Genomic DNA, 57,671 nt, shown 5'->3' with positions numbered 1-57,671 from the left:
TGTTCGACATCAATATTTCCATGGGCATCACAACCAGTAACAATTACTTTCATACCCGCCATGACAGCTGAGGCTGGATTAGTTCCGTGAGCCGAGGAAGGAATTAAGGCTACATTACGGTGAGAATCTCCACGAGAAGCGTGGTAAGCACGAATCACCATTAAACCTGCGTATTCTCCTTGTGCTCCTGAATTTGGTTGCATGGACATGGCCGCGAATCCAGTGATTTCACATAACCAATCATTTAATTCCATGATTAATCGTTGATATCCACGAGTCTGACTAGCTGGAGCAAATGGATGCATTTTCCCAAGTTCAGGCCAAGTAACCGGAATCATTTCCGTAGTAGCATTTAATTTCATGGTACAAGAACCTAATGAAATCATGGAATGCACCATGGATAAATCTTTGGATTCCAATGATTTTAAATAGCGTAGCATCCCGTGCTCCGAATGATAGCGGTTAAATACATCATGACTTAAAAAGGCAGATTGACGCGTTAACTTGGCAGGAATTCTCCAAGTGATGCTCATTTCTTCACCTCCGATTCCTTCCATTTTGACACGCTGGAAGAAACCTAGTATTTCAACAACATCATCTTCTTGTGTCGTTTCATCCAATGAGATACTTAACTTACTGTTATCATTTCTGAAATAGCGGAAATTGCGCTCAGAAGCTTCTGCTAGTTCTCTTATTTCTTCCGTATACTCTCCCGTAATAACAGTAATGGTATCAAAGTGATGCGTGTTTTCTAAGCTAAAGCCTAATTTTTGAACACCAGCAGCTAATAATTCGGTTAGCCCGTAAATTTTGGTGGCTTTATTTTTTAATTCCTCTGGTCCATGGTAAATAGCATATGCTGCGGCCATGATGGATAATAATACTTGTGCCGTACAAATATTGGAAGTTGCTTTTTCTCTACGAATATGTTGTTCACGTGTTTGAAGCGCCATACGCAAGGCCCTATTTCCTTCGGCGTCTATGGACACACCAATAATACGACCAGGAATATTTCTTTTGTACTTTTCTTTGGTAGCAAAGAAAGCAGCATGTGGTCCACCAAATCCCATCGGTACTCCAAAACGCTGCGAACTACCTACCACCACGTCTGCTCCCATTTCACCCGGAGGGGTTAGAATAGTTAGAGCTAATAAATCTGCAGCTACCACTACTTGAAGTCCATTTTCTTTGGCAGATTCAATCAGATGCGTATAGTCAAAAACCTCACCATTGCTGGCAGGATATTGTAAAACGATAGCATAATATTGGGCATCTGTAACATCCAAGTTCAGGTGATTGCCTACCACTACTTCGATTCCAAGAGGTTCAGCTCTTGTTTTTAGTACGTCGATGGTTTGTGGTAAACATAGTTCAGATACAAAAATCGATTCTGCCTGATTCTTCTCTGCGGGTCTTTGACCGTGCAACATGGTCATCGCTTCAGCAGCAGCCGTTCCTTCATCTAATAGAGAGGCATTGGCCAATTCCATTCCAGTCAAATCAATGATCATGGTTTGGTAATTCAACAACATTTCCAATCTTCCTTGGGCAATTTCTGCTTGGTAAGGAGTATAAGCTGTATACCAAGAAGGATTTTCCAAGATATTTCTTAAAATAACGGAAGGCACTATGGTATCGTAATATCCCAAACCAATATGGCTTTTGAATATGTTATTTTGTCCCATTATTTGTTTGAAATCACGTAAAAATTCAAACTCTGTTTTGGGATTTGGTAGTCGCAAACCTTGCGCCAAGCGAATAGGTTGAGGTACAGTTTGGTCAATTAAAGTAGTCAGACTATCCACGCCAATGGTTTTTAACATGGCCGCGATATCAGTTGGATTAGAATTGTTGTGACGCAATGAAAAATCTTCCCTGTATTTGAAATTGGGGATCATAGGATGAAGGCGAAATTTGTGTGAAAAAACGTTGTAAAATTAATCTTTTTATGGGATTTATTTTTCAATTCTTATCTTGCGAACTTAATTTTTTCCTCAACAAAATGAAAAAGACTTACTATTCGGTTTTAGCACTTTTTTTAGTTGCAAAACTTATTCCATTGAGCCTATTTGCTCAATCAAATCCAGTGCCTTATGCTTACACGATTAAGGCAGAAGATTTGAAAAAACATTTGACTTTTATTGCTTCCGATAGCTTGAAAGGTAGAAATACAGGTTCGGCAGAACAAAAAGTTGCAGCCAACTACATTGCTAACCATTTTAAGGCAGTAGGACTAGCTCCAGTTCAAGGAAGTTATTTCCAAAAAGTTGATTTAGTCAATCGCGCGTGGACCAATGTGTCGGCTCAAATCAAAGGTAAATCCTATGGATATTTATCGGATTTTATGGCTTATGCATTAGCTCCGGTAGCTGCTGGAACAAAAGCTCCCACTGTTTTTGCGGGTTATGGTGTGCAGCAAGGCGCCTTTACGGATTTTGATAAATTGAAAGCTAAAGGAGCTATGGTGCTTGTGATCGATGGTGAAGCCAAAGATCAGGCTGGAAATTATGTACTTTCTGGTTCCAAAGATCCTTCTGCTTTTGGGAAGGCAACGGGTTGGAGAGAAAAAATGAAATTAGCCAAAGCTGCCGGTGCTACAGGTTTGATAGTCATTACGGATAAAGATGAGAAAGTGTTTAGTTCTCAAGTAAATCAGCGACAAGCTATGATGAAGCGTTTTGGTAATGAGCGTATGGTGTTTAAAGAAGATACTCAAAATAAAGAGGCTGAATTTCCAGTATTATTGATTTCATCAGCTATGGCTGCGCAATTGTTGGGTACAGACGTAGCGGCAATAGAAGCATTCAAAACGAAGGTTTCCACAGAGAAAAAATCAGTTGCTAGTAAATTTAAAGCAGGCACTATTGAGTTAAAAATTGAAAATACTGAAAGCCCAGTAGATACTTACAATGTTGTTGGGTTTTTGGAAGGTACTGATAAAAAATCAGAGGTAGTTGTCATTACAGCACACTATGACCACATTGGAGTATCTGCAGATGGCCGAATTAATAATGGAGCAAATGATGATGGTTCAGGTACTGTAACTGTCATGGAGTTGGCTGAAGCATTTGGAAAAGCTGCAGCAGAAGGTCATCGCCCACGTAGAAGTATTTTGTTTATGACAGTAACCGGTGAAGAAAAAGGTTTGCTAGGTTCTGAGTATTATTCTAATCATCCTTTGTTTCCGCTGGCAAATACCGTTTGTGATTTGAATATTGATATGGTTGGTCGCTATGACGATGAACACATTGGTAAACCAGATTATATCTATGAAATTGGTTCTGATAAATTGTCTTCTCAATTGCGTGCTGTGTTGGAAGAACAAAATAAAAAACACATTGGTTTAGAATTGGATTTCAAATTCAATGACCCGAATGATCCAAACCGTTTTTACTACCGTTCAGATCATTACAATTTTGCCAAACACAATATCCCCGTAGCATTCTTTTTCAATGGTGTTCATGAGGATTATCACCAACCTGGTGATGACATTGAGAAAATTGAATTTGACCAAATTCAAAAAGTGGGACGTTTGGTATTCTATATGGCTTGGGAAATATCGAACAGAGAGCAACGCTTACCTGTGGATTCCAATAAGCCTTAATCGCTTTAGATATAAAAAAGAGCCTCAAATGTCATTTGGGGCTCTTTTTTTTGATGTGTTATCAATGCCTGAAATAGTTTGGTCGTATTCAAGTATTGACAAATTTTTCTTTATTTCATTAACATTGTTGGAATAATACCTTTCATAGTCTTTCTTTTTTTATAAAAAAAGAAACAAAAAAAATAGATGAAATAAGGTTAATCCTAAGACGAATTCTGCTTCGCAGAACCGATTTTCTCTCCGCTTACGGCAGTTAGAATGAAAAATGTAGAATGTAGAATGCTACATCCGTTTATAATTTATCATTTACAATTTCCTTGCCGCTTCGCTCAAGCTCCGTTCCAATCTTTCGTTAGGATTAACCTTTACCATGTAGAATTAAGACTAATTCATCATTTATAATCCAGAATTTATAATTTTCTGGACAAACGCTTCATGGGTCTTTTGAGCCTGCAAGATAAAATCATTCTCCTTCCAATCTCCAATTACATTTTCCATTTCTTTTTGGTTGTGGAACATGGCTTGTCGGAATGGATCTTGGAAATCTTTGGCACGTGAACTTTCAATTCCTTTGGCAATGAACGCCGAAATCTCAATGGCTTTATTTTTCCATTGTTGAATAAACGATGTATCACTTAAGTTTTCGGCCTGTATGATTTTTAAGGCAGCTAAGGCATTTTGAAATTTCAGTTCAGGATATGCATTTGCCTGATCTTGATAAAACTGATGTACTTGATTCCAAGAATTAAATTTTCCTGAACGAATATTTGTTTTCAGCAAATTCACTGCATCTGTTGGGAACAATTGTCCCCCAAGATTTTCCCAAGTGGAAATAGGCTGGTGAGCGGCCATTTTTAGGAGCTCATGTGCTGGTATAGAGGGATTTCTTTCTTGAGCCAAAAGCCACTCCTGGAAAGCATGGTAATAGATCAAATCCTTGAAAATATGGTAAGCGCGGTAGCTTTTGGCGATTTTACTCTTACGTTTGGAGTTTTCGATACCGGTAGCCCAAACATCTATATTGATGTTTTCATTAGCTGGATTTTCTAGCCATTTCTTGCCCGCTACTTGTGTCTTTTCTGGCAGCGCATCGCCCACCCAATTTTCTAAAAGTTGGATCGCATGTAAAATTTCCTCAATAGTGTCGGGTGCTAGGAAATCATATTCCAGAAGCATGTTTTTATTAATTCTTTGATCACGATTGGCAAATTTCCACGCATTTCTTGCTAGAGCATATAAGTTATATTGGAACCAATATGCCGCAATGATTAATAATCCTCCTGAGGCATCGTCATTTCCAATTAAAGAAAATGGCAATGGATTTTGTATTTCTGCAGGATAATTTCCTTTTGAGATCAGATTGAAACTAGCAAATTTAGAATTGTGTTTTAAGCTAATGGAAAGTCCTGGCCAAAACCCTCTTCCTGCTTGTAATTCCCCATCTGCACCCCGACTGTTGTGGTTGGAACCCAGGGTAGCACCAGCCGCCATGTTACTTTGACCTTTGATGATTGCTGCACATAGAAAGGAATTATTATGGTGCTGCTCATGGGCAGGGAAAATGAGTGCATTCAATACCTCACAGCATGAAATAGTCGAATTACTGCCTAAAAAGGAGTTAATCAGGCGGGCACCGTATTTCAGTTGGGAATGAGCCGCTAATATAAAACGAACTGCTTTAACGCCATAAAATATACGACAACCCTCGTGAATAATTCCATTGACAAGTTCACAACCTTCACCTATTTGTGTATTGGCTTCTGGGTATGAAATGATGGTCAAGTTTTTTAATTTATTGGCACCCTTAATGTAAGTGTCAGAACCCATGTTGACATCCTTGATGATGCCCGTATTTTTAATCACGGTACGGTGACCAATTTGGCCATAAAATCCTCTTTTAGTTGAAAATTCAGCTTGCGTCAATGCTTTGTATTGAGTTTGAAGTAATGCATCATCCCGATCTTGAGTCCATAAATAGGCATCGGCAGGGCGCATGCCAACAAATGGAATCACTTTTCTTCCTCCATTTTCATTACCTAGTTCTAGCCAAATTCGAATACGCTCGTCTTCTCCCTCTTTGACTATACCATTACCAAATTTGGCAGTTGGTGTAGTAGCTAATTCATTAACTTGAAGTATCATCACTTCATTTCCAATTTGATAATTGGATAATAAATTCACTCGATCAATACTGATATTATCGCCAATATCACTACTAATGATGGTACTATTATAAATGCCAACAGGCATTCTCAAGTTTTTAAATTCTAAATAGACATGTTCTAATTTTCCAATTCGGATGATACCAAAAAACCGACAATTTTTAATGAGGTGTGGATTGAAGCCAGGTTTTACCTGGATATCTTTCCAATTTTCGGCTTCATTAAAATTGGCCTCTAAGATTTCAATTTCGCGCGCAGACAGTGGTCGGTAGTCCGAAAGGTTGATGTTTTTATTGCGGAGGTCAAATTCACTTTCACCCGCTTTCAAGTAGGTTTTACTGACAAATTCGAAGCCCAATTGGGCTATGGGTTTTTTCTCTATTCGATTCATCTCTCGTAAAATTCAATAGGTAATTGGTCTGGGTCACTGGTGAAAGTAAACCTCTTTTCAGTAAATTCATCTATTCGGATATCTTCACAAATAAGGCCTTTATTTCGTAAAATTTGTACAGTTTCATCCAAATTGGAGACTTCAAAGGCAATATGTCGTAGTCCGCAGGCTTCAGGTCTAGATACCCGAGGAGGAGTTTCTGGAAATGAAAATAACTCGATGTAATAGACTCCTTGAAAGCTCAGATCTAGCTTGTAAGAATCTCTTTCTTTTCGGTAGACTTCTCGGATAATATCAAATCCTAAAATTTCGGTATAAAACTGTTTGGAAACGGCATATTTGGAGCAAATAATGGCCACATGATGAATGCCGAGAAGGGGGATTATTTGATTTATCATTTTTGGAGACTATTAGCTACAGCAATTTTAGAATCGGCCGTGCCATAATATAAAAACCATTGCGAACGGAATGAAACTAAACCTTCTACAAAACAGACCTCATTCACTTCTCCAATTTGTTCATAAACCTTATTAGGCCAAATGAAAGGCTTGTTTGAACGTTGCATTAACTGATAGGGCTTTTTTAGGTTAAATAAGGCTTGGGCAGCACTATAAGTGAATTTTGGGAAAGCTGAATCATTAAAATTAGCGGCATTACTACTGTTGTAAATGAGCAGAATACCTGACTTTTGAATTAACGCATAGGGTCCTGGTTCTACCAAACGGCTGTCGAAATAACCTTTTCTAGGTTGCAGCACCGAAATTCTTTGTTTGTTTTCAGCATCTTCCAATACATTCCAATGAATTAAGTCTTTGGATTGAGCCATGAATAAATCCGTATCGCCAAAGTACATCCAATAGTAGCCATTTATCTTTGTGGCAATTAGCTGAGAGCCCTGTTGTTTGACGACTATGGCACCCGATTTTGACCAAAGATCCATGTACTTCGGATCTGTCAACATGGGACCCATTTTTTTCCAATGGATTAAATCAGTTGAGGTGGCAAAGCATAAACGGGCAGTTTTCCCATCATAGGAAGTATAGGTGATTAAGTAGTTTCCTTCTTCTGATTGAACAATGCGCGGATCTTCAATACCGCCCGGCCACTCGTATTTTTTACATGCATCTTGTTCAGGATAAAGAATAGGTTGGGGCATTTTTTTGAAATGTATTCCATCTTCACTGATGGCTAAACCAATCCGAGAGGTCCCTAAGGAATCTTGAGCACGATATAGCAAATGAACTTTTCCATTTTTGATTAAAGCGGTAGGATTCAGTACATTTTTATTTTCCCAGGCTACCATTTTGCCTAGAATAGGGCAAAAAAACCGTTGTTGACCATCTGGAGTTAAGATAGGGTTAACAGCATCTTGTTTCTTAAAACCATTGATTTGCCATGCTTTGGTGCTTTGATTTTGGGACAAAACAGGTAAATAGAATAGCGAAATGAAAGCAAAAAACAGGTAGGAAATAAATTTATAGGGTAGATTCATGAAGCTTTGCTAGAGTTTAAAATTACTAAAATGCTACTTGAAACGTATATTAAAAGGTAATTTTCGGCAAATTATTACCGAAAGGTCATGTATACAGAGTTCTTTAGGTCAGCAATCAATGAAATTTCTAGCTATTTGATGCATTTGATCGTTGGAAACTTTTAAATTGAGTGATCAAACCTAAAATAAAAACGATGGAAAGACGTGATTTTTTACAATCCTCCTTATTGACAGGCTTAGCCACGGGCATGCCCCAGATTCAAGATAAGTTAGTAGTGCCTAAATTACAGCCAAAAATTAAATTAAGTGTTTCCAGTTATTCATATTGGCATTTCAAAGGAGATAAATTTCCCATTGAAAAGGTAATTGATGACGCGGCTTCTTTGGGATTGGAAGGGATCGATGTCTTGCACCGACAAATGGAAAGTGAGGACAATGCCTATTTGCAAAAAATCAAGAAGCATGCCTTTTTGAATGGGATTGCTTTAACCTGTTTATCCATCCATCAGGGTTTTGTAACGCCGGATAAAGAAGAATTGAAAAAGCATGTCGATCATACGATTCATTGCATAGAATTGGCATATAAAATGGGAATACCTTGTTTGCGATTAAATACAGGTCGTTGGAATACCATTAAGTCGTTTGATGATTTAATGAAAAACAGAGGAATAGAGCCTATTTTGCCTGGTTATACGGAAGATGATGGCTATAAATGGTGTGTGGAAGGTATTCAAAGATGTCTGGCAAAGGCAGAGGAATGTGGCGTGTTAATGGCTCTTGAAAACCACTGGGGATTAGGATCAACGCCTGAGGGAATGTTGCGTATACATGATACGGTGAATTCTCCTTGGTTAGGCTTATTGATGGATACAGGAAATTTCTTGGAAGATCCTTATGACAAATTAGAGAAAATAGCTCCTAAAGCCAGCTTTGTTCAGGCTAAAACGTATTATGGCGGAGGTGAATGGTACTCGTTGGAATTAGATTATAAGCGGATTATCAACATCTTAAAAAAGGTCAATTACCAAGGCTATGTTTCCATTGAATTTGAAGGCAAAGAAAATGCCTATTCAGGGGTCAGAAAAAGTGTCGAATTACTGAGAAAAGCATTAGCCTAATTATCTATTTCTTGGACAACATATCGTCTTTTTTATCGTTCGCTCTGTAACGCGCAACGCTGTCAAGGTTCCAAACCTTGCCAGCGTTAGGCTGGAGCGAGGATTATTTTTTTAATACCAAGGAATAAGAATCCGAAATCATACTTTTCAAAGTTGCAAAAGCGATTTGACCATTGACCACAATGGTGTTCCAATGTTTTTTATTCATGTGGTATCCAGGTAAAACACTATCTGGGAATTCTTCTCTTAAATCAATAGCTCGATTGGGCTCACATTTAACATTAAATCGGACTGGGATTTCATCCAAGGAGAGTAGTAAAAACATTTTATTGTTGACCTTGAAAACTAAATTATCTGGACCAAAAGGAAGGCTTTCTTCTGTATTTGGGAGACTTAAGGCGTAATCACGAATTTCTTCTAGGTTCATGAGATGCATCTGCCGAAACCTTGGCATAAGGGAATTGGGCCAATTTCTTTACTTGATAATAGGTGTCCAATCCTCCTGCACTAACACTTTGGGCTACATCCAAATCAATATGTCCATTAGGCAGAAGAACTGAATCATGAATGGAAATATATTGGATTTTGCCGACTAATAAAACTGTTTGGTTTGATTTGATCAGATGTTCTTCTTCCCAAATAAGTCCCATTTTGACCAAGCTTTGCTTAACAAATGGTCCATCAAATTCAGGGATTGTTTCTTCTTCTATGCCACATGCTTCAAATTCAGATATGCCTAAGGGATATCTGGCAGATGTCTGATGTGCCTGTGGGACCAGAGAAACGGGAATTTGATTTAATGTAAATCGTTTGTTGGCCTGAATATTTTTGTAGGTATGACTGTCTGCACCAACAGGTCTAAACAAGACGCCCATCATCGCTGGATTAGCCCCTATATGTATTACATTACTAAAAATAGCCAAATTGGATTGATGCTGTTCATTATATGTGCCAATTAAATGAGCCGCCTTTGCTCCACTGAGATGGTTAATCAAATTCGTCCGAAACGATTTTTCCATCGATTCGATGTCGGCTAGATTGGCTATCATGTTTTAATTTTTGAAAATGGTGGAGGCTATTCCTTGATTAATCTTATAATTGGTAAATTTCACCGTGATATCACCCGTCTTAGCGATTTGTTTTTGCGTATCTACCGTTTGGGTTTTGTTGATATCCACCACAACGCCTTTGGGTACTTTAAATTTTTTGACATCCACCGTAAAAATAAGCTGCTCAGGTAATCCCCATTTTGCCTCAGCTCCATAGCCATATTCCGTACTTACGGTGCCATTACTTCTAGACGTAATTTGAGATTTTAGCACCAAATTGTTGGTTTTATCTATCCATAATTTGGCTAAAATAACATCTTCACTTTCTCCATTTGGCAATAAGGTGATGATTTCCGTTTCCTTGTTTTTGATCCATTCTTTACCCGTACTAATCGCATTGAATTGATCTTGATGAGCCAACAATTGTGCCAAATCACCAAAACCCTTTTTTGGTAAAATAGCAATACCCTTCGATTTTAAATGGAATTGATCTTTTTGCTTAAAATACAAAGTAGCATTTACGGGTAGAATTTTGATCAAAGGAATATTCGATTTGATGTTTAGGTCCACCGCATAATCCTTCACTTGGCTCCATTTTTGTTGAAGAGCTTGAATGGTTTTTTGCGCATCTTGTCCAATAACTTGGAAAAATGAGCAGATAAAAAGACTGATGGTTAAGAGGATTTTCATTAAGCGCTGATGTCTTTTTTGTTGAATGTATAAATGGAAATGCCTAAGAAGAGTAAAATATGAGCCACTAAAATAATAACAGATTTGATGATCTCGGTTTTAGGTAAGGGCTCTTCAAAAAAGTTTCTCCAAGAAGCCATGTGGGTCGTAAATAAATAGGGGCGTATGGAGTCAAAAACGGAAACTTCCAAGGTGCCGATGATGGTAAATAAAATGATGATGGACATGGTGGCCACGATGGGACCAATGGAGTTTTCTGAAAAACAAGACAGGCAAATGGATAAGGATGCCACCGTTAATAGGGCTAAAAATGCTACAGCAAATCCGCTGAGATACCTCCATAACACATCATGCTCCTGTAAAATCACAAGACCATCCGTATTCAGCACGATTAAATCTCCAGTTCCAAAAAAGATTCTTCCAAATACCAAGGCCATGATGCCCAACCAAATGATGATGCAAGCCGTATAGACAGCACCAGCGATAAATTTGGACAATAAAAGGGTGGTCCTAGAAATGGGCTTTGTCATCACCATGCGGATGGTTCCCATCGCAAATTCACCTGAAATCAAGTCGCCAGTAACTAAAGCCACTAACAAGGGAATTTGAACCAAAAGCATTTGCAAAATGATGAAGGCAATGAGATTGCCATTGAGCAAATTGCCTTCAAAACTTAAGGTTTGTTCAAATGAAGAGGTGACAAAAGATAAAATGGAAAGGCCATCCGATTTTAGAGCGAACAAAATGACTCCCACCAATAGCGTAATAGCTCCAATTCCTAGGTAGCTCCTGGGTTTGGCAGCAATTTTGATAAACTCATTATATACGCTTTTAAATAGCATCTTGTTGGACAATTTTGATAAAATAATCTTCCAAACTGCGTTTGGATTCTAGGGAGTAAACGGCAATTTCATGGGAGTTCAAGAGCTGACTGATACGTGGAACTTGATTTCGACTCAAATGAAATTCTAATTGATTTTCACCTTTTATTTGTATTTGAATTTCTGGAAAAGCATTTTTCAGCACTTCCAATGCTTTTTGTTGCGGTTCAACCTCCAACCGAATGAAGAGGTTTTCAGTCGACATGAGTTCTTTCACGGAACCTTCTACGATGGATTTTCCTTTGTTGATGATGACCATACGATTGGCAATCATTTCGATTTCACTTAAATCATGCGAAGAAAGCAAGATGGTTTTTTGATGTTCTTCTTTTAATCTCAAAATTAGATTTCTAATATCAATGATTCCCTGAGGGTCTAATCCTGTGGTGGGTTCATCCAAAACGATCAAATCTGGATTGTGCAATAACGTTTGAGCTATCCCCAGCCGCTGTTTCATACCATGAGAAAAACTACCCACTTTGTCATTTTCACGGCCATTCAAACCCACAAAATCCAACATGGCATAAATTTCTTTTTTGCTAGAATAGGTTCCTGATATTCGAGCAAAAATATCCAGATTTCGGTAAGCGGTTAGGTATTTATAAAAATCAGGTTTTTCAACGATACTGCCTGTTCTACGTAATATATCTTCACGGTGATTATGGATGGGTAAATCAAACAAACGAATATCTCCCGAATCAGCTTTTATTAAGGATAACATGCAGCGCATGCTGGTACTTTTGCCGGCCCCATTGGGTCCTAGAAATCCAAAAACATCCCCTTTAAAGACTTGAAAACTAACATCCTTCACAGCTAGGAAAGAGCCAAAGCTTTTAGAAAGATGTTGAATGGATATGATGGACTCAGGCATGTAAAGGTGGATATGCTAGTTTAACCATCATATCCTTTATATTGTTTTAAGAATCAAACTCAACTACTGCCTTGATCACCGCTTGCGCTGGATCTAAAAAGGATTCAAAATGCTTGGTTACATCGTTGAATTTTGTTCGGTGCGTGATGAAGTCCTGTGTATGAATTAATCCTTTTTTCATACAATCCATCACCCACTCAAAATCACCTCGCGTGGCATTTCTACTACTCATCAAAGTTCCCTCTCGCTTATGGAATTCAGGATGAGAGAATTGAACATGGTCTAATTGTAAACCTACCAAAATATATTTACCTCCATGTGCCATGTATTGAAAACTATGGTCTATGGCTTTTTTATTTCCTGTCGCATCAATGATGACTTGTGGCATATCACCCTTAGTGATTTCTTGCAAACGCGCCATCACATCCTCTTGACCCACTTGAATGGTATGTGAAACACCCAATACATTTTTACTGAAATCCAATCGGCCAGCATTCACGTCCAAGGCAATCACTTGTCCTCCCGCAATGCGTGCCATTTCCATGACGCCTAATCCAATAGGACCTGCACCTACCACCAAGACCCAATCATTCTTTTTTATGTCCGCTCGTCGAACCCCATGGGCACCGATCGACAAAGGTTCTAATAAGGTATATTCGTCAAGGCTGAGTTGTTCATCATAGACCAAAGCGTCTATAGGAACTTGTAAATACTCTCTCATAGCGCCGTCTTCATGTACACCCAACACACTTAAAGTCTGGCAGCAATTGGTTTTTCCTTGTCGACAGGCCACGCATTTTCCGCAAGAAAAATACGGAATGACACTAACTAAGGATCCAATTCGATAATTTGATTCGGAACTTATATCTACGATTTCACCAACAAATTCATGTCCTAAGATGCGTGGATATGAAAAAAAAGGTTGTGTCCCCTCAAAGGCATGTAAATCTGTTCCACAAATACCCACTTGTTTAATTTTAAGAATGGCCATACCTTCTTTTAAAGTGGGTCTTTCTGATTCTTGGTATTTCCATTCAAATGGAGTGGTACAAACAAGTTCTTGCATAGTTTTTATCTCAATTTGCGTTTGGCCCAACGCTGTTCTAACATTTTGATGAAATAGCCACCCACCACACTTCTGGCTTGGAAACCCACTTGTTTGCCGTTAGTCGTTTCATGCCAATCGCTCAAAGGCACGCGCGACGGACTTTCTAGCATGAATTGATAGACAGGGTGTACCAAAGCCTTAAATTCAACGGGTTTATCAGAAAGGGTGGCAGTCCACATAATCCAATCACTTTTGGTATACGTTTTTCTACTGTCCAAAGGTAAACCATAGGTGTTTTGTTTCTTCAAATAATAGGCCATTTCCTTTTCGTACACATATCTTGGGAATAGATTGAGTCCTAATAATTTGTCCCAAACCAAATTGTATTTCTGACTCCAAGTATTGTTTTTGTTGAATGTCAAAGCATAATGATCTCCTTCATCTGCCATCTCCATCCATTTCAAGGCATATTTTTGAGCAATTTTTTGCATGGAATCCGCCGTGCTTTTTAAACCCATATTTCGAGCCATTTGCGCGTATGAACCAATACCTACAATCGCTTTGATGGAAAGGTTGGCATTACGATCCAAATGTCCAGCAAAATCATCCGTACATAATTGATTGGCAGGATCTAAGCCATCTTTCACTAAAAAGTCCACCCATCGGGTTAGGGTAGGCCAATGGGCTTTGGCTATTTGCGTGCTGTTTTCTTCTTTGCAGATGGCGGCTGTCAACAAAATCATATTTCCTGCTTCTTCCACGGGCATATCTTCAGGATAAGTTTGTCCATTCGCCAATGGATAAGTACCAATATCATGTGCTGGGAAAGGTTTTTTCCATTGGCCACTTTCACTGTAATAGATCAAAGGCTCCACCATACCACGCAGTAATTTGGTATTATACATGAGGCTTAAAGGGGCAGAAGGATAAGTTACGTCCACCGTCCAAATAGAACCATTACTGAAGTTTTCTTTTTGAGGGAAAAGCACCTCATTTTTTTCTCCTCGAACTAATTTATGCGCTGCGAGGGATTGTCTGTAGGCGGCTACACAAAGTTCCGCATATTCTTTTCCTCCTGCTTGGAGTGCTTCTTGATATAATTGTTTGTCGAAGTTTTTACATTGAACAAGAATACTCGGGTATTCTTTAGCAGCTTTTACTAGCAAATCATCCATGCTGGCAAAGTTCTTTTTCCACCAAGCTTGTAAATTTTTCTGGAAATACTGAATAGAATACAAATCATCATAAGCCAGCATGATGCTCGAATTTTGATTGGATTTATTGGCAGTTATATCCCATGAGGCAACCAAATAATCCGTACTGCCCGATTCACTAGAAGGTTTTTTTCCATCGGCAAGACTCATCAGCTGAGATTGAGATAGAGTTTTCAATTGATGCTTGACTTGATTGGTCGCTAAATAGGCATATCCCCAGTCGATTCGAACATCGTCGCCCACTTTATTGAGTACTTTTTGTTGACTAAGCCCCGTTTTCAAATAGCGGACATTGCCTTTTTTGCCCGTGCTGACTTGGACAATTTGTTCTTTTTCATTTTTGGCAATATCTGAAGACAAGCCAAAAGTGATTTTGGTTTTATGTGTTTTATTATCTGTGGATTGTATGCCAAAATTGATGTAAGAAACAGGTCTTGAAAGCAAGTCGAGGTTAGAAGCCAAGAGCGGAGAAAGGAAATTCACCTGTAATTTTACAGGCCCACAGGTAAACTGGTAGCTGGTCTGCGTAGCGGTGATTTGAACTGAATTTTGTATCGCTAGGTTCGATTGAGTGGAGCGAGATTGTTTAGCAAAGCCGGCATCTAGCCAAGAATTTCCGACAGGATTCATGCAATGAATGGCCAAGATATTTTTGCCTTTTTTCAGCTTGCTTTTTATGAGATCACTTAATGGATAGTCTTTCAATTGCTTGGTATGGCAGTTTTCGCACGAATATACCGGGTAACCATTGAGGTAAACTTCCACGTCATCATCATGGCGCAGTTGAAGGACTAATTGATCAATGTCGAAGTCTTGTAGATCAAAAGCTCTTCTCACCCATATGTTTTTAGTATTCCAAGGCGTATTCCATTTATTGTCCCAACCTTTACCAAAGGGCAGTTTGCCTTTATTCCAATAGGTATCATTGAAGTGGGAAGTCATCCAATCCTCAGCCGGTTTAGTCTCCGTGTATTGAACCTCAATGGGTTGATTATTTTCGGCATGGGCAACAATGCCGGTGGAGGGATATTGTAAGGCACCTAAAAATTGGTAGGTTTTTCCGTCTACTTCCAATAAGCCCACCATGGATTGATCGGAGCCTGTCCAGTGACGTGTGACTGATTGATTTAATTGATCCGTAAAAGACCAAACACTGAAATAGGGGTCATGCGTGATGAGTGGATAGGCAGGAGCTTTATTGACTTGAGCTTGAGCAAAAAAGCTAAACATCGCTAAGCCAGCGAATAGAAAAAATGATTTCATAGTAATGGTTTATTGAATTAAAGATAGGAAGATTCCAAGCATCTACAAAAGGGTGAAAAAATATCGATCTACTGATAATCTGTGGGAAGATGCCCTTGTTTTTGGCCTAAAAATGTTAGGTTTGTACCTAACGCTGGCAAGGTTTTAAACCTTGACAGCGTTGGGGGAATATCTTTTATTTCTTTCACATCATGTTTTGCCCAATAGGTTAGACCTTATGAACAGCCCCGTCACCTGTACCAAATTAGTTTAACGAAATTGGTTTAGCTGACAATCTTTTATTCAAAGCTTTTAATAATTGTGATACTTTGGCATTTAAAGAATATTTCAATAATGACTTAGAATTTGATCATGACCTAAGTGGATTAATCGTTTCGCTAAAAAGTGAACTTCAATCATTTAAGGAAAATTGTGCAACAGATTTGCATCTCAAAAGGGAACTTATAAAAAAGTAGTTTGAAAGTTTATTCAATAAAGAATTTTGGTGCGATTGAAATAGGAACAGATCGTTTTTACCGTACTAGTACGGGAGAGACAGAAAAGCTGAATGGAGCATATGAATTTATTCATGTATGGCGAAAAGATAGTACTGGTAAACGGAAACTATCTCGTGTAATTAGTTATGGACATGAAAAGGGCAATCCTGGAAATACTGTTAAAAAATAACGGCATATAACATCACCTTTTCAAAAATGACGGGCGAAGTTGTTCTCGAAATTTTCTACATTTAATTTAGTTTTGTGGTGTTTTGACAGTTTTTGGATCCGATATCCACCCGAATGCAAAGTACGTAATGTTAGCCGTAATGCTATCGTTACAGCAGAGAAACAACGAGTTAAAACTTAAGCTAATGAAAAAAGTAAAAATAATAGTCAAGATTACTTTACTTTCTATTGGATGTTTAGCTACAATATTCTTGATATCATTTCTAATTCGAAAATTAAGAGTTGAAAGCGATAGCAAAAATATATCTTCAACAAATTTTGTAGTGAATTATTACGGAATTCTTGAAAGCGAAGCCGAAGATATTTCAATAGCTTTAGAATTGAATTACGATAGAATTAGAACGGAATTAAAAGACCCCAAACATGATAAAATTTCAGTTTTTATTTATCCAAACCAAAGTGATTTTAACAAAGCGATAGGTATAAAGAACAGTAATGCAAGTGGAACAAGTCGAGGGCCTTTAGAATTTCATTTGAAGTATGAAACTTGGTACAATAGTATTTTTCCACAGAAAATGGAAAAAGTAGCAGTTCACGAATTTACTCATTGCGTTCAACTTAATATTTTAATTCAGGATGCTCTTTCGAAATCCCAAAATGAAAAAGTTGCTGATTTTGACAAAAACTTTGAAACTGGTTTTGAGAAAAATTATCCGCAATGGTTTTGGGAAGCAATTTGCGATTATGAAGCAGGAATTGTAAATAATTTGAGCGTTAAATACGGAATGAAAAATAGTCCGACACTAAAAGAATTGAATAATAGCAATCAAATTTATAACGTTGGTTACACAATCGTTGAGTATTTTGTCTCAAAATATGGAAAAGAAAAGCTTCCAGAATTTATAAAATCGTATGGTAATTTTGAAAAAGTAATTGGAGTTACAGAAATGCAATTTGAAATAGAATGGCAGAAATTTGTAAAGGAAAAATATTAAAAAATAAAAGCACAAATGGCTAACAGGAATCTGCTGTTCGATTTCTATGGTTAAATCAGGGCTAGTTCCTAAAATGAAAATATTACTATTTTTATAGACAACTAATTGATTTAACCATAGAAATCGAACAGCGGAAATCTACAAAAGGATAAAAATATCGATCTACTGATAATCTGTGGGAAGATGCCCTTGTTTTTGGTCGAAAAATGTTAGGTTTGCACCTAACGCTGGCAAGGTTTTAAACCTTGACAGCGTTGCCTGATGCTCTCGATTTACCTGAGGTTCTCGAAGCCAACAACAACGTTATACACGCTACTCCACCGTTACACTCTTAGCCAAATTCCTCGGCTTGTCGACATCCAATCCACGTAAAACGCCGATGTAGTAAGACATTAATTGCGTAGGGATGACCGTTAATAAAGGCGCTAATAACTCATCGGTTTCTGGAACTTCCATCACATGGTCAGATACGCCTCGAATGGCTGTGTCGTCCGGATTGATGATGGCTATCACTTTGCCTTTTCGGGCTTTGATTTCCTGAATGTTGCTGACAATCTTATCGTAATATTTGTCTTTGGTAGCAATGAATAATGTCGGTAAGGTCTCATCCACCAAGGCAATAGGACCATGTTTTACCTCTCCTGAAGGATATCCAGAGCAGGGAATATAACTCACCTCTTTCAGTTTTAAGGCAGCCTCCAAGGCCACTGGGAAATTATAGCCTCTTCCTAAAAACAAGAAGTTGTTTGCTTCGGCATAAACCTGTGCGACTTCCTTAATTAATTCATGAGAGGATAAAATCACTTGCACTTTCTCCGGAATTTGAGATAATTCCACTAAATAATGCTTGTAATCAGCATCCGTTAATGTTTGCTTGGCTTTACCAATTTTCAAGGCCATCATGGCCAATACGGTTAATTGGGCCGTAAAGGCTTTGGTACTGGCTACCCCAATCTCCGGTCCAGCATGGGTATAGGCTCCCGCATGGGATAGTCTTGCTATAGATGATCCCACCGCATTTACCACGCCAAAAATAAAGGCTCCCTGCTCTTTGGCACGTTCTATCGCCACCAAAGTATCGGCCGTTTCACCACTTTGAGATATCGCTATAATCACATCCCCGGAATGAATGATGGGATTACGGTATCGGAACTCAGAAGCATATTCTACCTCCACAGGAATCCGACAAATCGTTTCGATCATGTATTCGGCAATGAGTCCTGCATGCCAACTGGTTCCGCAGGCCACAATGATGATGCGTTTGGCTTGGGTGAAAACCGACAAATGTTGGTCTACACCAGCTAAGGTTAAACTTGAATTAGCAACATCCAGACGACCACGTAAACAATCCGTTAAACTGGCTGGCTGATCAAAGATTTCTTTCAACATGAAATGATCAAAACCGCCTTTTTCTATTTGAGCCAACTCCATATCCAATTGTTGGATATAGGGCGTTACCGGCTCGTTTCCTAGATTTTTTAAGATGATGTCATCTTTGGATATGATGGCCAACTCATAATCATTGACATAAATGACGCGCTTGGTATATTCAATGATGGGGGAGGCGTCCGATGCTAAAAAGTGCTCTCCTTCTCCTACACCGATCACCAAAGGACTACCTTTTCTGGCAGCAATTAATCTATCTGGAAAACCATCTTCCAATACAATGATCACGTAAGCTCCAACCACCCTTTTTAGGGCGATGCGCATGGCCTCTTCTAGGGTAGAATTGTTGTTGATTTGGATGTCCTCAATGAAATTGACCAAAACTTCGGTGTCTGTTTCACTTTGGAACGTATAGCCTTTTTGGATTAATTCAGCCTTTAATGAGGCATAGTTTTCAATGATTCCATTGTGCACCAAGGTGATTCTACCACTGTTGGATTGGTGTGGATGGGCATTGGCATCGGTGGGCTCACCGTGGGTAGCCCAGCGTGTATGACCGATTCCGGCATGTGCTTCGTGTAAAATAGGGGCATCCCAAGTCTCTAATTCACTGACTCTTCCCTTCTTTTTGTAGGATTCAATTTGTTTACCGTATAAGGCAATTCCCGAACTGTCGTAGCCTCTATATTCTAATCTTTTTAAACCTTTTAATATGATAGGATAGGCTTCTTGATGACCTATATATGCTACGATTCCACACATGCGATATAAAATTTATAATTGAATTATTCTACAATAGACTATTGGAAGGTAAATTTCCAAACAGCCAAATTACCCAAATTTCGTTTATTTTACCAAGTTTACAGGTATTAAATGACCGATTGGGGATTCCAATAATAGTACTTTTTTTATATGTTCGCTAAATGGCTTAGAGCAAAGGCTAATGGTTTTTCAATATCTTCATTTTTCCTTAAAATGATACCATCTACTAGGCTATTTTCTTATTTAAAGGTAAAAATGGGGTATTTATTTTTTCTTTTTCGTTTTGAAAAGGCAATCTTCTGGTTTCGATTTAACAAAATAGGTTTTGTAATTCAAGGCCTCTGGATTCATGCAACCTTCCAAATTTAAAATTTCAATGTTCTTGAATTCCACGGGATGGCTTTCGCTTTGTAAGGAAATACTGCCTTCTTTAATAAGTTCGCCCGATTTGCCAAAAATGACATCTTGTCCACTGACATTGCCACCACCTACTTGTGGCCTCTGATAGGCTAAAACTTCTTTTCCATTGGAGTAATGACGGATCAAGGAATCTCCCAAAACAAGTACTTCTGCTTGGACCCACTGATCTCCATGAAAGGTTTCTGATTGGGAGTTGATGCAATGTGGCGTAAATAGCTTCCCATTCATTTCTACATGGGTTCCCGGTGTACACAAATTACAAGTGGTTCTTTTATCCTTTCCATTTCCTCCCAATAATTGCACCTCAATAGACACGGGAAAGTCTTGCTTCAAGCCCATGCTCTCTGCCGTTTGTCCATGCACCATGATACCGCTGTTTCTTGTAGCCCAACCAGGTCCTTTAATAGCCTGTTCTCCTACAAAGCGATAGTTCAAACGGATTCGGTAATAGCCAAATTTTTTCTTGTAGAAAAGGTGACCAAATCGCTCATCAAAATTGGGATAGGCCGCAGAATCATAGCGTACCACTAATTTTCCATCCTCCACTCGAAAGGTATTGCCATAATTGACACCCGCTGGAGAATTACGGATTTTTGGGGTCCAATTGTTTAGATCCTTACCATTAAACATGGATTCCCAAGCTTCCTTGGAAGTATTTTGGGCTTGTGATTGAAAAGCGAAGATGCTTAGAAGTAGTAATAATTTAATTTTCATGTTGCAATAAGGTTAAAAAATGTTTGCCTAAAATTCGGCCTTGTGTTTGTCCAGCTTCTATGCCATCCATGTAATGAATACCGCCGTAAAAGCGGGAAATACTAGCTTCTTCGGCGGCTGCTTCAAAGGACTTGAATGATCGGTCGGCTATGCCATAGCGCTTTTCGACCGTATCTGTATAGGAAAAATTAGGGCCAAAAAAATGTGTTAACACGATGGCCGCAGTGGTTGAAACAGTGGAATGTCCACTCGGATATTCAGGAAATGGAGGTGTCTGTAAAAAAGGTTTCCAAGTAGGATCTACTAATTTTCGGATGGCTGTTTCAGGACGAATGCGGTGACTGTGGTATTTCTCTCGCCAGCATAACCAAAACGCATCCATTAAACTGGTTGCCAATGCCGTTCTAATCGCTAAACTTTCCCCAAATTTTACTTGTTTTTTAGCACTTGCTATCCCTGCAATTCCCATCCAATGGGCTCCTGGGGATATTTTTTTCATGCCTATCAATAAATGGCCTTGGTCGTTCAGCGCAAAGGGATTACAATCCCAAAATGCGGCAATTTTGAGGTTTTCTTCCGATTTATCAGCTTGGTAAACGGCCTTACTTAATTGATAAAATGAAGATGAATTCGATTCCGAATAAGGAGCTGGAGCTGGAATTTCCTCTATTTTATTGGTGTCTAAACTAAAACTACGAATGCGGTAAAAATAAGGTTCTACCGCTGGGAAATACCCCGGAGGCGTGCTATACCAAGCTCCCGCTGTTTTCTTGGGTGTGTACTTCGGAAAATTACTAAGCTTATTGTAGCCATCTGCTTTGGCATAGGCTAAAATCCCTTTCGCCACGGCTTGCGCTTTTTGAGTAGATGTTTCAATCACTTGGTTCGATAAACCCTTTTGACGGCAAGAGTCAATGTAACGCGCTTCAAATTCTTTCATCCTATTGCCAGAAGGTTGCATTTTTTGTGCCACTTCCATCATGGCCAACATAGCCGTAAATTCAGGAGCCTCTATGGACTTATCTTTTGTGAATGCAGGATAATCATTGAACTTATATTGAAATGCATTCAAGCTAGAATCCGCTTCCGTCATGACCTGATAGCCAGCTAAACAGGCATAGGAGAAAAAGCGCATCGCCAAAGGGGGATTACTGACATCATGAATCATCATTTCCGTCATTTCTTGGACTACTTTGTCGATTTCAGTTCCTGAAAATTGGATTTTCTTAGACTTGGATTGACAAGCCCAACAAGCCATAAATGATAGAAAAAGGATGATTTTTTTCATCGATTTGTTGCTTTATATTGGAATATGCCTCGATGGTTAATTCCTATGAACAATTGATCCCCAATGACTTGCATAGACCTAACATCGCCTTGTAACCAAAGTCCTGTTTTTTGCGGAGAAAGCGCCTCGTACCTTAAATTTCCTTTCGAGCGTAGTAATAAACCTGCATTAGCATCCATTTTACCAATTCGTAATTTAGCGTGGTGCATATTTCCCGCTAATAAAATATCAGCATCTTTTTGACCAGCTATATTCAGTATGGCAATGGCTGAAATAGGGGAGGCTTGTACTTCCCAAGGTAATTCAAGAGATTCATATTGACCCTTAGAATTCAGCTGAAAGAGCGAAGTTTTTAATTCAGTCGCTTTCCAAACGTGTTCTCCTTTTTGCTCTTCTTCTGTGATAATATCCGACAATTTAGCTTCAGCAAAACTTTGATAATCCGTAAATCGAGTACGCATGATACTCATTTGGTCTAATAATTCATCACGTGTCATGAAAGGAACGGATTCACCTTTGACATAAGTAAACAAAATGGGGTCAATGGAGCCATTTTGGTCATAATCCTTGAAATGCAATTCCATGGGCTGCTCCGTAGAAGCTTTCCATTGACTGTTTAGACCTAAATTACCTACCAACATTTCTTTCTTCCCATCCCGATTCAAATCTTCGATTCGAATGGTATTCCATAATCCTTGTGGGGAGTTTTCAAAGAATGTGGATGTGCTTTCTTCAAAAGTCTTATTATTTAATGTAAAAATTTTGATTGGCATAAATTCTCCAACCAACACCAGCTCTTTTTTGCCATCTTGATTTAAATCATCCCAAGCCGCATCTGTGACCATGCCTGCTTGTTGTACGGCAGGGAATTGTGCACTGATATCTTTGAATTTACCCGCACCTTGATTGAGTAGAACAAAAGAAGCGGGACATTCTGGATATTTTCCGGGAATCACTCGTCCACCTACGAATACATCGGGCAAGCGATCTTGATTGATATCAATGATTTGAATACAAGATTTACTGACCCCTTGACTCGGTAAAGGAATTGTTGATTTTTTGAAATTCCCCTTTCCATCATTGAGGTATAATCGATCAGTAAGTTTAGCATCATTCGCTTCCATCAGTCCATAGCCACCACTGACGACCCATAAGTCGACATCTCCATCGCCATCTGCATCAAAAAACTGGGCATCGCTATCTTCAAAACCTATGTCTTGACTCATTGCCGAAGGCATTCGTTTCCATTCACCAGAGCTTTGCTGCAAATATAAAGTGGCACCTTTGCCAGCTTGATTTCCGACAAATATATCGACCAAATTATCTCCATTGACATCACCGGTACTTTGGCAGGGTCCCACAAAAGACAAGGGAAGCGAGATTTGGGTTTGGCGTTTAAAATCGTTGAATTCGTCCTGAGATTTTTCAAAGGATTGCAACGTTTTCAATGAAACAAATAGAGGGCTTTCTTGATTGTTAGCTTTGATGGGAATGACCTTCGCCTCAGATTCTTTTAAGGTAATTTTGGAAGCAGTCACCTTTTTTACCATTTGAGATTTACCCGAATTCCATGTAATGACCAAGGAATCAATGGACGCTTTATTTCCTAATCCTACATGTATTACTGGAGAAACACTGGACTGATATCCTCGATATAGGTTTTGTTCGAAATATTGGTTTTTTCCACCTTGGTATACCCTGAACTTAGCCCCTAAACCAAGGGTATTCAGTCCTTCACCTTGGAGTTCAATTTGAAGGTTTTTATTTTCTTTTTTAAGCTCGTTGCTTTTATTCTCAAAAATGAAAGCAGGTTTATTGATGTTATTAACAATCAGTTCCAAATCTCCATCTCCATCCAAATCAGCATAAGCCGCTCCATTACTATTGGAGGTATTTTCCATTCCCCAGGCTTTGGTCACCGAATTAAACGTGCCATTTTGCTGGTTTTTAAACATGTAATTGCTGATGTTGGAGGCAGGCATTTTTTGAACTAATTCCAATACGTTTTGCCTTTGAATGGATGCTTGGTTGTTTTGTACAAAATCTCCCATGTATTTAAGGAAATCCAAGTTAGTATAGTCTCTTAAATACCCATTGGTGATGTATAAGTCTTTCCAGCCATCATTATCATAATCCGCAAAGAGCGCACTCCAGCTCCAATCGGTATTGGATATGCCGGCTAATTGTCCCATTTCATGAAACCTAGGTTCTTGAGTACTTGGGTCAATACCTTGGTTGACCTGCAACATATTTCTCATGTATTGATGGCCAAAGCCCACTGCCACATTAAAATTGAATTTCTCGTAATTATCAGGAGACATCAGGTTTTTTTGTCGCAAATTATCTTCTGGCAGCATATCCAAAGTGAATATGTCGGCTAATCCATCATTATTAATATCGGCAATGTCATTTCCCATAGAAAAATGAGAAGTATGCCCCATACTTTTCTGAATGACGTTTTTGAACTTTTTACCTTGTTGGTTGATGTATAGATAATCTGGAATGGTATAGTCGTTGGATACATAGAAATCCAACCAACCATCGGCATTCAAATCGGAGATTCCCACGGCTAAACCGTAGGAAAGGGAAGAACTGCTAATCCCTAAGGAGGTGGTCACATCTTCGAAATGACCTTTTTGTTTTTGTTGAAAGAAGCGTAAACCGCTGTTTGGGTCTTCTTGTCGAAGCAAATCTGCTGTACTTGCTTCATCTAATATGGGTAGTGATTTAGGATTGTGATTGACCAAAATCATATCTAGATCTTGGTCTTTATCGTAGTCAAAGAAAACGGCTTGCGTACTATTAGCAGGGCTGTCTAGTCCGTATGTGGCTGCTTCATCTTTAAATAATGGGACACCAGAGGCATCATTTCCTTGATTGATGAATAATTGATTACGTTTTTTATCAGGAGGTAAATTTCCTGAATAGCATAAGTAAATATCTAATTTATGATCGCCATTGATATCCACCATGGAAACTCCTGTTTTCCATGGGCCTGGCCTGCCCGTCACACCAGCTACATCGGCAACTTCTTTAAAAACCAGATTACCTTGATTGAGGTACAAATGGTTGTTTTCCATGTTACTGGAAAAATACAAGTCTTGCTTTCCATCTCCATTCAAATCTCCCGTGGCTACTCCGCCGCCATTGTAGAAATATTCATACATTAGGACATTGGTATTTAGGCCTTCCTCAATTTTATTTTCAAAATTGACATGACTTTGCTCGGGACTCAGTAATTGGAAAAGTTGAGGTTCAGGATTGCTCTCTAATTCAGTTTTTGCCTTTTGGCAAGAAAAGCTAATGATGATGAGTAGGAGAGCAAAATAATTTTTCACGTGACTATGGCTAAATAATGAAAAAAGGAAATGGTAAAGCATTTCTACTTTACCATTTCCTTACAAATATACTAGATTAATATCCAGGATTTTGAACCAACTTATTATTACGGTTCATTTCATCACGATGGATTGGCAAGAAGTACATCTTGTCTAACCATGTTCTGTTTTCTTTACCTGGGTCCATATCCACTACTTTGTATGAGTAATCGAAACTGCTTGGATCATACTTGTATAGTGTCACAGTTTTACCAGGTTTCAAAGCACCAAAAACATTGATGATTTTCACTTTAGCACCTAAGGTGTTGGTGGCGATCATCCAACGGCGTGCATCATGGTAGCGATGCTCTTCAAAGGCCAATTCCACACGACGCTCGTTACGATAACGCTCGCGTAAAGCATTGCCACTTTCTGTTACTGCTGGCATACCCGAACGGAAACGAATTTTGTTCAACCAAGTACGCGCTTCAGCATCTTGTCCTAATTCGATACAAGCTTCCACATAGTTTAATATGGCTTCTGTATAGCGGAAGAAAGGCCAAGGAATTTGTTGCCATGTATTTTGATCAACAATCGACGGATTTGGATCGGTGAACTTACGGAAATAATATCCTGTGTAGCTACCATTCCAATCTTCTACAGTACTCTTACGAGTATCTAAACCGAAGTAAGATACTTTTCCAGAACCAGAAGAAAGCTCATATTGACCTGTTTGAATTTGGTTCATTGGATCTTTGGAAGCTACGTCAGCCGTTCTAGGCTTCCAGTTAGCACCATCATACAATAAAGACGCATAGAAACGTGGATCACGATTTTCATATGGACTAGCTGCATGGCCTGGGTTAGACCACGAAAACTTAGAACCATCCATCATTTCATAATCATCTACTAAGTTTTGGATAGGGGCATTTCCAGCCCAGTTGTGGTATCCATTTGGACCATTAAACAAACCGATACGACCACCGTTTTCTTGCTTAGCATTGATGAAATAACGAGCAAAGATTAATTCTTTCTCACCACCATTTTTGGCTAAGGAGTTATTTTGATAGTTCGTAACAGCATCATTTTTTTCTGCTGGTGCAGATAGGTTTAATGCATTACCAAATCCAGGTAAATCCAATACTGCTTTAGCAGCATCTTTAGCTTTAGTCCAACGAGCCGCACGGTCGCCAGAAGTATATGCTAAGATTGCTGGGGTAGCAAAAGCAGCCATAGCTGTAGACTTAGATTTTGCTGTAGTAGCATCGTACAAATCACTGGCTCCGTATAAAAGGATACGTGATTTTAATGCTAAACAAGCGGCTCTACTTCCTCTACCTGCTGCTAAAGATTTACCATTCAATAAAGCTGCTGCTTCATCGCAATCTTTCACAATAAAGTTGATACATTCTTCCATCGTATTTCTTTGAGTAAGGAAGTCAGTATCCGTTAAAGCATAGGCTTTATCCACAATAGGCACACCACCATAATAGCGAACTAATTGGTGATAGAAATAGGCACGCATGAATTTCGCTTCACCTGTTAAACGATCCACTAAGGCCGTTGGGAAGGTAGTTGCTTTTTTCAAGTTCGCTAAGGCCAAATTACATGCACGAATACGTGTGTACATATTTTGCCAGCTAAGTGTACCATTCACCCAACCAATATCTGCTGGGTTAGAGCGCGATTCCGTGATGGTGGTAATACCACGTCCCGGGTGAGTAAAAGATGCTTCATCCGTAAGAGAAGCAAGCATTTGCTCGTCAAATCCACCGTTTCCTAAACCTCCGTACAATTCTGTTACGAATGCTTCGGCCAAGTTAGGGTCAGTCCAAACAACCGATTCTGACAGTTGGTCCAGCGGCTTTGTATTAACAAAATCGTCATTGCAGCTGGTTAATACGGTACTAAAAAATGCTAGTGCAATGATTATGTTTCTTTTTTTCATAATGAATACGATAGTTTATGAGTTAAAAAGTAGCTGTTAAACCTACGTTTATGATTCTTGACTGTGGGTAATACTGTCCAGTAGCATTGGTTGATTCTGGATCGTATACTTTCAATTTGTCAAACGTCAATAAGTTCAAACCATTCGTGTAAACACGGCAGTTTTTCAAACCTATTTTAGCCAAAGCAGAAGCTGGAATGTTGTATCCAATTTCTAAGTTTTTCAAACGAATGTAGTCAGAACTACGTAACCAATACGTGTTGTTACCTGAGTAGTATTGGTCACTACGGTTCGCGATACGAGGGTGCTCGCTGCTTGGGTTTTCTACTGTCCAACGATTTTTATAAATGTCCAATAAGAAGTTACCAATGTTTCCTGATTCACCAGCACTTACATATTGTTGTGCACCAGCTGCTCCTTGGAACAAGATCGTTAAATCAAATCCTTTGTATTGAGCTCCCAAATTGAAACCACCTTGGAATAAAGGCAACTGAGTGAAGTCATTACGTACTTGATCATCTGGAGTGATTTTTCCATCACCATTGAAATCTTTGTACTTCATGTCACCCGGACGTAAGGTATTTACGATAGCCTTGTAATTGATGGTGTTCGCATCAATTTCCGCTTGATCTTTGAATACTCCATCATACAAGTATGCCTGATAAGTGTACATAGGCTTACCTGTTGTTCTTTGCCACTCGGGTGCACCTGGAGCCTCATCCCAGAACAAGATTTTGTTCTTAGCATAACCTCCATTTAAACCTACATTGAATGTCAAATCACCAATTTGGTCACGGTATCCTAAGGTAAAGTCAAATCCTTGGTTAGATACCTCTCCAATGTTTTGAGCTGGAAGAGTTAAACCAGTCGACTGTGGTACAGAAGCATTTTTTACCCAAAGGATATCTGTTCTTTTGTTGTAGAAATAATCTAATTCAAAAGTCAATTTATTGTTGAATAAAGCACCTTCTAAACCAATATCCGAGTTCGTTGCCACTTCCCATTTAATATCTTTATTCGGGATTTTAGTTTCAAACAAGGTTTTCGTTTCTACGTTACCGATGATGTAAGATCTAAATCCATACGTAGACAAATATTGGTACGTAGCGATTTGGTCATTACCCATTTGTCCCCATGAACCTCTTAACTTCAAGAAGTTGATTGCTGGCAATTCATTTTTGATGAAATTCTCTTCAGACATCACCCAACCAGCCATAACACCTGGGAAGAAACCATAACGAGTTTCTGGAGGGAAAATATCCGAACCATCATAACGCCATAAGAATTCTGCTAGGTATTTCTCTTTGTAGTTATAAGCCACACGACCGAAATAGTTTAAACGAGCTCTTTCATAAGCACCACCGCCATTGTTTTTCTCTAAGTCACCACCGGCAAACATTTGATCCAAAGCAGTAGAAATAAAGAAACGACGGTAGGCATTGAAGTTGTCTCCATTGATTGTTTCACGGTTAGTACCCGCTAAAACAGTTAAACCATGGTCATCGAATTTTCTTTCATACGTGAAAATACCTCCCAATAAGACGTTTAACTGAGATTCATTTCCTAAAGTCAAACGAGGTTCAGCTGGCCCACGCTTACTAGGTACTAAGATAGGAGTTTTACCATCTGCCTCGAAGCCTGTTCCTTTTTCATACAATGTCCAAGGAGTCTCCCAACGTTTGGTATCTCTGAAACGCTTATCGATCGCCGCTGTACCTGTAAATTTCAAACCTTTGATGAATGGAATTTTGATGTCCAATTGACCGTTGGTTTGGAAATAACTTTGCTTATCGCGGTCATAACCTGTTTGGTTTGTTGTAATAACCACTGGGTTTTCACCGTTCTCAATATCCGGACCCGGACGACCGTCTGGCCAGAAAGCTGGCTGGTTCGGTTTTCCACGCATTTGCATACGAAAAATAGCACTGGCTGGTTTTGTTGGGAAACGACGGTTCTCTTCACGTCCCAAAATACCCACCGATAAGTTGACATTTTCATTGATTTTAGCATCTAAATTCAAGCGAATATCATATTGTTGATATCCTGTAGCTGAATTTTTATAGAATGCATCTTGATTTTGGTATCCCAAAGAAGCCAAATATTTGATGTTCTCACTACCACCACTCATTTGTACATTGTGACGTGATTGTGGAGACCAGTTTTTTAAAGTAGCACCATACCAATCTGTGTTCGGATGTAACCACGGATCAGAACCGTCGTTGTACAACTTCATGTCGGTAGGAGAATATGGAGCTTTACGTCCATTGTAAACGCCTGTTTCTTTGTAGGCCTGGGTGGCAGCAGCCCATTGGCTAACTGGCAATTGGTAAATATCCAAGTCATTTAACATTCCAGCATATTGAGCGGCATTTGCTAATGCAGGAACCACTGTTGGCTGAGAAAAACCTTGGTTAAATGAGTAAGATAATTCAGGTTTACCTGATTTTCCTTTTTTCGTCGTGATCAAAATAACACCGTTGGCAGCACGTGCACCATAGATGGCAGCCGAGGCATCTTTCAAGACAGAAACTGACTCAATATCAGCTGGATTAATACGGTCTAAACCACCCGCTCTATTGGGAATACCGTCAATTACGATTAAGGCATCACTGTTGTTCAAGGTGTTTGCACCACGGATACGGATGGAAGAACCATCATAACCCGGCTCACCACTACGGTTAACGGCAACCACACCGGCCATTCTACCAGCCAATGAGTTACTTAAGTTAACGCTGGGTGATTTCTGTAGTTCATTTCCTTTAACAGAAACGACAGAACCTGAAACGGTCGCTTTTTTCTGAACACCGTAACCTACCACCACTACTTCGGATAGACTTTTGGCGTCAGGTTTTAAGCTAACATTAATGATACTCTGATTTCCTACAGTTACTTCTTTAGGTTCGTAACTCACAAAAGAAAAGAGCAATTTGCTTTGAGCATTGGTAACATTAATGGAATACTTACCATCAACATTGGTCGTAGTTCCTTTACTTGTTTCTTTAAGGATGATGTTGACACCGATGAGCGGCTCGCCTTTTTCATCAGTAACCGTACCAGTTACTGTGGACACTTTGCCTTGACCCATGGAAATCCATGACATCGACAACAAAAATGCCAAAAGCAAAACCGCATTACTGCTAATAAATTTTGTTTTCATACAAGGAATGATTAAATGGTTAATCGACACAATTAGGATTATTGGTCGACAGAATTAATTTTAAATATAAGTCAACTTATTGAAAATTTTACCTGTTTTTAGGCAAGAAAAATTACTTCCCGATCGATTGGAAAGGTTTATTTGGCGGTTAATTATTGAAATAATGCAACAAATAGTATTATTAATGATGTATTTTGCCTGTATCTAAGTTCGTCTAACTAGGCTTTTATCAGCTACTTACAAGGCTATTGAACGTATATGTATATATGCTGATTTTTTTTCTCCTTTCAACTATTCTAAAAAAAGGTCAATTCTATTTTTTAAATTTTTTTAAGAAAGTATTTGTAAAGATTTCTTACATGCTGTTACGTAAAGTTTAAATTCTTTTTTACAATTCTTTTACACTCGAGGTTTGTCCATATTTCTAAATATCGATAACAACGATTTCCTTTGACCCTAGTTAAGCAGCGAATAGGCCCCACCTTTGGGAAGTCCTAAGTAGTCTAATTCTATAAATTATTTTCAATGGAATTTCTTCTTTCAAAAAATTGCCATGGATCATTTGTTTGATTTTCAGTTAGATAGAAATTATTATTTAAAATAATTCTAAATAATTTTACTTCTTATTTGGAATTACTCTAAATAGGGGATAGCTTTGTTTATTATTTATAATTAGTCTACATAAAGTTAACACAAATAACATGCCTAAAATTAACATGAAACTGCATTTTGCTTGGCTTTTAGCCATTTTACTCGGCTTTTCTTCCTGTGAAAAGAGTCCCGATGTAGTACCTAACCTTCGTTCAAAATTAGATTATAGTCTTCTAACTACCGCCACTCCTTACAAGCAATATTTCATCGATGCCAAAGGAGATACTACCGTTGATTTGAAATCCGGAAATACGCATCATAAAATGTTCCAAGCATTGAATTATTATTTAGGTGCAGCTGTACGAGATAATAAGGCTTTGGATGCCAATTTAATGAAAGCTATGTACGCGAATAGCGCTAATTCATTCACGGATATTGCTAGCTTAAAAATTGTTGGAACAGAGTTAAACACATCTGGATTGGCCCTAAGAAATATCACAGCCTCCTCTAAATCCAGTACTGATGCTGAATCAGCACGTGCTCGATTGGATGCTTTATTAGGAGAAATGGCTACGGTAAGTAATTCATATGCAAATACTGCCTCCAAAGGCGTGGCAGGCAAACTTGGAACATATCTAGTAGATGCCAAAGGTATAGAGACAGCACAAATCATACAAAAATCCTTAATTGGTGCATTGCAGTTGGATTATATCGGAAATGTTTTGCTTAATACGGGTTTAACAGCGAATAATTATACATTGGTTTCTGGGAAAAAATACACCGCGCTTGAGCATCATTGGGATGAAGCCTATGGCTTATTAACATTAAACCCGATCTATTTAGCGGGTTCTACCAATACCGTTCGTGGAACATCAGAATCGTTTTTAGGTTCTTATATCTGGGAATACAACAAGGCTAGTTATGCTAATTTTCACCTGGCATTTTTGAAAGGCCGTGCGGCTATTGTCAACAATGATATGACTGAATTGAAAAAGCAAGCGGCCTACATTCGCAATGAATCAGAAAAAGCCATTGCTGCTGCCGCTGTGGGATATTTAGCCAAATGGAAGTCGGGAACCACGGATGCTGCACGCGCACATGCTATTGGTGAAGGTTTGGGTTTTATTTATTCCTTGCGCTATTGTACTTCATATAATGTGGATGCCAAATTTTCAGATGATATTTTAAATGCCTTAATCAATTCGCCTAATGGTTTTTGGGACCTAACCAATGATAAAATAAATGCCGCCTCTGAGGCCATTTCTACTAAGTTTAAATTATAAATGAACATCACAGGGCCATGGATACTTAACTATTCATGGCCTTTATTAACATGGTTTGTTACATGAAAAAGTATTTACTAATCGTATTGACTGGATTAATTTGGGCTTGTGGAAGTAATGGTACAGGTACAGAAGAACCGACTCCACAAGAAGACGGAAAAGACCGAAAGGCCGTGCTGAGTCATTTGGCTGATCAGGTCATTATTCCAGCTTATGTCAATTTTAAAATTAAATTTGACGCAATGCAGGCTAAATCGGAGGCTTTTATCAATCAGCCCAATACCAATAATTTAGCTGCATTTCGATCGGCCTGGACAGAGGCCTACATCGAATGGCAAAAAGTGGAATTATTTGATTTTGGTCCAGCAGAAAAGCAAACCATTCGTAACTTCTACAATATTTATCCCGCCAACGAAAGCGGGATTTTGGCGAATATAAACGATCCATCTTCAAATTTAGAAGTCCCAGCTTCTTATGCGCAACAAGGTTTTCCGGCCTTGGATTTTTTACTCAATGGCCTTGCTAAAACGGATGAGGAAATTGTAGCCTATTATATTGCTCCAACAGAAGGTGCGAAACGATTAGCTTATGTCAAACGCTTGACAGGAAGAATGGCAACTTTATTGGATAAAGTAATCAGTGAATGGAATAGCACGTATCGTGAAACATACATCAGCAAGACTGGATTGGATATTTCCTCATCGACCTCCTTGATGATCAATGGCTTTGTTCTACATTATGAGCGATTTATCCGATCGGGTAAATTTGGAATTCCTTCGGGAGCGATGCTGAATGGAGTTATTGCTCCAGATAAAGTGGAGGCATTTTATAAAAAAGATATTTCATTAGCCTTGGCTAAAACCGCCCACCAAGCTTATGTGGATTTTTTTAACGGAAAAGCCGTTAAAACAGGTGTAGAAGGTCCATCCATTAAAACCTATTTGGATGCATTGAAAGCTAAAGACAGCTCCACAGGTAAAAATTTAAGTGAAATGATCAATGCTCAATTTGAATCCACGAAAGTTAAATTAGACCCACTGCGTCCCAATTTGTATGAGGAGGTGAAAAGTAATAATCAAGCTATGGTGGCGGTTTATACTGAAATGCAGAAAACGGTTCGTATGTTGAAAGTAGATATGACCTCCGCCATGAGTATTACCATTACTTATACAGATAACGATGGGGATTAAACAATACCTACAAAAAACGAATTCAGCTGCTCCATTGGCGGTATTCAGGATTTGTTTTGGGTTCATGTTGTTTGCAAGTATGATCCGCTTTTGGAGTAAAGGCTGGATTGAAACCTTATACCTGATGCCCACCTATTTTTTTACTTTTTATGGCTTTGAATGGGTTAAACCTTGGGGAGAATATACCTACGCTTTGTTTTTTATTTGTGCTTTGAGTGCGTTTTTGGTGGCTTTAGGGCTTTTTTATCGTGTGGCCAGTATCAGTTTATTCCTTAGTTTTTCTTACATCGAGTTGATCGATAAGAGTACGTATTTAAACCATTATTATTTCATTAGTTTACTTTGTTTGATGATGGTGTTTCTTCCTGCTCAGGTCTATTTTTCCATAGATTCTTATCGGGATAAACAAATCCGAGCTCAGTTCATTCCGCAATGGAACATCGATTCCATCAAACTGATGATGGCTATTCTTTATTTTTATGCAGGTTTGGCCAAGGTAAATAGCGATTGGCTTTTTCATGCACAGCCTTTAAGTATTTGGTTGCCTGCCAGAAACGACATGCCTATCATTGGTTTTTTATTCAATTATGCTTGGATTCCCTACCTTTTTTCTTGGTTTGGCTGCCTGTATGACCTAAGTATTCCATTTTTACTTTGGAATAAAATGTCGAGAGCCTGGGCATATATGGCAGTCATCGTATTTCATGTGCTAACGGCTTTATTGTTTCCCATCGGGATGTTTCCTCATATCATGATGGTGGCAGCATTGATCTTTTTCTCAGCCGATTTTCATCAAAAAGTAATAAATCGTTTGGTATCAATCTTAGGTTTGCCTAAAGAAACACCTCCCATTGCATCTACTTATCAGTCCCCTCCATTACTTCATTGGGGCTTTGTATTGTTTTTTGTATTTCAACTCCTATTTCCTTTTCGCTACCTGGCGTATCCAGGGGAATTGTTTTGGACGGAAGAAGGCTATCGCTTCTCTTGGAGAGTGATGTTGATGGAAAAGGCGGGTTATGCGCAGTTTACGGTAAAGGGGACAAATGGCCTGCAAGCAGTGGTCAATAATAATCTTCATCTGAGCACTTTACAGGAAAAAATGATGAGCACTCAACCCGACATGATATTACAATATGCCCATTATTTACGTGAGTATTATGCCAATCAGGGTTTCAGCTCCCCCAAAGTGTATGTGGATTCTTATGTGGCATTAAATGGAAGATTAGGTAAACCACTGATAAACCCCCAAACCGATTTAGCCAAAGAGCAAGATTCTTTTACACATAAAACATGGATATTACCCTTCAATGATACAATCAAAGGTTTTTAAAACAGTCGTATTTTGTTTAGTTGGATTTGGGCTGATGGCTCAATATAGTATTTCAGGTAAAATACATGCTCGTAAAGCGGGTATTCCTATTTCAGGATGTCAGGTTTTTCTCAATCAAGGAAATCCTATGACTCAGAGTAATGAAAAAGGAGAGTTTCAATTCAAAAATCTACCCAAAGGGTCCTTTGTCTTACATACATTAGCCCCCAATTTTCAATCGATTCAACAAGCGATCAGCTTACAGAATAAAGACATTACCGTGGATATTTATTTGGACTCCTTGAATGTGACGTTGAATGAGGTGGTGGTCACACAGAAGCAAACGGATTTCGGATTTACGCGTATGCGAGCGGTAGAGAGTATGGGTATTTATGAAGGCAAAAAGACAGAGGTAATTTTGCCAGAACAATTGGTAGCAAATTTGGCCACGAACAATGCCCGACAAGTTTTTTCTCGCGTAGCAGGATTGAATATTTGGGAAAATGATGGAGCAGGTTTACAATTGAGCATTGGAGGAAGGGGACTAGATCCTAACCGTACTTCCAATTTTAACGTGCGACAAAATGGTTATGATATCAGTGCTGATGCTTTGGGATATCCTGAAAGCTATTATACCCCGCCGATTGAAGCAGTAGGTAGAATTCAAATAGTTCGAGGAGCGGCCTCTTTGCAATATGGAACACAGTTTGGGGGCCTAATTAACTTTGTGATGAAGAAACCAGTACAAGATAAAAAGTTGGAATTGGTAGCAAGACAGAGTGCTGGTTCTTTTGGTTTTTATAATGCTTTTACGAGTGTGAGTGGTACGCAAAATAAACTATCATATTATACTTTTTTCCAATACAAAAGAGCTGATGGGTGGAGGGCAAATTCTGATTTTGAAAGTTATAATTTTTATGCAGATGTAGATTATCGATTTTCCGACAAAACAAGTGTAGGTATTGATATTACGCACATGAATTATTTAGCACACCAGCCTGGAGGATTGACCGAGGCGATGTTTGCGGAGAATCCTCGTCAAACGAACCGTGAAAGAAATTGGTTTAAGGTAAATTGGAATCTTTGGGCTGTACATCTAGACCATAAATTCAACCCACAAAATGAAGTAAATCTGCGCTTGTTTGGTCTTTCTGCCTACCGCAAATCGGTTGGTTTTAGACCCAATCGAGTAGCCAGTGTAGACGATAATTCTGAGAGGGATTTAATCACAGGTGATTTTTCCAATTGGGGTGCAGAAGCTAGGTATTTGAAACGTTATTTTATTGGGGAAAAATTAATTGTCTTTTTAGCCGGTTCTCGTTTTTATCATGGCTTTAATCATAGCATCCAGGGACTGGGCAGTAAAGGTAAATCGGCTGATTTTGATTTTATTAATACCAAGGAAGGGATTGCCAATGATTATAAATTCCCCAATAATAACACCTCTTTGTTTTTTGAAAACATCTTTTATCTAAGTGATAAATTCTCTATCACTCCGGGATTACGCTGGGAATATATTCATACTCGTGCAGATGGATTTTATGGGAATATTCAATTTGATTTAGCAGGAAATATTATATCGGCTACAAGAACGAATGAGTCTCGTACCAATGAGCGATCTTTTGTTTTGGGGGGAGTTGGATTTAGTTATAAGCCAAAGGCTCATTTGGAAGCGTATAGTAATGTTTCTCAAAACTATCGTTCAATTACTTTTAGTGACATGCGTATAGCCAATCCTTCATCCGTTATTGATCCGGATATGAAAGATGAAAAAGGATATTCGGTGGATCTGGGTCTGAGGACTTATGAAACTACGATCTATAATTTTGATATCAGTGCTTTTTATTTGAACTATAATAATAGAATTGGCGAAGTACAGTTTTATGATGCTAATAATCGGGTATTGAGAAGAAGAAGTAATATTGGACAGGCTGTCATTATGGGGATTGAATCCTATGGTGAAGTGGATGTATTACGATGGGCATTGCCTGAGGAGCAAGAATCCAGTGCGGTTATATTTGCCAATTTGGCCTTTATTCAATCCGAATATAAGGCGAGTCAGATTGCAGGCATTGTAGGAAAACAAGTGGAATTTGTTCCAAATGTCAACATGAAAACAGGATTGAGGATAGGTAATAAAAAATGGAAAGCGTCTTTTCAATATACGTATTTATCGGATCAGTATACGGAAGCCACCAACGCAAAGGATGGAGGAGTCTCCGCAGTAGTGGGTTTAATACCTGCCTATAACATCATGGATGCAGGTATTTCTTATCAATTTAGTCGATTCAAAATAGAAGGAAATATCAATAATTTGGCTAATTCCATGTATTTCACTCGTCGGGCAACAGGATATCCAGGTCCAGGAATATTGCCATCGGATGGTCGAAGTTTTTACCTAACTGTTCAAGCGAAATTCTAACGCTGGCAAGGTTCCAAACCTTGACAGCGTTGGGAAAACGATTTTATTTTGACTTTATTTTATCACTTATTTCAATTATCAATAACCTGATACTCAAAGGGGGTATTCCATATTTTTGTTAATAATTTTATCAATAAACAGATAAAATCGACCATCAAGCAAGATGGGAAGATAATAGCTAGGTTTAATTCAATTTGAACTTGATACTTTTACAAAAAATAAAGCCAGCTATGAGATATTTCCTGATTTTAGTCACTGCATTTTCTTTAGGAATTTCCTGTAAAAATGCATCTGAAAATATTACTCCTACATCTAGTGCAGTCGTCCCCGAAGTGTATTCAAAAATTTATGGAGCTACGTCCATTACGAATGATGGGACTTATATTACCATAAAAACAACGGGTGTTCCTGATCATAAAAGTGCCTATTTTGCTAGCACAAGTGCACAATATGAAGCATTCACAGGAAAAACATTTGGGGGCAATAATTTTGCTAAAAACCCCAATGCAATTTCTGCCCAATCATTTACCTTTAAAATACCTGTTAATCCAAAAGTTGACGCTGCGCATAAAGCCACACCACTAGGTCCCATTGGAGTGGCACTGAACGGTGTTCCCTTATTTAATCAATATGCAGGACCTAGTCAGCCTTTGACGAATGAGGTAAATGGTTTTGATCAATATTGGGGCCATCCTCAACAAACGGGCTCGTATCATTACCATGTCGAACCCTTATATTTAACTCAAGTAAAGCTTAGTAAATCATCTTTACTAGGATTTTTGCTGGATGGATTTCCAGTTTATGGGCCTGAAGAAGGTGGCCAAATAGTACAAAATGCGTCTTTGGATACCTATCATGGACATTCTCATAGCACGACAGAATATCCCAATGGTATTTATCACTATCATATCACCAATTCTGATCCTTATATCAATGGAAGTGGATTTTACGGAAGTGCGGGTACTGTTTCTCAGTAGTATCTTAGCCTTTTTTCTTTTAAACTGTCAACCTAAAGAAGAAACCCAAGTTAATGCTACACAAGTGAAAGCCACTTGGGTGGCAGGAAGGATGACTGTGGCTGATGAGATTTTTTCAGGTACATTATTTCGAATATTTCCTAATTCCAATGATACGGCTAGCATCGAACATTATGATAAGGGCTTGGAAGATGGAATTTGGAGAAAATATTATCCTTCGGGACATTTATTTGAAATTCGAACATATGATCAAGGGAAGAAAACGGGGACTTATGAAGCGTGGTGGGATAATGGGAGGAGAATGCGAGTCTTTGAGTTTGAGAATGATGAATATCAAGGACTTTGTCAGGAATGGAATCAAGGAGGACAATTAATCAAAGAAATGCATTATGAAAAAGGACATGAGCAAGGAGCTCAAAAAATGTTTTACGATAATGGGAAAATTAGATCCAATTACTTGGTTTTGGAAGGCCGACGTTATGGGCTTTTGGGAACTAAAAACTGTCGAAATATTTCTGAGAAGGTCTTTAGCAAGTAGTTTTTTGGCTATTGCTATGGCTTGTCAAAGTGGAGATCAAGTTTCAAGCATTCCTTATTATGATAGCCCTGATTTTAGTCCCCACTTTTTAGATAAAATAGAGGCAAAAAGCAAAATCAAGCATCATATTGATCATTTTTATTTAAAAGACCAACATGGCAAAACTTTTTCACAGGACAATGTCAAAGGGAAAATCCATTTAGCTCAATTTATTTTCACCCGTTGTGGGAATATTTGTCCTGAAATGATTTCTCAAATGAAGATTGTTGCCAAAAAATTCAGTACCAATCCTCAAGTTGAATTGTTGTCCTATTCTGTTACTCCATGGATAGATGATGTGCCAACTTTAAAGAAATTTGCTGAAGAGAAGAAGATAGAAGCACCGAATTGGCATTTACTAACAGGCTCTAAGTCAGTCATTTATAATCTAGCTAGGAAGTCCTATTTTGCGGAAGAAGAACTGGGCTATACCAAAGACAGTACAGAGTTTCTACATACCGAGCACATGATTTTAGTAGATCGTGAGGGAAGAATTCGAGGAATCTATAATGGTACTTTACCTTTGGAAGCCGAGCAATGCGTCAAGGATATGGAGAAGTTATTGGCCGAAAATTAAAATTCTGTTGATTTACAGGGACAATGGTCCGTTTATTTGACAAATTTTATTTCCTTTGGACTAATAAACCTATTTAAATGATCGGCCAAGAATTTAGGAATGCCTTGCGCATGGGTAATCCTCTCTATGGAACACTCTTGACCTCCACTTCACCTAAAAGTTTCGATGTTGTATTGAGCTTGCACCTGGACTTTGTCTTTTTGTGTGCTGAGCATGTGGCTTATAATCCAGAAACATTGAGTTGGATGTGTCGCGCTTTTAAAGCGGCAGGCATTAATCCTGTAGTTCGTATTTTAGAACCTAGTCCATATTTGGCTACCCAAGCTTTAGATGCAGGCGCAGGAGCTATTCTGGTTCCTTATGTAGAAGATGTAGAAGAAGTTCTAGCACTTGTTGGAGCGGTTAAATACCGTCCACTGAAAGGTAAAAAATTAGCCAAAATATTACATGGTGAAGAAAAGCCCTCTGCTGAGTTAGCGCAATATCTGCAACAACACAATCGCAATAATTCCTTATTACTCAATATTGAGAGTGAATCTGCCGTTCAAAATTTATCCAATTTTGCTCAAATTACTTCCACGGATGGACCAGGCGTAGATGGTTTTGTTATTGGGCCTCATGATTTATCCACGTCCTTTGAGATGCCTGAAAAGTATCGTTCTCCTGAATTTATTACTTTGACAACTACCCTAATCAAACAGGCGAAAGACATGGGTGTGGCTGTGGGTGGACACACAGGTTACCGTGGTAGCTTAGAATTACAAAAAGATTGGGTTAAAGCAGGAGCAAATATTATTTTGCACTGCTCGGATATGCTCTTGTTTGCCGATAAATTACAAGCCGATTTGAATGAGCTTCGATTGATTCAAGGTGCTAAGCAAATAACTCAATTTAAACCAGAAAGTATTTAATTGACCCAATTTCAGTATTATATCTAAACCTTTTCCATAAAAACTATGAAAATTATTCATTTTCGAAATCTTCTCTTTGCCCTTATTTTACTCCTTCATCATGGAGTATTTTCTCAAATTATAGATTTATCCAAAGCGAGTATCCTAGCCTCTTCTAGTATAGCTACACCATTTAAAGAGAAAATGATAGCTGTCCTGCAGGAAGAAATTGCCCTTAAAACCAATTTAAAAATAAGTACTAGTCCCAATGGAAAATCTCCATTATTGGTATTGGCTCTCCAAAATAGTCAGCTTGTCAATACCTATCCATTGCCTACTTTGACCCAAGATCATGCTTCATCTCTTCAAAAGGAAGGGTTTCGCCTGATACACCAACAAGTGGCTGGAAAAGATTTGCTTTGGTTTATTGGTACAGATCAACGAGGATTATTGTTTGCCATTGGAGAGTTTTTGCGAACTGCAGATTTGAGTAAACAGAAAATTCTATTTGATAAAAAGTTTGAAAAATCAAGTGCCCCTATGTATGCCATTCGGGGTCATCAAATTGGCTATCGCAATACAGCCAATTCATGGGATGCCTGGGATTTCAAGCAGTTTGAACGTTATTTTAGGGAATTGGCATTCTTTGGGACCAATGCCATTGAAAATATCCCATTTCAAGATGGGGCAGCTAGTCCACACATGAAAATCAATCGGGAAGAAATGCACATCAAAATGAGTCAGATGTGTCAGAAATACGATTTGGATTATTGGGTTTGGACTCCAGCGGATGTGGATTTAGCCGATCCAATCAAATTTCAAGAGGAACTCAAAGCACATGTTGATTTTTATAAAAATTGTCCCCGATTAGATGGGGTCTTTTTTCCAGGTGGTGACCCAGGGGAGAACCATCCAAAATATGTATTACCATTTCTAAAGGCAGTAGCAGCAGAATTGAAAAAGTACCATCCTAAGGCTGGAGTATGGTTGTCTTTACAAGGTTTTAGTGATGAAGAAGTAAATTACTTTTATGGATATTTGGATCAAAACAAACCGGATTGGTTTACGGGTATTGTCACAGGACCAAGTAGTCCAGATTTGGCAGCTACTCGTTTTAGATTAGATAAAAAATATAAACATCGCCACTATCCAGATTTAACACATACGGTACGTTGTCAATACCCCACGGAGAATTGGGATCAGGCATTCGCCTTGACAGAGGGTAGAGAGGTGACCAATCCTCAACCAGCTTACTATGCCAAAATACATAACCGTTTTGCCCCATTTACGGATGGGTTTATATCTTATTCCGATGGAGTTCATGATGATGTCAACAAAGTGATTTGGAGTCAAATGGCTTGGAATACAGAAAAAGATGTTCGTCAAGTGATGGTGGAATATGCCCGATATTTCTTTGGAAATTTGGTGGCTGAAGCTGCTGCAGATGGCATTTTGGCATTGGAAAGAAACTGGGTAGGGGCGATTGAAGAAAACGGGGGTATAGAAACGACTTTTGCTTTTTGGCAAAATCTAGAAAAGTCTCATCCTGAATTAAAAGGAAATTGGCGTTGGCAACAATTAGTGATGCGTGCCTATTATGATACTTTCATTAAAAGAAGAAAAATGTATGAGCAAGGATTGGAGAAAGAAGCCAATGCAATTTTAAGTCAAACTTCTATTTTGGGCTCAGAAAAGGCAATGACTTTGGCTTTGGAAAAAGTCAATCAAGCAGATCTAAAACCTACCGCTCCAGAATTAAGACAAAAGGTGGTGGACTATTGTGAGGCTTTATTTCAATCGATTGGTTTGCAAACTAGTGTTCCTAAGTTTAAGGCCAGTGGAGCTGAGCGGGGTGCTATTTTAGATTTCATCGATTATCCATTGAATAACCGTTGGTGGTTGAAGGATGAATTTGAAAAGATTCGGAAAATGACGGATGAAAAGTTGAAATTGGAACGTTTACAGATCATAGCCACCTGGGAAAATCCGGGTAAAGGAAGTTTTTATGATAATATATCGGATCAGTTAAAAGGTCCTCGTGTGAAAACAAGGACGGAAGATGCCACCGATGTGGCTTGGTGGGATAATGGTTTAAGCAGAAGGCGTTTGTCAACTCAATTATTTCAAAATTTCCCGAAATTAGAATATGCCGATTTGGATCCTAATGGTTCTTATACGGTACGTATTTCTGGTCAAGGTGAAGCACTTTTACGCGTAGACGGAGAGAGAGTTCGTCCTGTAGTATACCACAAAGGAGTGGAGGAGTTTAAAGAATTTCAATTGAATCCAAAATTCATCAGTGATGGTAAAATTTCCATTTCTTTTGATGAGCCTGAAGAGTCACATTTAAATTGGCGACTACATTCTAAAGTTTTTGATATTTGGTTATTGAAAAAATAGCAAGATAAAAAGACCCTCCATAAGAGGGTCTTTTTCTTGTCATACAGCGTACACAACTAAATAAATACTTGAAACTGTAGGGTTAAACTATTCAAACGATTGCCAGCATTGACTTCCCCTTGATTGACTTGATAAGTGGGTCTACTTTGGTAATCTAAACTTAATTTCGACTTATGTCCTTGAATGAAATAGTTCAAACCTGCATTGAATGTAGTTGTTGAATTATTTCCTAAACGCTCATATGTAGCAAACGTGGCTGATACATAGGGCATCAATCGATTGGATAAATTCCCTTGGTTTGAAGGAAGTAAATATCCAATTTGGGTATACACAACGGAGCCTGTCCCAAACATCGGATAGCTGTTTCCATAAACAGGGCCTTGTCCTGAGAGGGAATTTGACGCATTTAACGTAGTCCCAGTAGCAGGGTTCATCGAGCCATTGTATCGCAAATAATTGTTACCATAATGGGTGTTGAAATACCCTGCATACGCAGAAAGTGCAGCATGATTTTGTAAGGGAATATCAACAAAGCTCTCTATGGCTACATGTTTCATATCTTGGTATAAAGTATCACCTTGGGCTGATTTTTGCCACATAGCATGAGGTTGATAAGCTCCTCCAATGGCCACATTTACAATTTTCTTTGCGCCCAAATAGGTTCCTGTCATGTAAGGAGTGGTATGATTTTCTTGTTCAAAGAATTGATAGATCAAATAACCTTGCTGTTGTAATGAATGACCTTTTTGCGAAAAATTAGCAAAGCTAGAACTGATGGAAGGAGGAGTTTGTCCATTGGAAGTGATGGGAAATGGGTCACTTAAAATATATCGATAATCCCAATGACCTATTTGTCCGCGGGCATATATACTTAGCTTTCTAGAAAACTGATCAATTTGATCTACTGTAGTTTGGGCAAATACCGGCACGTCCATCGTCATGATGGTCCCAATGCTGGGTTGAGAAAAGCGAGAAATTCCTGAGATGATACTCAAACCGCCCCCAATTTTCAATTGATTTCCTGAGGATACACGGTATTCACCTAAAGCATCATGGAAAAACGGTGCAATTTTACGATTGCCCATGGCATTGTATTGGGCATTAAAATTATTCTGACCAAATTGAAAATATATAAAAGTACGGTCCGTTATTTGCCCGAATAATTGCATCCTTGTTCTTCTCAATCCAATATCAAAAGATTGATTTTGTAGACTTCCATTGACAGTTGTTCCTGGATTATTGTCATTGAACCTAAACCATGCTTGATTTAAGAAAGTTACTTGAAAATAACGTGATCCTGATTCATTGAGCTTTAATTTAAGTGCTTCTAAATCAGGTGTTTTTTGTGCTAAGGTATTAAAGCAGGTAAGCAAGCTCACCCACAAAATGATGTTTTTTTTCATGGCGGAAATTGATTTTAGAATGGATTTTTCCATTCAACATGTATGAAATTGATAATTAACGTGTTTTTTGAAAGCTAGAAGCGATTCTATATTCGGTAATTACCATGTTGCTTGAATAAAGCAATGAAACGAGATTTGATAATCGCAAATTTGTCGGATAAAGAAACCAGAATTGGAGCTTCCGAAGCATAGTAAGCAAAAGAAACATGCTTATGGGGAAGAATTGAGGAAGCGGAATCTTGCTCTTCTTGTAGGTCTTCTGATATTTCTTCCTCCTCTACAGCAATCAGGTATTGAGTCTTGCTAGTTGAGCTTTGGCTAAATTTGGATTTTACAAAGTTTGTGTGAGTATGTGCAAAAGCATTTTTACCTACGATGCTTAAGACTATCGTGGAAAAAATGACCAGAAAAATTTTCATTTTCTTATTTGACATGGCCCAAAATTGCATTTGGAATTTGAATAAATCAAATAACTGTCAATTTTTTGAATTATAATATTAGCATAACCTTAGGATTTTTTAAGGATGATTATTCATTTCGAATGAAAAAACTTCCTGAATTCATTTCCTGTGCCATTTCTTCAATGCTTTGATGTTCAAACAAAGTAACAAAGTCCTCTCGAATAGGTTTGTATTGATCATGCATGGGACATGGATTTTTTTCTGAGCAGCGATTTAATCCTAATACACATTTATCAAATAAATCTCCTTCTCCCATCACTTCCACGATGGATTTGACCGATTTTTGCTTAGCCGCATCCGTGATATAAAATCCACCATTGGGACCCCTGACCGAACTGATGACTTGATTGTGTAAAGTTAGTTTTTGCAAGATTTTTGCCGTGAAAAACTGTGGCGAATGTATTGCTTCGGCAATTTCCGCTAAGCCCAACTTCTCTTGTTCCGAACTTTTTTGAGCAATAAATATCACTGCCCGTAAAGCATATTCCGTCGCTTTTGAAAACATATTTCCCTCTTTGAACACCCAATTTAGTAAATAAAATCCAGCAATAATGTTGTTAGGGAGAGCATTTGAATAGACTAAAATAAATTATCAAAACAATAAAGGATAAGTTTGTCCTTTATTGTATATTTGTATTCATCATTCACCAAAACACAAATCAACATATGCCTACCATACAAGAATATACCCTAGTAGTTCCAGAATTAGAACCTAGGTTAAAGCATTCCACCATTTTTGCCCACTTTGATAAAATAGGAGAGGGAGAATCTTTTTTGATTCAAAATGATCATGATCCTAAACCTTTATATTATCAATTGTTGGCAGAGAGGGGAAATCAATTTACATTCGATTATATCGAAAATGGCCCTGAAGTCTGGTTGATTCGAATCAAAAAAAATGCTAGGTCAAAGGAGGTAATAACTTTGGGAGAATTAGTCAATCAAGACTTTAGATTAGCTTCTTTTTTCTCCAAACTTGGTTTGGATTTTTGTTGTGGCGGTAAGAAGACCTTGAAGCAAGCCTGCACCGAGAAATCATTGGACTATTTGGATGTCCTATTTAAAATGGAGGAATTCAAAGGAAGTAGCCAAGCTGCGAAAGTTCCTTACCAAGATTGGTCATTGGATTTTTTAGTGGATTACATTGTCAATACGCATCATCAATATGTAAGAAAAAATTTGCCTGATATTCAGCTATTTGCGGCAAAAGTAATGCAGGTGCATGGGGATAAGCATCCTGAATTAGTTCAAGTACATCAGCTGGTAGAGGAGATCGCGGAAGAATTAACGATGCACATGATGAAAGAAGAGCAAGTGCTTTTCCCATTTATTAAAGCATTGACCCTAGCTGAAAAGACTCAGAAAAAAGTTACTCCAGTTCATTTCGGGACAGTAAGAAATCCTATTCATATGATGGAAATGGAGCATGAGCAAGTAGGCCAAAATTTCGCAGAAATACGTCAACTAACGCATAATTATCAATTACCTGTAGATGCCTGTGGTACATATACGGTACTATTTCAAATGCTTCATGCTTTTGAAGAAGATTTACATGTGCATATACATTTGGAAAATAATGTCCTTTTCCCTCAATCGTTGGAATTAGAAAAACGTTTAGTTCAATAATATGCAACAAGGCAAAAAGTTTCTTAGTGATTTGAAATTGTATTCAGATTACTACAAATGGTTGGAACCTCTAGGACGCTATGAGCGCTGGGAAGAGGCCTGTGAAAGTATCATGGATGGTCATCGAAAACAATATAGTGCGTATTTAGATGAGTTGGAACCCTATTTGGAATCGGCATTGGAAAGTATGCAAAACCAAACGGTTCTAGCTTCTCAGCGAAATTTACAGTTTCGATTCGAGCAAATTCAGCAACATAATACCCGGATGTACAACTGTACCTCAGGGTATATAGCCCGAAACCGAATATTTCAAGAGATTTTCTATTTGGGATTGTCGGGTTGTGGATTTGGTGGCGGATTGCTTATCCCCATGGTGGACCATCTGAGTAGGATTCAAAAGCGGATCAAAGGCACAAAGACCTTTGTGGTTGAAGACAACATTGAAGGATGGGCAGATGCCTTAGGTGCACTTATGTCATCCTATTTTGTGGATAAACAGCCATTTCCCGAATTGGCAGGTTTTGACTTGAAATTTGATTACTCTCAAATTCGGCCCAAAGGGGCATATATCAAGGGTGGTTATAAAGCACCAGGTTCGGAAGGCTTGAAACAATCCTTAGAAAAAATAGAAGACCTCTTAGAAAAATGGATCAGTACGGAAGGCGAGAAAATTCGCCCTATTTTAGCCTTTGATATCATTTGTCATGCCTCTGATGCTGTACTTTCTGGAGGTGTACGTCGGTCAGCCTTAAACATGATTGTGGATCCTAATGATCAGGAAATGATTCATGCCAAAACGGGAAACTGGCGACAAGAAAATCCTCAAAGAGGAAGGAGTAATAATTCAGTTATTTTGTTGCGAAATCAAGTTCAACGTGAGCAATTTGATTATTTGGTATCGCTCAATGATGGAGCCAATGACATTGGATTTGTATTTGCCAATAGCTGGTTTGATATGTTTAATCCTTGTTTTGAAATAGTAAAAATCCCTATACTTTTTAGGACGGATTTTTCTCAAATCGCATATGAAGAAGTTAGCGATTTTATTGCGCTACATCAAGATAAATTGGGGATTCAAGGATGTAATTTATGTGAAATCAATGCAGAAAAGTGTGATACAGAGGAGGCTTTTTTTCGGGCCTGTATGGATGCCGCTATCTTGGGGACTTTACAAGCAGGCTATACGTCTTTTCCTTATTTGGGGTCAGTTTCAGAGCAAATTTTCCAAAGAGAAGCCTTATTAGGAGTTAGTATCACAGGCTGGATGAACAATACCTTTTTGTTCAATGCGCCCATGCTACAGCAGGGAGCTCAGGTAGTGAAAGATACCAATCGGGTATTGGCAGAAATCATTGGAATAAATCCTGCGGCTAGAACAACCTGTGTGAAACCCTCCGGAAATGCATCCGTGGTTTTGGGTACTGCCAGTGGAATTCATCCAGAGCATGCTGAAAAGTACTTTAGAATCATGCAGTTGAATAAGGAAAGCACCACTGCCAATTGGTTAGTAGAAAACATGCCTTTTCTTTTGGAAGAAAGTGTTTGGTCCAATACCAAAAGTGATTTTGTGGTTTTTGTGCCTATTTTGAATCCTCCAGGAGGCTTATTTAAGAAGGATATGAAGGGTGTTAAGCATTTGGAAATGATTCAGTTGGTACAAGAAAACTGGGTTAATGCAGGAACGAATCGGGAATTATGTGCCTATCCACATGTGAATCATAATACAAGTTGTACTGTAATTATGGACAATAAGGAAGAAATTATTGCTCATATCTGGCAGCATCGTGATTCTTTTACGGCAGTTAGTTTTATTTCAGATTATGGAGATAAGGATTTTAACCAAGCGCCATTTACATCAGTGATGGAGTTGGAGGAATTAGTTCAGCTATATGGTAAAGGTGCCATCTTTGCTTCTGGATTGATCGTAGACGGATTGCACTATTTTGAAAATAATTTATGGCATGCTTGTGACCTATTGCTTGATCCATCTATGGCTTTGACAGGTACTCGAGAACAAGTTTTATTGCGAAAATATTGGTTGAATCGAGCCAATAAATTTGCAAAAAACTATTTTAATGGCGATCTAAAACAAATGATTTATTGCATCAAAGATGTTCATTTGTTTCACAAGTGGGAAACCGTTACGAGAGAATTTAAAGAGGTGAATTTTGGTGAGATTTTAGATCAACCACAATACAAGGATATAAGAGAAACGGCTTCTATGGCTTGTAGTGGTGGTTCATGTGAAATTACACATATGTAGATAAACTCATTAAGGGATTTTAAACTGAATCCCTTAATGAATTAAAAATCATTAATAGGCACTCCAACCACCATCTACCGTTAAAATATGTGCATTCACAAAGCTGGAATCATCACTAGCTAAAAACAAAGCCGCTTGAGCAATCTCAAAAGCTTCACCGGTTCTAGGATTTAGTGCCATGCCCGTCATGATTCGATCATTGACGAGTGGGGTAATTTTGGTCATATCTATGGTCTCACTAATGCTAGTATTGACGGCACCTGGGGCAATTCCATTGCAACGAATCCCAGATTTACTGTACATATAGCCTGTACTTTTCGTAAGTCCTACCAAGGCATGTTTACTGGATGTATATACCGCACCAGCGACTCCTCCTTTTAAGCCCCCAATGGAACATACATTGATGATATTTCCTTTTCCCTTGGCTAAAAATATCTTCACAGCACTTCTCATGGCCTTAAATGGTCCTTCGAAATTGATTTTCATGACTTTCTCTAATAGACTATTTTCCACTTCTCCCGCTGCTTGAAAATTGTCCATGATTCCTGCATTATTGACTAATATGTCTAAGGTTCCGTAGATAGAAACAGCTGAGTTAATAAGATTATCTATATCAGATTCAATACCCATATTGGCAAGCACCGTCGTAATTTCTCCACCGGTAGATTTTACATCTTTAGATAATTCGTCTAGTCGAATTGGATTGATATCACCTGCAACGACTTTTGCTCCTTGCTCGGCAAATAGTAAAGCAATGGCTTTCCCCATTCCGGCCCCAGCCCCGGTGATAATGACAACTTTATTTTCTAGCTTTTTCATGTGAATTGATTTTAAGAAAATTACTTAATAATAGGGTGAAAACTTGTGTAAGTTGGCAAGTAATGATGAAAAAAATCATGATTTTGCTTAGGTTTTTTCCCAACGCTGGCAAGGTTTGGAACCTTGACAGCGTTACAACGAATGGCAATTAATCTTTGTTGTCCAATAACTCGATAAAGAATTATTTGATACATTCGTACCATCTAGTCTACCTCAAAATAGCCTCTTTATGACCATAGAAAAAAAACTATTTTCAGAGACTCAAAAGTTTAACCAGTGGTGGCTTTGGGTAATTTTAATTGGTTTTTGTGCTTATTTTTTGTGGGGAGCATATAAACAACTATTTCAGGGAATTGCTTTCGGGGATAATCCGATGAGTAATGAGGGGTTGTTGATTACTAGTTTCATTTTTGCTGCTATCCTTTTATTCTTCTTGAATGTTAAATTAGAAACCTATATTCAATCCAATGGGGTTTATGTCCGTTTCTTTCCTTTTCATTTTACATTCCAGTATTATTCATTTGAAGAATTGAATAAAGTCTACGTTAGAAAATATGCTCCTCTTTGGGAATATGGAGGTTGGGGACTTCGGTATGGAATGTTTGGGAGAGGAAAAGCATTTAATGTCTCAGGAAATCAAGGTTTGCAATTGGAGTTTAAGGATGGGAGTAATTTGTTGATCGGCACCCAAAAACCAATTGAAATCGCTGAGGTATTGACTCTTTTAGGAAAGAGTTAAATTTTAATTTCTTTAAAATGGTTTTTTTCTACTTTGTTTAATAGGTCTTATAGGGCAGTCTGAATACATTTTTTGGCTTCAGTGAATTTCTTTCGTATTATTAAGCCATGAAAACTTCTATCAACAATTTAACTTCTCGTTTAAGCCAACTCGTAATTGGTTTAAGCCTTATGGCCACACCTTTGTTGGCCCAACAAAATAATCATTCCTCTACCGTTAATGCCATCGTAAAAGAGGCAACAGAGAATTCTCAACTTAAGCGCATGGCGCATGAACTCATTGATGGAATTGGTCCCCGTTTAGTGGGCTCAACTAAAATGCTTCAAGCTAGCGATTGGGCCATGAATCAATACAAACAATGGGGGATTGATGCTCGAAGAGAAAATTACGGAACTTGGCGCGGATGGGACAGAGGTATTTCGTCCATCGATATGGTTTCTCCATGGATCAAATCTTTAGAAGGAACCCAATTGGCCTTTAGCCCAGCTACCAAAAAACCGAAAACGGGTGAAACGATCATTTTAGCCGATGTGGCCGATTCTGTCGCTTTTAAAGCTTGGTTGCCTCAGGTAAAAGGAAAATTTGTTTTAATTTCTATGCCTCAATTGACTGGCCGACCCGATTATAATTGGCAAGAATTTGCTCAAAAGGAATCTTTTGAAGCAATGAAAAAAGAGCGAGATGCTCAGACAGAGGCTTGGAGAAAACGTATATCCAAGACGGGGCTCACCAACGCCAAACTAGCTCTAGCTTTGGAAGAAGCAGGGGCTTTGGGAATTGTTTCAAGTACCTGGTCCAATGGCTTTGGCGTAAATAAAATATTTGCTGCTTTTACTAGGAAAATCCCTACTGTTAGTGTTGCCTTAGAAGATTATGGTCTTTTATACCGTTTAACAGAATCAGGTAATCAACCCAAGATTACGGTCAATACCCTGTCCAAAGAATTAGGAACTGTTCCAACCTTTAATACACATGCTGAAATCAAAGGGATAGAAAAACCCAATGAATATGTCATGCTCTCTGCCCACTTGGATTCTTGGGATGGAGCTACCGGGGCTACCGATAATGGTACAGGAACCTTAGTGATGTTGGAAGCAATGCGCATTTTGAAAAAGGTTTACCCCAATCCTAAAAGGACCATTTTAGTGGGTCATTGGGGAAGTGAGGAACAAGGTTTAAATGGTTCAAGGGCCTTTGTGGAAGATCATCCAGAAATAGTAGCCAATTTACAAGCCTTATTTAATCAAGACAATGGAACGGGTCGTGTCGTGAATTTGGGTGGTTCTGGTTTTGCCAAAGCTAAAGATTACCTGACTAAATGGTTAGCAGCTACACCAGATACCATCAAAAATCGAATTAAAACAAATTTCCCAGGTACTCCAGGTGGGGGAGGTTCAGACTTTGCTTCTTTTGTGGCAGTAGGAACGACAGGATTCAATTTAAGCTCTTTGAGCTGGTCCTATGGGGCATATACTTGGCATACCAACCGAGACACGTATGATAAAATTATCTTTGATGATATCCAAAGTAATGCCATCTTGACTGCCATTATGGTCTATATGGCTTGTGAAGAACCAGAGAAAATTTCTACCGAAAAAGCGGATTTACCTACGGGTCAAAAGTGGCCTAGCCAAGTGAAATCAAAGCGGAGCGGTGGAACGAATTAATACATTTGACCTAAATATTGGAAAACATGAAACAAGTGAAAATAAAGTTAGTAGCAATTTTTCTGCTTTTATTGAATAGTATACCATTTGTATTTGCTAAATCAGATTGGAAAGAAAAGGACCAATTTCATGAAGTAATGAGTCAAACATTTCATCCGGCAGAAGAAGGGAATTTTAAGCCAATTCGTGCAAGAAGTGAGGAAATGCTAACAAAAGCTTTAGCTTGGCAGAAATCTTCAATTCCTAAAGAATTCAAAAAGCAAAAGGATATTCAGCTTCAATTAGATAAATTAGCCATGGGCGTTAAATCTCTTAGGAATAAAATCCAACAAGGAGTAAATGATGATGTAATAAAGGCTGATTTGGTCGCTTTACATGATGTTTTCCATGAAATCGTAGGCCTTTGTAAAGAGTAATTACGTTGAACATAAACCTGTTACCATGAAAAAATTACCGATTCTTTTAGGTTTGTTATTGTCTGTTTTCTTAGCATTTGCCCAGCCAACAGAAAAGCAAATCAAAGTTCAAGTATCAGCAGATCATCCTGATTGGTTATATAAACCTGGTGAAAAAGTCACCTTTTCGGTACTAGTTTCCAAAAATGGTAGCCCCATTCCTCAAGCCAAAGTTCGCTATGAGATTGGGCCAGAGAAACAAGAATCATGGAAAAAAGATACGCAGATTTTAGCCAATGGCTCTTTGCAATTAGATGGAGGAACTTTGTCTGGGGCAGGTTTTCTACGTTGTATCGTCATTGCAGAAGTAGATGGAAAGGAATACAGAAACCTAGCTACCGTTGGTTTTTCTCCCAATTTATTACAAGCCACCGTGGCGAATCCTTCTGATTTTGACACCTTTTGGGATAAGGCCAAACAAGATTTGGCCAAAATACCTTTGGATGCCAAAATGACTTTAATGCCTGAAAGATGTACTGAGAAAACCAATGTTTACCACCTTAATATTCAAAATTACAGAATAGGCGCTCGCTTATATGGCATTCTTTGTGTACCCAAAAAACCAGGAAAATATCCGGCTTTATTGCATGTGCCTGGAGCAGGTGTAAGACCTTATGCAGGCGATATTGCCAATGCTGAAAAAGGGATAATCACCCTTCAAATCGGTATTCATGGAATTCCTGTCAACCTGGATCCATCGGTTTATACGGATTTAGGAGCGGGTATTTTGAATGGTTATCCAACCTATAATATGGACGATAAAGACCGCTTTTTCTACAAACGTGTTTATGTTGGATGTGTCCGTGCCAATGATTTTTTAACTTCTTTGCCGCAATTTGACGGACAGAATTTAGGTGTTATGGGAGGTAGTCAGGGAGGAGCACTCTCCATCGTGACAGCTGCTTTAGACAATCGCGTTAAATTTTTAGGCGCTTATTATCCTGCTCTTTCCGATGTGACAGGGTACTTGTATAATCGTGCTGGAGGATGGCCACATTATTTTGACAAGAATGGTCGGGCAGTCAATGAAACCAAAACCAAATTGGAAACCATTGCCTATTTTGATGTGGTCAACTTTGCTCGTAGACTCAAGGTTCCAGGCTTTTATTCTTGGGGATTTAATGATGAAACTTGTCCACCTACCTCCATGTATGCAGCATATAATGTCATTTCTGCTCCTAAAGAATTGTATTTAGCTTTGGACACCGGACATTGGAATTACCCGGAGCAAGTAGAAAAGATGACGAATTGGTTAACCAATAATTTGATTAAATAATCTTTAGGATTTGCTTTTGACTTTAAATGACCAAGTCAATAAAAATTCTGCCACAATAATGCCTTCTTCATTTCTGGCGGTCGACTTGCAAATCATTTTAGTTCCTACGCCGCTTTCGATGGCTTCTTGGATGGTGTTCAGTATCGCTTCACCATCTTCGCAGCTAAACAAAATTGTTCCAGAGGCTTTCTTTACAAAGGAAGCCTCCATTTTTTCTACCAACATGCTGATGGCGGGTTTTCTTTCATAAACCTGAGAAAAAGCCAACATACCACAACTCATTTCAGCCGCCATGGCTTCTACTGCGAAATACATGGAATTAAACGGGTTTTGGTTAAACCACGACTTCTTCACTCGTACCACACAGCTTTTATCATCAAAATGATGAATATTCAATCCAGCCCAGAAAGCGGCAGATAAACGTTGAAGAATGAAAAACTTAAAGAGTATGGGATTTCGAATGATGCGTTGAAACTTGCCAAATGATGGATTCATAAAGTTGACTTGCTTATTTAATTCTGAATGAATTGGTTTTTTTCAAAGGTATTTCATTTTCGGTACAAATTTCAGCAGCCGAAGTTTGAACCCTGTTTAGTAAGGATGGATGAGTGTTTTTGGATTTCCCAACAGGTATTTCATATAAACCTTTCCCATTTTTGATAGCATCGTCCCAATGATAAAAAATGTCCCACCAATTTGTTATTTTTTGATTATTATAAGTCAATGGATGATTTAAACCGGGGATTGACTGCCACCAAAATATCAACCATTTCACTTGTGCATCCTGACTGTAATCTGTTGTCTGATTTCGACCATAATTTTTGTTGACGAAGGAATACGGATAAACAATGTTTTTCCAAAGATCCCGATTTACCTTTGTCGTTGTTCCTCCCGATGCTTGCCAATCTACAATATCACTGCTGACTAAATTCGTATTGTCATAATCGTAATCAACCGATGTATTGGGTGGGAAATGGGTCATGCCTACCCGATTTAAAGGTAAGCCAGTGGATGGCTTGATTCCCACAAAGTGATTTTTAAATAAGGCATTTCCAATAGCAGGCTTATGAACTAAATTTTCAATATAATTCATTTGAGCCTCTATCTGATGTCCTCGATTGTGCAAATTGGTATCAGCTCCACGGTGACCGGAGTTGCCATAAACGACATAAGTATGGTTGTATATGGGTAAATCATTTGGGAAATAATAGGAATTGGACACATCTCCGGTAATTGGACTGGACATGTTAGATTCTGGGAAATTATAATAAGTATTGGGGTCGTTGTAGGGAGAATTTACAACAGATGGGAATTTGTCTTTGACAAATGCATTGAACCAAATTTCTTTCACTTGATATTGGTTGACCAACGTATCCATCCCCAGTTTTTGAAATAGTTTTTGGTAATCAAACGTTTTTAAGCCAGTGATATAATTCGTGAACTCGACTTCATAGACATTGAAAAATTTGATGACCTGGAAGCCAGCATAGGGTTTGACCTCTTGAGAGGTAGTAAATTGTCGAAAGCGAGTTCCTTCTTCTATCCCAAATTTGGTTATTTTCAATTCACCCGTAAACCTATTTTTTGCTTCTTGCAAAGTCGAGTTCTTTAATTCCCAATAATCATCTGGGGCCAAATTCATATCTAAATTGATGCCATCTTGAGTGGGTAAAAAACTAATAACAACCACAGGAACAACGATGCTACTGGAACTCATGGGAGTTTTTAGAAATACATCAAAATCAGTGACATCTTCCACTGGACTGATGGTAATGGGGTAGGTCTGACTTAGATTGTCAAAATCTGTTTTCAGCTGAATTTGCCCACTTTTAATCGCCAAGAGGTTTTGATTTGTTAGTTTTGCCAAGAGGCTACCATTCTCTATGATGGAACTCGTAAACCCTTGTTCTATCACTTTCTTGGTGCCTGATTTATAAGTGACATCTAGCTTGATTGGGTAGTTTTGAGATACAAATAAACTCGTAGGTTTATGAATTAGATCCAATTTAACAGGGTAATCTGTCACAAATGTGGCTTTGACTTGTACAGCCTTATCTACACGAATTGAACTAGGATTGGACTCACTACTTACATCTCCGGTCCAGCCTTTAAATACCCATCCTTCCACTGGAGTAGCTTTTAATTGAACCAAGGTGCCTGAGGAATAGGGCGTGGAAGTTAGCGTGCTGATTACGGTTTCTTGTACAGTACCTTGTCCTTCTATTTCAATGCTCAAAGGGTAAGTTCTTTTTTCAAAATTTGCGGTGATCGTTTTGTCTGAATTCATATTCAAACTATATGGATTGGAGGTCCCCGAAATACTTCCGCTCCAATCTTTGAATAGGTATTCTGGAGCTGGATTTGCCAATAAAGAAATAATAGTACCTTGCTCAAAAGAACCTGTTGATGGACTTACGCTACCACCTACACTTGGAACAGCCACCACCGATAATCGATGCTCAATGGTTTCTTTGGAACATGAAAATAGAAATAGTGCTACAAGAAAGGAAATGACATGTTTCGGGCACATGGACGGAATGCCATTATAGCATTGTTAATGGAAGTGTCTTGTAAATATCCAATCATTTATTGAATGTTTACGGGTTTCTGACTATTATCATTAAATTACCAGTCTTGCTGGGGTTCAACTCATGGAGAGCCCAATCTGAGTACAATTAAATTAAAAACAAAAAACCCTATGAAACGAGTTATTAAAATCATTGCTTGGATTGTTTTTGGCTTGGTCATTAGCCTTTTTGCCTTATTAGCCTTGTTTATGTACAAAGTGCAGAATGGTTTCCCCGTGTCTTATGAGACAGAAAAACCTAATTTGAGCTTGGGGGCAAATCAACCAGCTATACTATTATTTTCAAAGACAACAGGCTTTCGACATGGTGAATCCATTGATGCATCGAAGCCTATTATTCAAGCTATGGCCAAGAAAAATGCTTGGACTGTTTTTGAGACAGAAGAGGGTGGTGTTTTTAATGAAGAGCAATTAGCCAAATTCAAGCTAGTCATATTCAATAATTCAACTGGTCGAGTATTGAATGATGAACAACAAGCGGCATTAGAAAAGTATGTGGAAAATGGAGGTTCGTTGATGGGAATTCATGGGGCAGGAGATAATTCGCATCATTGGGATTGGTATGTAGCCAATTTATTAGGTACTACTTTTTCTCATCATCCTTTAAATCCTCAATTTCAAAAAGCACAGGTTCAACTGGAGAAAAGTGCTGATTCAAGCTTTAAAGCTAGTCTTCCTGCTGCTTGGGTAGGAAATGACGAATGGTATGTCTTTTTTAATCAGCCTAAAGATGCCCAAGTAGTTTATTATATTGACGGAGAAAAGATTTTACCTAGTGGAAATATGCTTTGGATGAAAGATAAAAATTTTGGTATGGGAAAATATCATCCAGTGGCTTGGCACAAATGGGCGGGTAAAGGGAAAACGTTTTATACTTCCATGGGGCATTCTCAGGAAGTATGGGCAAATCCAGCTTTTTCTCAACTCATAGAACAAGGTATACGGTGGTCAATCTCTAAATAGTTGGCCTAGGTTCCAAAAAGCAAAACGGGCCAATCAAAGATTGACCCGTTTATGTATAATATCATTAACCTACAAAAATCTTATTGACCCATTTGCATACCATCTTGGTTCTGATTGTTGTTTCTCTTCATGCTGTTCATGTTAAATTGTCCAAAACGAATAGACAAAGTAAGACGAATCATTTGAGGGTTAGACAATCGATAGTATTTCTGAGAGAATCCTTCTCCGTATGAGTAACGTGTATTTCCTCTTGTTCTGAAAACATCATTAGCTGCTAAAGTCAAGGAAGCTAAATCGTTTTTTAAGAATGTTTTCTTGATGGCTAAATCTACGCCATAAAAAGGCTCAATATATCCCTGAGATGAACTTTGTGCTTGTCCCATCGGTCCACCACCGCCACCACCTTGGCCTTGGTTTTGTGAAATTGGCATATTGGTTTTTCCTTGATAATCCATGGAAAGCTGAATCGACCATTTTTTAGGCAATTGGAACGTGTTGTTTAGTTTACCAAATACGGTCCAAAGTCCATCCGTAATCTGTGCTTTTTCAATGTTAGCCGTATTAATCTTCGAATTGTACATGTTAATATTCGCTGTCAAGTCCCACCAATTTTGAAGTTTGTTGGTATAAGTTCCTTCAATACCAAAATTGATACTTGAATTAGCGTTTACAAACGTGTTAATTAAGTCTAGTTTACCACTGATCGGGTTGATTTCTTGACTTAAAAAACGAGTAATTAAATTATCTGTATACTTGTA

At 38.5% G+C, this 57,671-nt stretch carries 44 protein-coding genes (2 of these 44 cut by a window edge); 20 read left to right on the top strand and 24 right to left on the bottom strand.

All coding sequences use genetic code 11. The features are described from left to right. On the bottom strand, window positions 1-1,898 hold the 5' portion of the coding sequence (gene gcvP, locus G9H65_RS06040) for an aminomethyl-transferring glycine dehydrogenase (protein ID WP_166374447.1). The gene continues 985 nt to the left of window position 1, outside the view; the window shows 1,898 of its 2,883 coding nt (coding positions 1-1,898); the start codon lies at window positions 1,896-1,898; its stop codon lies beyond the left edge, outside the window. Window positions 1,899-2,002: 104 nt separating this feature from the next. Between gcvP and G9H65_RS06035 the strand changes: the two genes are divergently transcribed. Continuing rightward, entirely contained in the window at window positions 2,003-3,604 is a 1,602-nt protein-coding gene (locus G9H65_RS06035; RefSeq protein WP_166374446.1) for a M28 family peptidase, read from the top strand. A gap of 396 nt (window positions 3,605-4,000) precedes the next feature. Here the strand turns inward: G9H65_RS06035 and G9H65_RS06030 are convergent, their stop codons facing one another. From G9H65_RS06030 to G9H65_RS06020, 3 genes are read right to left on the bottom strand one after another with little or no spacing between them, the layout of a single operon-like run. After that, window positions 4,001-6,157: a DUF4954 family protein gene (locus G9H65_RS06030; RefSeq protein ID WP_166374445.1), complete on the bottom strand. Its 2,157-nt coding sequence runs from the start codon at window positions 6,155-6,157 to the stop codon at window positions 4,001-4,003. Beyond that, on the bottom strand, window positions 6,154-6,555 hold the full coding sequence (gene gloA2 / locus G9H65_RS06025) for an SMU1112c/YaeR family gloxylase I-like metalloprotein (RefSeq protein WP_205753255.1): 402 nt from the start codon (window positions 6,553-6,555) through the stop codon (window positions 6,154-6,156). The genes G9H65_RS06030 and gloA2 overlap by 4 nt, the downstream gene beginning before the upstream one ends. Further along, the gene (locus tag G9H65_RS06020; RefSeq protein ID WP_166374444.1) at window positions 6,552-7,649 is read right to left on the bottom strand and encodes a glycoside hydrolase family 130 protein; all 1,098 of its coding nucleotides are present in this window, start codon (window positions 7,647-7,649) and stop codon (window positions 6,552-6,554) included. Before G9H65_RS06020 ends, gloA2 begins: the two co-directional genes overlap by 4 nt. 194 nt (window positions 7,650-7,843) lie before the next feature. Here G9H65_RS06020 and G9H65_RS06015 point away from each other — a divergent pair, with 194 nt between their 5' ends. Beyond that, window positions 7,844-8,767 (top strand): sugar phosphate isomerase/epimerase family protein, encoded by a 924-nt coding sequence (locus tag G9H65_RS06015; RefSeq protein ID WP_166374443.1) that lies wholly within the window; start codon window positions 7,844-7,846, stop codon window positions 8,765-8,767. Between the two features lie 103 nt (window positions 8,768-8,870). Here the strand turns inward: G9H65_RS06015 and G9H65_RS06010 are convergent, their stop codons facing one another. From G9H65_RS06010 to G9H65_RS05980, 7 genes are read right to left on the bottom strand one after another with little or no spacing between them, the layout of a single operon-like run. Then, window positions 8,871-9,194, bottom strand: coding sequence for an MmcQ/YjbR family DNA-binding protein (locus G9H65_RS06010; protein ID WP_166374442.1), 324 nt, complete (start codon window positions 9,192-9,194; stop codon window positions 8,871-8,873). Further along, window positions 9,172-9,816, bottom strand: a complete 645-nt coding sequence (locus tag G9H65_RS06005) for a flavin reductase family protein (RefSeq protein WP_166374441.1) — start codon at window positions 9,814-9,816, stop codon at window positions 9,172-9,174. The genes G9H65_RS06010 and G9H65_RS06005 overlap by 23 nt, the downstream gene beginning before the upstream one ends. Window positions 9,817-9,819: 3 nt before the next feature. Beyond that, the gene (locus G9H65_RS06000; protein ID WP_166374440.1) at window positions 9,820-10,506 is read right to left on the bottom strand and encodes a hypothetical protein; all 687 of its coding nucleotides are present in this window, start codon (window positions 10,504-10,506) and stop codon (window positions 9,820-9,822) included. Then, window positions 10,506-11,348: an ABC transporter permease gene (locus G9H65_RS05995; RefSeq protein WP_166374439.1), complete on the bottom strand. Its 843-nt coding sequence runs from the start codon at window positions 11,346-11,348 to the stop codon at window positions 10,506-10,508. The genes G9H65_RS06000 and G9H65_RS05995 overlap by 1 nt, the downstream gene beginning before the upstream one ends. Further along, complete coding sequence (locus tag G9H65_RS05990; protein WP_166374438.1) at window positions 11,338-12,258, bottom strand: ABC transporter ATP-binding protein; 921 nt, start codon at window positions 12,256-12,258, stop codon at window positions 11,338-11,340. Before G9H65_RS05990 ends, G9H65_RS05995 begins: the two co-directional genes overlap by 11 nt. A 46-nt stretch (window positions 12,259-12,304) precedes the next feature. Further along, window positions 12,305-13,324: a zinc-binding alcohol dehydrogenase family protein gene (locus tag G9H65_RS05985; protein WP_166374437.1), complete on the bottom strand. Its 1,020-nt coding sequence runs from the start codon at window positions 13,322-13,324 to the stop codon at window positions 12,305-12,307. 5 nt (window positions 13,325-13,329) lie between these two features. Next, a complete protein-coding gene (locus G9H65_RS05980) occupies window positions 13,330-15,783 on the bottom strand; it encodes a glutaminase family protein (protein ID WP_166374436.1) in 2,454 nt (817 codons plus the stop codon). Between the two features lie 456 nt (window positions 15,784-16,239). On the opposite strand from G9H65_RS05980, the gene G9H65_RS05975 reads away from it, so the two are divergent. Both G9H65_RS05975 and G9H65_RS05970 read left to right on the top strand, forming a co-directional pair. Continuing rightward, window positions 16,240-16,449, top strand: coding sequence for a hypothetical protein (locus G9H65_RS05975; protein WP_166374435.1), 210 nt, complete (start codon window positions 16,240-16,242; stop codon window positions 16,447-16,449). A gap of 184 nt (window positions 16,450-16,633) precedes the next feature. Beyond that, the gene (locus tag G9H65_RS05970) at window positions 16,634-17,443 is read left to right on the top strand and encodes a hypothetical protein (protein WP_166374434.1); all 810 of its coding nucleotides are present in this window, start codon (window positions 16,634-16,636) and stop codon (window positions 17,441-17,443) included. Between the two features lie 312 nt (window positions 17,444-17,755). Here the strand turns inward: G9H65_RS05970 and glmS are convergent, their stop codons facing one another. The 6 genes from glmS to G9H65_RS05940 all read right to left on the bottom strand — a co-directional run bounded on the left by glmS (window position 17,756) and on the right by G9H65_RS05940 (window position 30,435). Then, window positions 17,756-19,591: a glutamine--fructose-6-phosphate transaminase (isomerizing) gene (gene glmS / locus G9H65_RS05965; RefSeq protein ID WP_166374433.1), complete on the bottom strand. Its 1,836-nt coding sequence runs from the start codon at window positions 19,589-19,591 to the stop codon at window positions 17,756-17,758. Window positions 19,592-19,855: 264 nt separating this feature from the next. After that, window positions 19,856-20,725 (bottom strand): 3-keto-disaccharide hydrolase, encoded by an 870-nt coding sequence (locus tag G9H65_RS05960; protein WP_166374432.1) that lies wholly within the window; start codon window positions 20,723-20,725, stop codon window positions 19,856-19,858. Beyond that, window positions 20,715-22,013 (bottom strand): vanadium-dependent haloperoxidase, encoded by a 1,299-nt coding sequence (locus tag G9H65_RS05955; RefSeq protein WP_205753254.1) that lies wholly within the window; start codon window positions 22,011-22,013, stop codon window positions 20,715-20,717. Before G9H65_RS05955 ends, G9H65_RS05960 begins: the two co-directional genes overlap by 11 nt. Then, window positions 22,010-25,351, bottom strand: coding sequence for a VCBS repeat-containing protein (locus tag G9H65_RS05950; RefSeq protein ID WP_317164410.1), 3,342 nt, complete (start codon window positions 25,349-25,351; stop codon window positions 22,010-22,012). Before G9H65_RS05950 ends, G9H65_RS05955 begins: the two co-directional genes overlap by 4 nt. 76 nt (window positions 25,352-25,427) lie before the next feature. Then, window positions 25,428-27,278: a RagB/SusD family nutrient uptake outer membrane protein gene (locus G9H65_RS05945; RefSeq protein WP_166374430.1), complete on the bottom strand. Its 1,851-nt coding sequence runs from the start codon at window positions 27,276-27,278 to the stop codon at window positions 25,428-25,430. A 22-nt stretch (window positions 27,279-27,300) separates the two neighbouring features. Beyond that, window positions 27,301-30,435 carry a SusC/RagA family TonB-linked outer membrane protein gene (locus G9H65_RS05940; protein ID WP_394367186.1) on the bottom strand — a complete coding sequence of 1,045 codons (3,135 nt, stop codon included), beginning with the start codon at window positions 30,433-30,435 and terminating at the stop codon, window positions 27,301-27,303. 701 nt (window positions 30,436-31,136) lie between these two features. Between G9H65_RS05940 and G9H65_RS05935 the strand changes: the two genes are divergently transcribed. From G9H65_RS05935 to G9H65_RS05895, 9 genes are all read left to right on the top strand, one after another. Next, window positions 31,137-32,309: a DUF4856 domain-containing protein gene (locus G9H65_RS05935; RefSeq protein WP_235927473.1), complete on the top strand. Its 1,173-nt coding sequence runs from the start codon at window positions 31,137-31,139 to the stop codon at window positions 32,307-32,309. 62 nt (window positions 32,310-32,371) lie between these two features. Then, window positions 32,372-33,499, top strand: coding sequence for an imelysin family protein (locus G9H65_RS05930; protein WP_166374429.1), 1,128 nt, complete (start codon window positions 32,372-32,374; stop codon window positions 33,497-33,499). Beyond that, window positions 33,489-34,832, top strand: a complete 1,344-nt coding sequence (locus G9H65_RS05925) for an HTTM domain-containing protein (protein ID WP_166374428.1) — start codon at window positions 33,489-33,491, stop codon at window positions 34,830-34,832. Before G9H65_RS05930 ends, G9H65_RS05925 begins: the two co-directional genes overlap by 11 nt. Continuing rightward, a complete protein-coding gene (locus G9H65_RS05920) occupies window positions 34,810-37,233 on the top strand; it encodes a TonB-dependent receptor domain-containing protein (RefSeq protein WP_166374427.1) in 2,424 nt (807 codons plus the stop codon). The genes G9H65_RS05925 and G9H65_RS05920 overlap by 23 nt, the downstream gene beginning before the upstream one ends. A 230-nt stretch (window positions 37,234-37,463) precedes the next feature. Further along, window positions 37,464-38,210 carry a YHYH protein gene (locus tag G9H65_RS05915; RefSeq protein WP_166374426.1) on the top strand — a complete coding sequence of 249 codons (747 nt, stop codon included), beginning with the start codon at window positions 37,464-37,466 and terminating at the stop codon, window positions 38,208-38,210. Continuing rightward, a complete protein-coding gene (locus G9H65_RS05910; RefSeq protein WP_166374425.1) occupies window positions 38,167-38,748 on the top strand; it encodes a toxin-antitoxin system YwqK family antitoxin in 582 nt (193 codons plus the stop codon). Before G9H65_RS05915 ends, G9H65_RS05910 begins: the two co-directional genes overlap by 44 nt. 16 nt (window positions 38,749-38,764) lie before the next feature. After that, complete coding sequence (locus G9H65_RS05905; RefSeq protein ID WP_166374424.1) at window positions 38,765-39,364, top strand: SCO family protein; 600 nt, start codon at window positions 38,765-38,767, stop codon at window positions 39,362-39,364. A gap of 77 nt (window positions 39,365-39,441) precedes the next feature. Then, on the top strand, window positions 39,442-40,275 hold the full coding sequence (locus G9H65_RS05900) for an HpcH/HpaI aldolase family protein (RefSeq protein WP_166374423.1): 834 nt from the start codon (window positions 39,442-39,444) through the stop codon (window positions 40,273-40,275). A gap of 45 nt (window positions 40,276-40,320) precedes the next feature. Further along, window positions 40,321-42,654: a hypothetical protein gene (locus tag G9H65_RS05895; RefSeq protein WP_166374422.1), complete on the top strand. Its 2,334-nt coding sequence runs from the start codon at window positions 40,321-40,323 to the stop codon at window positions 42,652-42,654. A 56-nt stretch (window positions 42,655-42,710) separates the two neighbouring features. Here G9H65_RS05895 and G9H65_RS05890 read toward each other — a convergent pair whose 3' ends face one another. The 3 genes from G9H65_RS05890 to G9H65_RS05880 all read right to left on the bottom strand — a co-directional run bounded on the left by G9H65_RS05890 (window position 42,711) and on the right by G9H65_RS05880 (window position 45,023). Then, complete coding sequence (locus G9H65_RS05890; protein ID WP_235927472.1) at window positions 42,711-44,057, bottom strand: hypothetical protein; 1,347 nt, start codon at window positions 44,055-44,057, stop codon at window positions 42,711-42,713. Window positions 44,058-44,143: 86 nt separating this feature from the next. Continuing rightward, window positions 44,144-44,476 carry a hypothetical protein gene (locus G9H65_RS05885; protein ID WP_166374420.1) on the bottom strand — a complete coding sequence of 111 codons (333 nt, stop codon included), beginning with the start codon at window positions 44,474-44,476 and terminating at the stop codon, window positions 44,144-44,146. Between the two features lie 109 nt (window positions 44,477-44,585). After that, window positions 44,586-45,023 (bottom strand): RrF2 family transcriptional regulator, encoded by a 438-nt coding sequence (locus tag G9H65_RS05880; protein ID WP_166374419.1) that lies wholly within the window; start codon window positions 45,021-45,023, stop codon window positions 44,586-44,588. Between the two features lie 161 nt (window positions 45,024-45,184). Here G9H65_RS05880 and ric point away from each other — a divergent pair, with 161 nt between their 5' ends. Then, complete coding sequence (gene ric / locus G9H65_RS05875; protein WP_166374418.1) at window positions 45,185-46,144, top strand: iron-sulfur cluster repair di-iron protein; 960 nt, start codon at window positions 45,185-45,187, stop codon at window positions 46,142-46,144. A gap of 1 nt (window position 46,145) precedes the next feature. Further along, window positions 46,146-48,407 carry a glycyl radical enzyme family protein gene (locus G9H65_RS05870; protein WP_166374417.1) on the top strand — a complete coding sequence of 754 codons (2,262 nt, stop codon included), beginning with the start codon at window positions 46,146-46,148 and terminating at the stop codon, window positions 48,405-48,407. 51 nt (window positions 48,408-48,458) lie between these two features. Here the strand turns inward: G9H65_RS05870 and G9H65_RS05865 are convergent, their stop codons facing one another. Next, complete coding sequence (locus G9H65_RS05865) at window positions 48,459-49,226, bottom strand: SDR family oxidoreductase (RefSeq protein ID WP_166374416.1); 768 nt, start codon at window positions 49,224-49,226, stop codon at window positions 48,459-48,461. A gap of 229 nt (window positions 49,227-49,455) precedes the next feature. Here G9H65_RS05865 and G9H65_RS05860 point away from each other — a divergent pair, with 229 nt between their 5' ends. The 4 genes from G9H65_RS05860 to G9H65_RS05845 all read left to right on the top strand — a co-directional run bounded on the left by G9H65_RS05860 (window position 49,456) and on the right by G9H65_RS05845 (window position 53,363). After that, window positions 49,456-49,965 carry a hypothetical protein gene (locus tag G9H65_RS05860; RefSeq protein WP_166374415.1) on the top strand — a complete coding sequence of 170 codons (510 nt, stop codon included), beginning with the start codon at window positions 49,456-49,458 and terminating at the stop codon, window positions 49,963-49,965. Window positions 49,966-50,072: 107 nt separating this feature from the next. Next, window positions 50,073-51,632: a M20/M25/M40 family metallo-hydrolase gene (locus G9H65_RS05855; RefSeq protein WP_317164409.1), complete on the top strand. Its 1,560-nt coding sequence runs from the start codon at window positions 50,073-50,075 to the stop codon at window positions 51,630-51,632. Window positions 51,633-51,658: 26 nt separating this feature from the next. Next, window positions 51,659-52,048, top strand: a complete 390-nt coding sequence (locus tag G9H65_RS05850; protein WP_166374414.1) for a hypothetical protein — start codon at window positions 51,659-51,661, stop codon at window positions 52,046-52,048. Between the two features lie 25 nt (window positions 52,049-52,073). After that, entirely contained in the window at window positions 52,074-53,363 is a 1,290-nt protein-coding gene (locus G9H65_RS05845; protein WP_166374413.1) for an acetylxylan esterase, read from the top strand. Between the two features lie 3 nt (window positions 53,364-53,366). Here the strand turns inward: G9H65_RS05845 and G9H65_RS05840 are convergent, their stop codons facing one another. Together G9H65_RS05840 and G9H65_RS05835 are read right to left on the bottom strand one after the other, a co-directional pair. Next, window positions 53,367-53,858, bottom strand: a complete 492-nt coding sequence (locus G9H65_RS05840; RefSeq protein WP_166374412.1) for a PaaI family thioesterase — start codon at window positions 53,856-53,858, stop codon at window positions 53,367-53,369. Between the two features lie 13 nt (window positions 53,859-53,871). Further along, window positions 53,872-55,893, bottom strand: coding sequence for an InlB B-repeat-containing protein (locus G9H65_RS05835; RefSeq protein ID WP_166374411.1), 2,022 nt, complete (start codon window positions 55,891-55,893; stop codon window positions 53,872-53,874). 168 nt (window positions 55,894-56,061) lie between these two features. Between G9H65_RS05835 and G9H65_RS05830 the strand changes: the two genes are divergently transcribed. Next, window positions 56,062-56,913 (top strand): ThuA domain-containing protein, encoded by an 852-nt coding sequence (locus G9H65_RS05830; RefSeq protein WP_166374410.1) that lies wholly within the window; start codon window positions 56,062-56,064, stop codon window positions 56,911-56,913. Between the two features lie 80 nt (window positions 56,914-56,993). On the opposite strand, the gene G9H65_RS05825 is transcribed toward G9H65_RS05830, so the two are convergent. Continuing rightward, on the bottom strand, window positions 56,994-57,671 hold the 3' portion of the coding sequence (locus tag G9H65_RS05825; RefSeq protein WP_166374409.1) for an outer membrane beta-barrel family protein. 1,947 nt of this gene lie beyond the right edge of the window; only the last 678 of its 2,625 coding nucleotides appear in the window; the start codon falls outside the window, past its right edge; it ends in the stop codon at window positions 56,994-56,996.

It is taken from the genome of Aquirufa ecclesiirivi, from assembly GCF_011250515.1.
Classification (GTDB): Bacteria; Bacteroidota; Bacteroidia; order Cytophagales; family Spirosomataceae; genus Aquirufa; species Aquirufa ecclesiirivi.
This window is presented reverse-complemented; position numbering and strand designations above follow the sequence as displayed.

Excerpts from the sequence above, each read along its gene's own strand:
- G9H65_RS06030 (WP_166374445.1), bottom strand. The coding sequence starts at position 6,157 with ATGAATCGAATAGAGAAAAAACCCATAGCCCAATTGGGCTTCGAATTT.
- G9H65_RS05945 (WP_166374430.1), bottom strand. The coding sequence starts at position 27,278 with ATGAAAAAAAGAAACATAATCATTGCACTAGCATTTTTTAGTACCGTA.
- G9H65_RS05970 (WP_166374434.1), top strand. The coding sequence starts at position 16,634 with ATGAAAAAAGTAAAAATAATAGTCAAGATTACTTTACTTTCTATTGGA.
- G9H65_RS05905 (WP_166374424.1), top strand. The coding sequence starts at position 38,765 with ATGGCTTGTCAAAGTGGAGATCAAGTTTCAAGCATTCCTTATTATGAT.
- G9H65_RS05995 (WP_166374439.1), bottom strand. The coding sequence starts at position 11,348 with ATGCTATTTAAAAGCGTATATAATGAGTTTATCAAAATTGCTGCCAAA.
- G9H65_RS05860 (WP_166374415.1), top strand. The coding sequence starts at position 49,456 with ATGACCATAGAAAAAAAACTATTTTCAGAGACTCAAAAGTTTAACCAG.
- G9H65_RS06035 (WP_166374446.1), top strand. The coding sequence starts at position 2,003 with ATGAAAAAGACTTACTATTCGGTTTTAGCACTTTTTTTAGTTGCAAAA.
- gloA2 (WP_205753255.1), bottom strand. The coding sequence starts at position 6,555 with ATGATAAATCAAATAATCCCCCTTCTCGGCATTCATCATGTGGCCATT.
- G9H65_RS06020 (WP_166374444.1), bottom strand. The coding sequence starts at position 7,649 with ATGAATCTACCCTATAAATTTATTTCCTACCTGTTTTTTGCTTTCATT.
- G9H65_RS05855 (WP_317164409.1), top strand. The coding sequence starts at position 50,073 with ATGAAAACTTCTATCAACAATTTAACTTCTCGTTTAAGCCAACTCGTA.
- G9H65_RS05960 (WP_166374432.1), bottom strand. The coding sequence starts at position 20,725 with ATGAAAATTAAATTATTACTACTTCTAAGCATCTTCGCTTTTCAATCA.
- G9H65_RS05885 (WP_166374420.1), bottom strand. The coding sequence starts at position 44,476 with ATGAAAATTTTTCTGGTCATTTTTTCCACGATAGTCTTAAGCATCGTA.
- G9H65_RS05845 (WP_166374413.1), top strand. The coding sequence starts at position 52,074 with ATGAAAAAATTACCGATTCTTTTAGGTTTGTTATTGTCTGTTTTCTTA.
- G9H65_RS05870 (WP_166374417.1), top strand. The coding sequence starts at position 46,146 with ATGCAACAAGGCAAAAAGTTTCTTAGTGATTTGAAATTGTATTCAGAT.
- G9H65_RS05940 (WP_394367186.1), bottom strand. The coding sequence starts at position 30,435 with ATGAAAACAAAATTTATTAGCAGTAATGCGGTTTTGCTTTTGGCATTT.
- G9H65_RS05915 (WP_166374426.1), top strand. The coding sequence starts at position 37,464 with ATGAGATATTTCCTGATTTTAGTCACTGCATTTTCTTTAGGAATTTCC.
- G9H65_RS05955 (WP_205753254.1), bottom strand. The coding sequence starts at position 22,013 with ATGAAAAAAATCATCCTTTTTCTATCATTTATGGCTTGTTGGGCTTGT.
- G9H65_RS05925 (WP_166374428.1), top strand. The coding sequence starts at position 33,489 with ATGGGGATTAAACAATACCTACAAAAAACGAATTCAGCTGCTCCATTG.
- G9H65_RS05895 (WP_166374422.1), top strand. The coding sequence starts at position 40,321 with ATGAAAATTATTCATTTTCGAAATCTTCTCTTTGCCCTTATTTTACTC.
- G9H65_RS06000 (WP_166374440.1), bottom strand. The coding sequence starts at position 10,506 with ATGAAAATCCTCTTAACCATCAGTCTTTTTATCTGCTCATTTTTCCAA.
- G9H65_RS05920 (WP_166374427.1), top strand. The coding sequence starts at position 34,810 with ATGATACAATCAAAGGTTTTTAAAACAGTCGTATTTTGTTTAGTTGGA.
- G9H65_RS06015 (WP_166374443.1), top strand. The coding sequence starts at position 7,844 with ATGGAAAGACGTGATTTTTTACAATCCTCCTTATTGACAGGCTTAGCC.
- G9H65_RS06010 (WP_166374442.1), bottom strand. The coding sequence starts at position 9,194 with ATGAACCTAGAAGAAATTCGTGATTACGCCTTAAGTCTCCCAAATACA.
- G9H65_RS05910 (WP_166374425.1), top strand. The coding sequence starts at position 38,167 with ATGGAAGTGGATTTTACGGAAGTGCGGGTACTGTTTCTCAGTAGTATC.
- G9H65_RS05840 (WP_166374412.1), bottom strand. The coding sequence starts at position 53,858 with ATGAATCCATCATTTGGCAAGTTTCAACGCATCATTCGAAATCCCATA.
- G9H65_RS05880 (WP_166374419.1), bottom strand. The coding sequence starts at position 45,023 with ATGTTTTCAAAAGCGACGGAATATGCTTTACGGGCAGTGATATTTATT.
- G9H65_RS05930 (WP_166374429.1), top strand. The coding sequence starts at position 32,372 with ATGAAAAAGTATTTACTAATCGTATTGACTGGATTAATTTGGGCTTGT.
- G9H65_RS05865 (WP_166374416.1), bottom strand. The coding sequence starts at position 49,226 with ATGAAAAAGCTAGAAAATAAAGTTGTCATTATCACCGGGGCTGGGGCC.
- glmS (WP_166374433.1), bottom strand. The coding sequence starts at position 19,591 with ATGTGTGGAATCGTAGCATATATAGGTCATCAAGAAGCCTATCCTATC.
- G9H65_RS05890 (WP_235927472.1), bottom strand. The coding sequence starts at position 44,057 with ATGAAAAAAAACATCATTTTGTGGGTGAGCTTGCTTACCTGCTTTAAT.
- G9H65_RS05985 (WP_166374437.1), bottom strand. The coding sequence starts at position 13,324 with ATGCAAGAACTTGTTTGTACCACTCCATTTGAATGGAAATACCAAGAA.
- G9H65_RS05935 (WP_235927473.1), top strand. The coding sequence starts at position 31,137 with ATGCCTAAAATTAACATGAAACTGCATTTTGCTTGGCTTTTAGCCATT.
- G9H65_RS05830 (WP_166374410.1), top strand. The coding sequence starts at position 56,062 with ATGAAACGAGTTATTAAAATCATTGCTTGGATTGTTTTTGGCTTGGTC.
- G9H65_RS05850 (WP_166374414.1), top strand. The coding sequence starts at position 51,659 with ATGAAACAAGTGAAAATAAAGTTAGTAGCAATTTTTCTGCTTTTATTG.
- G9H65_RS05990 (WP_166374438.1), bottom strand. The coding sequence starts at position 12,258 with ATGCCTGAGTCCATCATATCCATTCAACATCTTTCTAAAAGCTTTGGC.
- G9H65_RS05900 (WP_166374423.1), top strand. The coding sequence starts at position 39,442 with ATGATCGGCCAAGAATTTAGGAATGCCTTGCGCATGGGTAATCCTCTC.
- G9H65_RS05980 (WP_166374436.1), bottom strand. The coding sequence starts at position 15,783 with ATGAAATCATTTTTTCTATTCGCTGGCTTAGCGATGTTTAGCTTTTTT.
- G9H65_RS06005 (WP_166374441.1), bottom strand. The coding sequence starts at position 9,816 with ATGATAGCCAATCTAGCCGACATCGAATCGATGGAAAAATCGTTTCGG.
- G9H65_RS05835 (WP_166374411.1), bottom strand. The coding sequence starts at position 55,893 with ATGTGCCCGAAACATGTCATTTCCTTTCTTGTAGCACTATTTCTATTT.
- ric (WP_166374418.1), top strand. The coding sequence starts at position 45,185 with ATGCCTACCATACAAGAATATACCCTAGTAGTTCCAGAATTAGAACCT.